Source organism: Okeanomitos corallinicola TIOX110, assembly GCF_038050375.1.
In the GTDB taxonomy this organism is placed as follows: domain Bacteria; phylum Cyanobacteriota; class Cyanobacteriia; order Cyanobacteriales; family Nostocaceae; genus Okeanomitos; species Okeanomitos corallinicola.
The window spans coordinates 4,382,860-4,440,530 of sequence record NZ_CP150886.1 but is presented as its reverse complement, the minus strand read 5'-3'; the positions used below and the strand labels follow the sequence as shown (position 1 = coordinate 4,440,530).

The window sequence follows — 57,671 nt, the reverse complement described above, 5'->3', positions numbered from 1 at the left end:
ATAACTCACCACCACGCATAAATCCTAAATCCCCAGTCCTCAGAAATGGCCCTTCTTTAGTATCCGCAGTGTAGGCACGGAAGGTGCTTTCGCTTTCCTCTGGACGCTGCCAATAACCACCAGCCACACTAGGATCACATACCCAAACTTCCCCCACTTGATCAGGTGAACAACGTTTCAAAGTATCAGGATCAACTATGGCCACTTTCGTGTCACAAACCAGTTGTCCACAACCAGGAATAGCGCGAACACCATCACCCCAACCATCAGCCTCAACTATTTTGTTTTTCTCTATTTCTGAGGTTTTCACCAGACAAAGTACCGGTGCTGTGTGCTTGGGACTGGTGGATACTAATAATGTATCTTCTGCTAAACCATAGGCTGGTGCGAAGGTTTCCCACTGAAAACCAGCAGGAGCAAATTTTGTATAAAATTCTTCTAAAACTCTAGGGTTAATGGGTTCTGCGGCATTTCCTGCGGCTTGCCAACTACTTAAATCTAAACTGGCTACTTGTTCATCGGTAACACGACTCACACACAATTCATAGGCAAAGTTAGGTGCTTGAGAGTGAGTACCCCGATAACGTTGAATCGCTTGCAACCAGCGCAGCGGCCGTTTAATAAAGGCCAGAGGGGACATAATATAACAGGGATGACCGTTGTACAGTGGTACTGTCATTCCTTCCACTAAGCCATAATCGTGAAAATAGGGCATCCAAGTGATGGAAACACTGTCAGTATCATAACCACAGGCTTTTTGCAGATAACTACAATGGTGAATAATATTGTGATGGCTAATCATCACCCCTTTCGGTGTGGATGTAGAACCAGATGTATATTGCAAATATGCCAAACTATCGGCACTAATTTGCGGATCTTGCCACTGATCTGCTAATTCTAAATCAACATCTTCGGTAGCTATCCATGTCATTTCTTTAAATTCTGGGAAATCTGCATCTTCCCCTTGCAGAATTTCTAGAAAGTTACGATTAGTGAAGGCAACGGTAGCATTAGCATCTTTAACAATTGCCCGCAATCTAGGTAATGCTCGTTTTAATCTACCCGCATCCGGTGGGGGAACTGGGATAGCGATTACCCCTGCATAGAGACAACCCAAGAAAGCAGCTAAAACTTCTATTCCCTGGGGATAAAGTAATAATGCTCTTTGTCCTTTGGTATTATGTTTTTGTAACCATGCACCAATAGCACGGGCTTGACAATCTAGTTCTCCATAATTCAAGCTTGTTCCTTCTTTTTTCCCGTCTACCAGGAATGTGTAAGCAAGCTTATCAGTTTCATTGGTAGCACGCCAGCGCAGTAGTTCAACCAGGGTAGAGAAGTTACTCATGGGCAAATTTTGGGTAGCTTGGCTTTGAGTCATTGGCCGACTCCGCAAAAATTAGGGTATTTAAAATTAATATATAACACTGTATTTTTATTGGTTGTACTGACTACAGTTATTTAGCTATGAGCTTGACTTTTTTATTGATATACAGCTATCTATTGTGACATAAAAAACTCATCAATTCTCATACTTCTTCAGTATTTTTACTAAAAAAACACATTAAATTCAAATTAGGGCTTTTTAAATAGGCGGGTATATATAGGTATAATTTTGATTTTTCAAGGTTTTTAATCTTTTTTACCCTTTCTGCATAATGAAAAGAAATGATGAATTTTTCGTAAACATTTAGAGTTGTCAAATATTGTTACACATCTATATTGTGTAGTATGTGTATGCCTTTTTGCAAAATACTTGAATATACTGACAAGTGTTTATACAGAATATATTTATGATTAGATTCGCAGCTTGTATTTTCCTATTTACCCAGTAAGTAGCATTAGTAGGAAAAAACAAAACAATATCTGAATGAATAGATGTAGGTTGGGTTGACGGAAGGAAACCCAACATTTCCAATATGCTGAAATTTATTGTATTGTTGGGTTGCGCTTTACTTAACCCAACCTAGGATGAAAAACCCCGATAACCTAAACTCAGTCTAAATTTTAGCTTCTTTGTTACTCCCTCAACTTCAATCCATTTTCTGCAACTTAGCTACTCTAGGATCAATAATTTTTTGACCTAAACTAGCAAATTTGATCGCTACAGAAGTTTTATTTCCATTGCCAAAAACATGGGTAATTTCCCCAATTCCAAAGCTTTTATGTAATACTTTTTCCCCAACTTGCCAAGTTTGAGATGTATCTTGTTGTTGGGTTTTTGCTGATGGAACTTTGGTATAAGTGCGGGTTGTTTTTTGTTTAGTTGTTAATAATTCTGCTGGTATTTCATCCAGGAATTGCGATCGCATAGCAGGTTCTCTAGAACCATACAATCTTCTTTCCCTAGCATGGGATAAGTATAACCTTTCCTGGGCGCGAGTTATCCCCACATAACATAATCTTCTTTCTTCTTCTAAAGATGCTGCATCTTGTAAGGAACGATAACCAGGAAAAAGTCCCTGTTCTAATCCTACTAAAAATACTACCGGAAATTCTAAACCTTTGGAAGCGTGCAAGGTCATTAAGGAAACCGCTGTTTGTCCTTCTTTTAAGTTATCTAAATCAGAACTTAATGCTGCACTTTGTAAAAATGCTTGTAAGGAAATATCTTCACCTTCGTTTTCTTCTTGAAATTGCAAAATGGCATTATTCAATTCATTGACGTTACTAATTCTATTATCAGCTTCATCTGTCCCCTGTTCTTGCAAATCTTGGATATAACCAGAATCTTCTAAAATTCCTTGCAATATTTCAGAACCTGGAATTTTGGTAATTTGTTCTTGCCATTTTTGAATGGTTTTCGCAAACCCATTTACAGATTTTGCTGAACGTCCTGCTAATGTATTTACTGAAGTTTCATCACTGATAATTTCCCAAAATGTCGTTCCCAATTGCATGGAAGCATTCATTAAAGAATCTATAGTTGCTTTGCCAATTCCTCGTCGGGGTGTATTAATAATTCTCAATAAACTGACTGTATCAGCGGGATTATTTATCGCTCTTAAATAACCAACCACATCTTTAATTTCTTTGCGGTCATAAAACTTCATTCCCCCAACAACTGTATAAGGAATTTGATATTTTACTAATAATTCTTCAAAAGGTCGAGATTGGGCATTAGTGCGATAAAGAATCGCAAAATTACCCCAATTTACTTCCGGATTTTGATATTCTAAAGTCCGAATTTGATTAATGACAAACTCTGCTTCTGCTATTTCATCATCAGCTTTATAACAATCAATTGCCTCTCCCGGATCTCTTGTAGCTTTGAGAATTTTATCAATGCGTTGGGTATTATTTTCAATTAGTTCATTAGCCGCTTGCAGAATGTTTTCACAAGAGCGATAATTTTCTTCTAACTTCACCATTGTTCTCGTATCATCATCTTCTAAACCATCTCCAAAATTATCTTGAAATTCCAACAAGATGGTAAAGTCTGCCATTCTAAAACTATAAATTGATTGATCTGCATCACCCACAACAAACACTGAGCGATTTTGCCATTTCCATTCATTGCTTCTGGTTTCTCCATTGGTAACTAGAAGTTGAATTAAATTATATTGGGTGCGGTTTGTATCTTGGTATTCATCTACTAAAACATGACAAAATTTGCGATGCCAATAACCTAAAACTTGTTCATTTTGCTGAAATAATCTTGTAGGTATCAGAATTAGATCATCAAAATCTAAGGCGTTATTTTGTGCAAGTTTATCTTGATAACGACTATAAACCTCTGCAATTACCCGTCCACGATAATTAGGTTGTTCTCGCTCAAATTCTTGAGGGGAAAAGCCTTGATTTTTGGCATTACTGATAGCATAACGAACAGATTTAGGATCAAATTTTTTACTATCTAAATTAAATTCTTTTGTAACTATTTCTTTAATTAAACTCTGGACATCAGATTCATCAAAAATCGAAAAATTTTTATTCCAACGTCTGCCTTTTTCATCTTGATATTTTTCAATATCAAATCTGAGAATGCGAGAAAAAAGACTGTGAAAAGTTCCACACCACATATTTTTGATGTAGGTGCGGTAAACTTTTGATCTGATTTGGGTTTGTTCGTATTCTGGTAACAGATCAAATTTTTTATTGTATTCTCTAATTGCTAATTGTTCAGAAAATAATCTTTGAATCCTTTCTTTCATCTCCCGTGCAGCTTTATTGGTAAATGTTACTGCTAAAATATTTTCTGGGTCAACACGATGTTGGAGAATTAAATTAGCAATTCGGTAAGTAAGCGCACGAGTTTTACCAGAACCAGCACCAGCTACTACTAATAATGGTCCACAGTAGTGTTCTACCGCTTGGCGTTGATTGGGGTTGAGATGGCTAAGAAAATCAGTATTTGTGGTCATGGGTGTGTGAAAGCAGAATTTTTATATTTACTTGATATAATTTGCAGTATAAATGCTGGCGATCGCCATTTTATCTGAAAATAGTGGTATTAAAAAATTAAAAAGGTGATATTAATCTATGTTTAATTTTATCCCTGTACTGTTAATGGTAAGCTGACTCTAAAAGTAGAACCCACACCAAGTTGACTATCAACTATTATTTCACCTCCCATCATTTGACAAAAATGACGGCTGATAGCTAAACCTAAACCTGTACCACCATATTTTTTGGTAGTTGAATTGTCTCCTTGAGTAAAAGGTTGAAATAGTTTCTGTTGCTGAGTTGGTGACATTCCAATTCCTGTATCAGTAACTATAAAATTGATTATACCAAAAGGAGCTTTTTTAATGATGTTGCTTTTTTCTTGTCTGACTGTTAATGTCACTCTACCGTTGCTAGTGAATTTAGCTGCATTACTGAGTAGGTTTAATAATACTTGTCGCATTCTCGTTTGGTCGGCATACATTGTTCCTAAATTTTCGTCACAGTCTAAGATGAGATTGTTGCCATTTTTTTCCATGGCTGGCTTAACTGTCAGTACAACATTATTAATCAAATTCATGATGTCAAATATTTCTGGGTAAAGTGTCATTTTCCCAGCTTCAATTTTTGATAAATCAAGAATATCGTTGATCAGTTCTAGCAAATGTCTACCGGCAGAATTAATAGTTTCTAAATCAGTAATAAAATCTGCATCTGCACCCAGATCAACAGCATCATCCTGCAACAGTTGACTTAATCCTATAACTGCATTTAATGGTGTTCGTAATTCGTGGCTGACATTAGCTAAAAATTGGCTTTTAGCTTTGCTGGCTGCTTCTGCTAATTCTTTGGCTTGTTGTAGTTGTTTGGTGCGTTCAGACACTCTCTCAATTAAGCGATTTAAAGATTTAGCTAACAGTCCGATTTCATCATCGGTGATGACAGGAGCGCGTAAATCAAAATTAGATTTTCTGGCTACTTGTTCAGCTACTTGAGTAACGGTAATTACGGGTTCAGCGATCGCTCGACTGGTACGCCAAGCCATGACAGCAGCAATAGCTACCGATAATAACATACTAGCTATAACTATTGTCCTTTCTACAAATCGCGCTTGCTCTACATCAGTTCTTCGATCCTGTTCTTGAACTTGAGCATTACGTAAAATTCTGGTTAGCTTATTTGATAAATTATCTAACTCTTCAACTGTATGACTACCCATAAGTACAAGTAACTGTTCCCGGACTACAGTCACTGTTTCTGGCTGTATATCCCTATTCTCAAGCCTTTCTAAGATAGTTTTTATATCTTGGATATATGTTTTTAAGTAAAAAGAATAATCAAATAACAGAGTTTGTAAAGTAGCACTATTCGCTGCTAGTGTCTGTGGACTGCTGTCAATATACTCTGTAATTTTAGGTTCCAATTTTTGGGCTTCGGCAAAAGCATTAAGCAACTCAGTTTTTTTTCTCTCTAACTTTTGTGCATCATCCAGCACAGCAACTAAGCTAGAACTATGCAATTTTGTTTCAATTACCGCATCTTTATAGTTATTTAATAGCTGTTCTTGATAGTTGGCTTGATTAAATTGCCTGACTTCTCTGCCTCGATAGTAGTTCGCCAGTACCAATCCTGTCAGAGAACCAAAAAAGCCAATTGCAATGGCGACAAAGTAGCCATACCCAATTTTTTGGTGAATACGCCATGAACTCGCTTTCAGTTTCCCACGAGAGGGAAATTCTATGGTTGGGAGTTCATCTATTTTTGGCTCTTGAGTTGACACTTTTTTGCTTTCCCAACTTTTGTCAACCAGGGTTGGCTGTTGATCTGGTATGCCAGCAATTTTTTTGCCCTCCCACAAATATCACCAATTATTTTAGCGTTTATAATCGCTAATTACCTGTTTAAACTGAACTTTACTCTCTTTTATAACTTGAGTAAATGTCTATTAAATAGCAGATAGGATTGACTTATAGTTATAATCTTTCCCTTTTAGTCAGTGTAACCAAGAAAAATTAACAGCCTTAAATAGTAATAAAACTTATTATTTTTTAGCTTTTTCCAGCCCAGACCAGTATCATAAAATTATTTTAATGTCTAGTATCCATGCACAAATCTATGAAAATGATGACATATTAATAGCAAAGTGAATCAGTTAATTAACCAATGAGACTGAAGATAGCTTTAATATCAGATAAAATCAGCATTTAGACTTTTGATTATCAGAGGTGGACTAATTTTTGCATAATTTGTGTTTGGATGAGTACGATGATTAGCAAGTAAGGCAGCATGGGATAATTGGAGTAATTACACATTGAGTATTTCCGTGAAATTGCACGTAAAAAACTCGGTATGGTAATTTTAAGCAATTATGTTGCCTTTTGACTTCTATCCTCCTACTGAATTTCTACCCTATAGTTGATGCAGTGGAAACAAGAGGATTTTATGGTGATAAGACACTAAAAGCCTTTTTAAACCTAAACCTAATTATGCGGATACAAGAGTCTATTGTCTACTCAACAGCCTTGTGTTCAGAGTTGTGCAAATTAAGAAAACTCGACTGTCAAAATTATGGAAGTAAAAATGCAAGAACCAGAATATACAGAAACCAAATCAAAAGAGACTACAATCCCAGATATCAACACCCAAACTGGAAGTATTACTAAACTTCAGCCTCCATTGCAGTCTCAAGAACAATGGCTCAAATATGGGCAGCAAGTCTCTGGTTTTTTAGGTACATTACCTGATTATGCGGGTAACTTTTTCAATAAGTACAAACAACCTTTAGTTAGTGTTGGTTTGGTAGTGACATCAATTGTTGCTGTTAAGGTACTGTTATCCGTACTAGATTCTCTCAATGATATTCCTTTGGTAGCACCTACTTTTGAGTTGATTGGCATTGGTTATTCTGCTTGGTTTATTTATCGCTATTTACTCAAGGCTTCAACTCGTCAAGAGTTAACCAGTGAAATTACTACTCTCAAATCACAGGTGGTTGGTAAAGAGAACTCAGAATCTTAGAGATTTCAGGAGTTAGGAGTGAGTAGGGGTTTAGCACTGCTAAACCCGTACAGGGGTCAGAATTAATTCCATTGTCCTCCCCAACTCCCCAACTTCCTGCTCCTTAAAGCACGCGTAAAATACTAGGAATACTATCTATTGCTGCCAGATTTTTAATTTCTGCTAAAGCTTTTCTAAAATCACCTTCTTTGACATCGTGGGTAACAACCACAATTTCTGCTAATTGTTCTTGAAAACCAGTTTGAACGACTGACTCTAAGCTGACATCGTATTTGCCGAAAATAGTCCCCAGTTTACCAATCACACCCGATTGATCTTTGGTTAAAAAGCGAGTATAAAAACGACTAACAAGTTCAGAAATCGGACTTATCTGGCAGTAATGCTGATGGCTACAGGCTAATAGGGGATGTGCTTTGGAGGTATCAGTTTTGAGAGTTGCTACTAAATTTAAAATATCTGAGCAGACTGCACTAGCGGTAGCGCCAGCACCAGCACCGGGTCCAAAAAACATGACTTGTCCTATGGGTTCACCTTCAACCAAGATGGCATTATAAACACCGTTAATTGTAGCTAGAGGATGACTTTGAGGTACTAGAGTCGGATGAACTCTAACTGATAGTTGAGAACGATCATGGTTTTGTCCTTTAGCGATCGCTAGTAATTTAATTACAAATCCCAGCTTAGTAGCGTAGGCAATATCTGTTTTACTAACTTGGCGAATTCCTTCACAATATACATCTGCTAAGTTAATTCGTCCTCCAAAACCTAAAGATGCGAGAATGGCAATTTTATCAGCTGCATCTAAACCATCAACATCGGCAGTTGGGTCAGCCTCAGCATAACCCAAGCTTTGGGCATCAGCCAGAACATCATCAAAGTCGCTACCTTCCGTTTGCATCCGCGTGAGGATGTAATTAGTTGTACCGTTAACAATGCCTGTAATTGCATGAATTTGGTTAACACTCAGAGACTGCTTGAGGGGTTGAATAACTGGAATACCACCACCAACGGAGGCTTCTAACATTACATATACCCCGGCTGCGTTGGCAGCAGTAAATATTTCTGCCCCAAATCGGGAGATGACGGCTTTGTTAGCAGTAACTACGTGTTTACCATTTTTAATAGCGGTGAGAATGAGCGATCGCGTTGGTTCTAAACCTCCCATCACCTCAACAATGATATCTATTGCTGGATCATTGACTATTGCTTCTAAATCTGTAGTTACTACTCCAGCAGGTAGTTCTACTTGACGAGGTTTATTTGGCGATCGCACACCAACGCGATATATTTCTATTTCTTGTAACAGTGGGTGACGGTCTATTTTGTCTTGCAACAGTTGTACAGTACCCGTTCCCACCGTACCTAATCCTAATATTCCTAATTTAACACCCACAGATTTTGCACCCAAACTATACATACAAAACAATTGTAGGCAGGGCATTTCCCTACCTACAAATTTAGAGCCTAGAATTCAAAACTAATGACCTAATGACCCGTAAGCAAATTAGTATGTTTCTACGTGCCAGCGGCCTGCTTTTTTCATGCCTTTTTGATAATCACTCCAAGTTACACCTTCTTTAGCAGCAGCAGCACTCAAGGCTTCATCAATTCCACCTTCCATACCACGTAAACCACAAATGTAAGTATGGGTTTTTTCATTTTTAATCAATTGCCACAGTTCGTCAGCGTGTTCTGCTACACGATCCTGGATGTACATTCTGCCACCTTGGGGATTTTGCTGTTCCCGGCTGATAGCGTAGGAGAGACGGAAGTTGTCAGGATATTTAGCCTGCATAGCTTCCAACTCCTCTTTATAGAGAATGTTTTCAGTCTTGGGTACACCAAATAGTAACCAAGCAAAACCTTGGAATTGATATTCTGGGTTAGCTGCTCTTTCTTCATCCTTGAACATCCGCCATAGATAGGTACGCATAGGTGCAATACCTGTACCTGTTGCCAACATAATTACATTAGCGTCAGGATCTTCGGGTAAGAGCATTTCCTTACCCACTGGCCCTGTGATTTTAACTTCATCACCGGGTTTGATTTGGGTGAGATAGGTGGAGCAAACACCATATACTGTTTCACCACTTTCTGGGTGCTTATATTCTAATTGACGAACACAGAGTGAAACTGTTTTGTCGTCTAAATCATCGCCATGACGGGTGGAAGCAATGGAATAGAGTCTGAGTTTTTCAGGTTTACCTTTTTTGTCTACACCAGGAGGAATAATGCCAATACTTTGACCTTCTAAATAGTTTAAGTCACTACCTGTTAAGTCAAACTTGATATGTTGAACAAGACCAATACCGCCTTCCTTGACTAACGGCTCATTAGAGATAACTTTACCGATAAAAGGAGCATTAGGACGATAGGTGTTCACAGGAACATCAGCGTGTTTGGCTTTTGTTTGAGTCATGGAATTGCTTTTTTTATCCTTAGCTGTTGGTTTAGCAAAACCTTTAGCTTCGCTACTGGTATTAACAGGTGTAGCTTTACCATTCTCCTCCTTGTTAGCTTCTACTGCTGCGGCTGGCTGGCTGACTTGACTATCAGCACTGGCTACAGCAGCTTTACCGTTAGCTGCTTCTAGCACCGATACAGGTTGAATACTAACAATTTTGCCGCCTAGACGAGTGATCCGTCGCATTTCTTGATTCATGCGGTTGTAAGGTACTCTGATGAATACACTGCCACTTTTACGAATTGGGTAGTTCGTTTGATCAGATTCTTTGTTCTGACGCAAACCCACCACTTCGTATACGAAGACGCGGCTACCTGATTCTATATTGGCAGCACCCTCAACAGCACCTTGATTGTACATTCGTTCTACCACTCCGATATTTACTTAACCGTTTATCAAAAAAATAATTCTCATCCTATGCCAGCTTTAAGTTTACCGGATTTTTGTTGCATAAAACTGGCCTTTTGAGAAAAGGACATCATAAACATGATGCCTTGCTAAGTACACTCGGCCAAGACATATAAGCATAGTAAAGAACACTCCTGTTCAACTCCTAAGTTAGAAGATAAGTCTTGGACAGAATGTTAATGGTGGATCAATTTAATCTTTTTTTTACCTAACTACATAGCTACATAGCCCTAGATTCCTTTGATATCATTGACACTCTATTATTGTTCTGCTGTAAAACGAAAACAATTGTTAACAATGTTTTTTTAGGTTATTCTTAGCTTACATCTACTTCTAAAAGTATAAAATTATTCTGTATATTTGCAAATAGGTAATGATGCTTGATTGGCTTAAACTTGACTATATATTTGTGAATAAGTGAGTAGAGAAAAAAATAAAAAATGTTGAGAATCTTTACTTTTGGCTTATAAATTAGTACTTATATTAACTAAAATGATAGGAAATGTGGTTGGTACACCATTTGATTGTTTTTAACAGCAAATCTTGTTACAAAATACAACTTTCTGTTAAAATCTAATGTACCACTAGGATTAAATACTTACCAGCCCAGAATTCAGGATAGTTTAACTAAGTAACGAGTATGACTATGTTACTTCCTACCCTGGTATCCTGTGTTTATGCTGGATAGCAAGAGTGCAGGATATTATCCATCAGGGTAAGATTCCTAGCTTCAGAAATCTACTGTGTGAAAAAAATATTTGATTGAGTCATCTTTTTTAGTATTTTAGAGGAGATTTATGACAAGTAAGCCGGAACGCGTGGTACTAATTGGAGTAGCTGGAGACTCTGGGTGCGGTAAATCTACGTTTTTACGTCGGTTAATTGACTTATTTGGTGAAGAATTAATGACAGTTATCTGTTTAGATGACTATCATTCACTGGATCGCAAGCAGCGTAAAGAAACAGGTATCACTGCACTAGATCCCAGAGCCAACAATTTTGACCTAATGTATGAGCAAATTAAGGCACTCAAAGAAGGTCAAGCAATTGATAAGCCGATTTATAACCACGAAACCGGCATGATCGATCCTCCAGAACGGATTGAACCAAACCATATCGTCGTAGTTGAAGGGTTACATCCTTTATATGATGAAAGGGTGAGAGATTTACTAGATTTCAGTGTTTACTTTGACATCAGTGATGAAGTCAAGATTGCCTGGAAGATTCAACGAGATATGGCTGAACGTGGTCACCGTTATGAAGATGTTTTAGCCCAAATCAATTCCCGTAAGCCTGACTTTGAAAAGTTCATTGAACCACAAAGAGAATTTGCTGACGTGGTTTTACAGGTATTACCTACTAGCTTAATCAAAAACGATACCGAACGCAAAGTTTTGCGGGTACGGATGTTACAGCGAGAAGGCAAAGAAGGTTTTGAGCCGGCTTACTTATTCGACGAAGGTTCAACAATCAACTGGACTCCTTGCGGACGTAAATTGACCTGTTCTTACCCTGGTATGCAACTGTACTATGGTTCTGATGTTTACTATGGTCGCTACGTTTCTGTTTTAGAAGTTGATGGTCAGTTCGACAATCTAGATGAAGTCATCTACATCGAGAAACATCTTAGCAACACATCAACTAAATACGAAGGTGAAATGACTCACTTATTGTTACAACACCGCGAATATCCAGGTTCTAATAACGGAACTGGTTTGTTCCAAGTATTGACAGGGTTGAAAATGCGTTCTGTTTATGAGCTATTAACAGCTAGTGAAGCAAAGTTAGCCGTACAAGTATAAAACCAGCAGTGTTGGTCAATAAACAAAGGGGGTATCAATGGGTGTACCCCCCCTTTTTTTGTAGATATAAAAATTTAACTGATAGTAGAAGACGAGAGTGAAGAGGTTTTGAGGCTAATTTATATTTTTGTTCACGTCGTTCTCATTAACTACTCCAAGCACAAAGAACACAGAGACAGAGGGTTTGATAGATATTTTGGGTGAGTCCGGAAAAATTCAAGGTTTTTTGCATAATTTTTTGCATAATTTTTAATTTTGTGCTGATACTTCTGTTTCCCACAGCACAAGGAGTTTAACTAATACATTTCTTAACTACCAGTAAGTATTGAAGAAGATACTCGTGAGTAGGTGTGTAAATCTTGTTATGATTGCAGAAATTACTAGCTGAACTAAATGTTTCTATTTAGTCAGTGATTAAAGTTCGTCAAGGAGCAACTTCCTTTGTCTCGCCGTTATTTATTTTCATCCGAGTCAGTTACTGAAGGTCATCCTGATAAAATCTGTGACCAAATTTCTGATACTATTTTGGATGCCCTGTTGACACATGACTCTAGTAGCCGGGTTGCAGCTGAAGTAGTTGTTAATACTGGTTTAGTGTTAATCACTGGGGAAATCACATCCAAAGCCAATGTTAATTATGTCAATTTGGTGCGAAAGAAAATCGCGGAAATTGGCTATACTGATGCAGGAAATGGTTTTTCTGCTGACAGTGCAAGCGTACTCGTCGCGTTGGATGAACAGTCACCTGACATTGCTCAAGGTGTAGATACTGCCCAAGAAACCCGCGCAGAGGATAGTGAAGAACTGTTCGATAAAGTTGGTGCGGGTGATCAAGGTATTATGTTCGGTTTTGCGTGCAACGAAACCCCAGAATTGATGCCTTTACCCATTAGTTTGGCTCACCGGATTGCACGCAGACTGTCAGCAGTAAGGAAAACTGGTGATTTGCCATACTTGCGTCCCGATGGCAAAACCCAAGTTACCGTTGCCTATGAAGATGGTAAACCCGTAGGTATTGATACAATCTTAATTTCTACTCAGCATACACCTAATATTGGGGATATTACTGATGGTGCTGGGGTGCAAGCTAAGATCAAAGAAGACCTATGGACAGCGGTAGTAGAGCCTGTTTTCAGTGATATTGACGTTAAGCCAAATCAGGATACCCGCTTTCTAGTCAATCCTACTGGTAAGTTTGTGATTGGCGGACCACAAGGTGACTCTGGGTTAACTGGAAGGAAAATCATTGTTGATACCTACGGTGGCTACTCTCGACATGGTGGTGGTGCTTTCTCTGGCAAAGATCCCACAAAGGTAGACCGTTCTGCGGCCTATGCTACACGTTATGTAGCGAAAAATATAGTGGCGGCTGGGTTAGCAGAAAAATGCGAAGTGCAGCTAAGTTACGCTATTGGTGTAGCTAGACCTGTGAGCATTTTTGTGGATACCTTTGGAACTGGTAAGGTTGATGATGAAATCTTGCTACAGTTAATCAAAGATCACTTTGAACTGCGTCCAGCGGGAATTATCCACGCTTTCAATTTGCAAAATTTACCCAGTGAAAGAGGCGGACGTTTTTATCAGGACGTTGCAGCTTATGGTCACTTGGGTAGACCTGATTTAGATTTACCCTGGGAACGCACTGATAAGGCAGATGCGTTAAAGCAAGCGGCTAATAAGTCTCTTTCTGAGGCGATTGCTACTGCATTAAATTAAAAACCTGAAAAAACAGTAATATATCCCCAGCTTCTTCAAAAAGTCGGGGATATATTTAGGGTTTGCTGATAAAGTCTTGTCGTGGAGACAGGTGACAGGTGACAGGTGACAGTTTCAAGAGTTGGATGGGAACTATTTTTCCTTGAAGCAGGAATTAAATGCAAGGTTTTTCAGTTCTCACCTCATCAAAGCTTGCATTTTTTGAAAGTCAAAATCGCTAAAATCGTTTACCTGTAATGTTTTGAGATTTATTCAGCAAGCCCTATTTAATATTTATTCAATCATCAATTTTGCTGGTTCTAAACCTAATCACCTAATCCCAATCAGGAATTTCTGAACTGTCTCCACCAATACCAATACCAGTGTTATAAATTTCTGCACCAGTTATAGTTAGGTCGTTCATTGATGCTTTGTAAACGTTAGAATCGTTAATGGTGGCGCTGGTGAGGTTGACACCATTGAGATTTGCTTGTTTTAAATTGACGTTGGTGACAAAAGCTGATGTTAAATCTGCACCAGCTAAATTTGCTCCCGTGAGGTCTGCACCTTCTAAGTTCGCTTCTGTTAAATTAGCACCTTGGAGATTTGCACCTCGTAAGTCCGCACCGATTAAATGAGCGCCACTGAGGTTAGCTCCTGATAGTTGACAACGTTGACATTCCCCTGTTGACAACAATTTTTGTAAGTCTTGATTATTCCCAGCTTGAACTGAGTTAGCAAACAATAGGGGAGCGACTAAGGCGATTGCAGTTAGTAGCTGACGTTTCATAAAATTTCCCCTTTCCTTATATTGGAGTAGCATCCGTTCTTTTTCCTCACAATCTTATTATCTCATATAATGACTCAAGGTTGTTGATTTGACTCACAGGATAGATGTGATGTTTTCCTATTTGCTGAGTGATGATGAAATTATTGATGGGCTTAGGTTTGAGCTATTTATGAATGCGTAATTTGGGTGAGTTTATAAACATAAAATTAGTATTAAGTTTTTGTTAACCTAACGTGATACCACATTTACTTCTATTAGTAAATGAGTAGTTTTTACTATTAAGAATTTGGTTTCAGACGAGAAATTATCGCATATATTCTGTTACTATTTTTGGCTGTTCTTGCTGTACCCAATGACCAGAATTAGGAATAGATTTGATTTGTAAATTTTTCACATATTCTTGAGTACCGTAGGTTAGTTCTTTCCCCAGTGCGGTGTCATGTTCTCCCTAAATCATTAAGGTGGGAATTTCTAGAATAGGCCAGGTTGTCTTGGTGGTTAATTGAGAAAACAAGTTACGATAGTAGTCCGACATGGCTGTGATTGCACCCCGTTTTGCGGCTGCATCTTTGTATGCTTATATGTCTGCTTGAGTAAAGGCATTTTTATTAAATGTAATTTAATGTCGTTGGTATTAATGTAGGCGTGTTTCCAGGAATTTCCGATAATAGACATAAAATTGAATGGAGTTAAAATCTATATGTGAGTTTTACCACTAGCGATCATACAAAGTATTTTTCAGGAAATCATCTATGAAAAGTTATACAATTTTCAAGTTAGACAAAGACTGTGGTCATAATTCCCAAATCTAAAATCCTATTAGAGTATAAATGAGTAAAGTTGAAATACGTGGTGTTTGGTTAACGAGAACTGATAGTCAGGTTTTTAATTCCAGACACAACATTGCTAAAGCAATGGAATTTTTAGCAGAGATGGGTTTTAATGTCGTGTTTCCTGTGGTTTGGAATCAAGGAGTTACCTTATACCCAAGTCAAACAATGTGGAAGATGTTTGGTATAGAAATTGATTCGAGATTTTTAGGACGTGATCCTTTACAGGAATTAGTAGAGGAAGCGAGAAAGGTAGGGTTAAAAGTTATTCCTTGGTTTGAATATGGTTTTGCTAGTTCTTATCATGATAATGGAGGTTTTTTATTAAAGCAAAGACCTGAATGGGAAGCTTATAATTTTCAAGGAAAGTTATTAAAAAAGAATGGGTTTGAATGGTTAAATGCTTTTGATTTTCAGGTACAGGAATTTTTGTTAAATTTATTTTTGGAAGTAGTTAAAAACTATGATGTTGATGGTGTACAGGGAGATGATCGTTTTCCGGCTTTACCATCAGAAGGAGGTTATGATCAATTAACTGTTAATCGTTATTTTCAGGAATTCAAAAAACATCCACCTAAAAATCATCAAGATAAACAGTGGTTACAGTGGAGAGCTAATATTTTAACTGATGTTTTAGGATTACTTTATCAAGAGATAAAAGCAGTTAACCCTAATTTATTTGTTTCCATGTCTCCGAACATTTATGATTGGGGGTTGCGGGAATATTTACAAGATTATCCTACATGGTTAAAGCAAGGATTTGTTGATATTATTCATCCCCAAATTTATCGCCGGGATTTTTTGAGTTATAAATGTATTTTGACTAGGTTGGTAAATCAGCAGTTTACAAATGCAATGTTACCAAGATTAGCACCGGGAATTTTAATTAAGTTGGGAAAATATACAATGAAACCAGATTTATTATTAAGGGTGATAGAATATCATCGTCATATAGGAATTAATGGGGAGGTATGTTTTTTCTATGAGGGTTTGCGGGATAATAATAATCTGTTGGGTAAGGTTTTTAAAAAAGGTGCATATTCCCAATCGGCAAGATTTCCTAGTTTAGCAGATTTACAAGTTATGAATGGGGGTTATCCCCGGTCTATTTCTATTTTGCAAAGGTTGGAAAAACAGTTGAGAAATATTTTTAGGATGTAAGTTGATGAAGTTAGAAATACCAAAAATAATTGATGTTCTCAAACAAGATTTACCGACTTTGTTTGAGGAGGATATTTCTTATGATATTTATGCAGATGATATCTTTTTTCGTGACCCGGTGAATAAGTTTAAGGGTAAGTTTAATTATCGGATTATTTTTTGGACTTTGCGTTTTCATGGTCAGTTGTTTTTTACGGAACTTGCTTTTGATTTACATGATGTTTCTCAAACTGCACCAGATACGATTTTAGCAACTTGGACGGTGCGGGGGGTGTTGCGTGTTCCTTGGAAAGCGCGGTTATTTTTTAATGGTTATTCCACTTATAAATTGAATGATGATGGTTTGATTTATGAACATATTGATACTTGGGATAGGGAAGCTGGGGAGATTTTAAAGCAGTTTTTTAGGAAGGGGGAGTGATTGAACCACGTATCGCTAAAGCGAAAGCTCCGCTAACGCGTAGCATCCCGATAGCTTGCGTAGTGACGTAGGAGCTATAGGGATAGGGACGAAGGAAGCGAAGGAAGAGAGGGAGAAAAGGGTAGATATAAAGAGGAGTTCTTCTATGTTAGATTTCTGGAATGTTTACTTGTGTTCTTTCTGCTATCTTGTAAGCTAATTTTTTAAAATCATCATAGACATTTCTTACTACCTTAGTATGAGCGCCAATAGCACCATCAGCAGGTTTTAGGTGAAACATAGGTTTATGAGCTTCTTGTGCCATTGGCATTAAACTTTGGTAGTTTTTTAGTAAAGCTAAACAATTTGGATCATCTTCGATAAAGATATTATTTTCTATAGGCTGATTTAGAATAAATCCTTGATAAGTTTTGGGAATGTAATTTATGAAGCGATTATATGTAGGGTTTAATGAACTATGTAATCGCATTGATGCCTGCGAAATAATGTAACCGATAGGTTCTAAATTACCTTGTGGTAATGATAGACTACTAAAAGGATTTTCCCTGTTTTGGCTTAATAACTCCTTCCAATCTTTTTTCCAAGATTGCAAAGGATAGCCAATATTTTGTAATGCTAGATATGACACTAAATCTAACATCATTGGTATCACAATATAATCTGCTGAAATTAAGGCTGCACGATTTATTGCTCCTAAATTGGGACCTAAATCCATTAATATTATGTTGGCTTTATGTTGAATGGCAGTATTTTGTAAAATTCTCCAAAAAGCAGAAATTACTCGAAAAGCTCTTTCTTCTCCTCCACCACCAAGACAATTTAGCCATTGGGCTGAAAGTTCATCTTCAAAACCGGAAAGTGCTAAATCTCCCACTAAAAGAGCTAATTTTTCAGATTCTGGGAAATATTCTAAATGTGGATTATCAATATCACCAATCCCTTTTAACAATGGTTGTACACAATCAAATACTGTTGTTGTTTCACTATTTGCTAACCAAATTTGTTCCAAACGTTCTTCATCTAAAAAAGCAGCAGTCAGATTAGCTTGGGGATCTAAATCAGCAGCAACTACTCGCAGTCCTAAGTCTTGATACATCCATGCTAAATGGTAGACTAAGGAAGTTTTGCCAACTCTTTCCTTATTATTAAAAAAAGCTATAATCTTTGCACTCATAATTTTTTATAATTTTCTTTTTAATGTTACCAAAACATGGGCATCTTCTACAGTAAACTCTAAAGGTGGATTACCATTTTTCAAAAGTTGTTGACGAGCAAGTTCAATTCCTAAACCAAATCTTTGCACATAACCAAGGTTTTTCATGGCTTCAGCAAGGTGAGGATTACGATAATCAGTTATCCCTGGTTGTCCAAAGTTCTGTTTATTTACTTGACCAAAAGGACCACCAGGATTTTGAATTTCAATTCTGTCGTTAAACCATGTAATTCTCACTGGGGCATTTGTCCCTTCATAGGTACGATGGAGGACTGCATTTCTTCCTAATTGTTGTAGGGCAACTATGGGATAATCGGGTTGTTGTAATTCAATTGGTTGGGCTGTAATGTCAGTAGCAACAGATATATTAACTTGGAAAATTTCATCTAGCATTCTCAATAAATCTGGTAGCGCACCACCAATTTCTTTTTGATCTTTAATTGGGTCTGTTAATTCAGTACCATCAATGCGGATAAATTGAATATAGGCACAGGGAACAAATTGTCTAGGGTCATTACCAATAACTAAGACACCTAAAATAGTTGGTTTAGGCAACGCATCAATAGTTGCAAACCGCATTGATTTGAGTTGTTGTTCAACGGGACGTTGATTTTCTTGTAAAACATCATTTGCTAAGGATGATGGCAAATAAACACGACGGAAAATTTCTAAATCTAGATCATCTAAACTAGCTGATGTTAAAGGCTGAAGATCAAAAGGTAAATCTTTTGAACGTCTTTTTTCAGTCAAGCGGCGTTCTTCTTCTGCTGTGGCTGTAGCTCTACGGGGACCTACTCTGATCCAAACTCTGCCTTTAAAACGTACAGGTGGAGCATCCGCAGGTTCTACAATTACAACTGCTAATTCACAACCATTAATATTGCGTTTTTGTACAATCATGGCTGGAAAAGGTAAGGTATTGCCATCATCTCTCATACCTGAAAGTGTCTTGAGAAGTTGATCATCTATGGTCAGATTTGCACAAGTTCCATTATCATTAACTCCAATAAATAAAACTCCTGATTTTTGATGGTTTGGTAAATCATTAGCAAATGCACAAATGGCTTCACAAAGTCTGCCTCTATCGGCTATTGAAGCCTTGCGTTCTACTCGATCTGATTCCATATCATTAAGGAGAAATTCTAATTCCTGATCATTCATTCAGTTTCTCCTTATTCATAAGTTGTAAATCTTTGATTGTGCATTCATAATTATAAACTAATTTTTTACTGATTCTGTTTTTTTGCGTCTTTGGGTAAGAATTAAAGATTTTTAAGAAACGAACCACAGAGGCACGGAGAACACAGAGGAATAGTTTTTAAGGTTTTTGGTTTAGACAACTGCGGGATATTGTTGTAATACTTGTTTGAGATATTTCCCTGTATAAGAACGTTGATTTTCAGCTACTTCTTCTGGTGTTCCCGCGGCTATGATTTCCCCTCCTTTGTCCCCTCCTTCTGGTCCTAAGTCTATTACCCAATCTGCACAACGAATGACATCTAAATTGTGTTCAATTACTAAGATTGAATTTCCTTTATCTACTAATCTTTGCAAGACATCCAATAATTTATGAACATCGTAAAAAGACAAACCTGTGGTTGGTTCATCTATTAAGTAAAGGGTTTTTCCTGTAGCACGTCGAGATAATTCTGTTGCTAATTTTACTCTTTGTGCTTCTCCTCCTGATAGGGTTGTGGCTGGTTGTCCTAGTTGTACATAACCTAAACCAACGTCTACTAATGTTTGTAATCTGTTCACTGCTTTGGGAATGTTTTCACAAAATGCTAATGCTTCTTCAACGGTCATGTTGAGAACGTCGGAAATTGATTTTTCTTTGTATTTAACTTGTAGAGTTTCGCGGTTATATCTTGCACCTTTACATACTTCGCATTGGACATAAACGTCTGGTAAAAAGTTCATTTCAATCACGTTTACTCCCTGTCCACTGCACGCTTCACATCTGCCACCTTTGACGTTAAAAGAAAATTGTCCTGGTTTATATCCTCTGGTTTTGGCTTCGATGGTTTGGGAAAATACATCACGAATTACATCGAAAACTCCAGTGTAGGTGGCAGGGTTTGATCTGGGTGTTCTGCCTATGGGTGATTGATCAATAACTATGGCTTTATCTACACAGTTTAATCCTTTGATTTCTTCGATTTCTTTGGGTAAGGGAACTCTTTTTAAGAGATGATTTTGTAAAGCTGGATAAAGTAGTTCGTTGATTAAGGTTGATTTTCCTGAACCGGAAACTCCGGTGACAGCAACAAGTTTTCCTAGTGGAATTTCTACGTCTATATTTTGTAAGTTGTTACGATGGGCGTTTTTGATTCTTAAACTTCTACCGTTTCCTTCTCTTCTTTCGGCTGGGGTGTGAATGACTTTTCTTCCTGATAGGTAAGCTCCTGTTAATGAAGCTTCGGCGTTTAATAAGTTCTCTAAACTTCCTTGGGAAATTATATTTCCCCCATGAATTCCTGCACCGGGGCCAATATCAACTATATAATCCGCTGCACGAATGGTTTCTTCGTCATGTTCAACAACTATTAATGTGTTGCCTAAGTCTCGTAATTTGGTTAAGGTTTTTAATAAACGTCCGTTATCTCTTTGATGCAAACCTATACTTGGTTCGTCTAAAACGTAGAGAACTCCTGTTAATCCCGAACCGATTTGTGTGGCTAGTCTAATTCTTTGGGCTTCTCCTCCTGATAATGTCATGGCGGGACGATCTAAGGTGAGATAATCTAATCCCACATCTAATAAAAATTGCAGTCTGGCTTTAACTTCTTTTAAAACTAAGTCGGCAATTTGCATTTGTCGAGGAGTCAATTTTAAGTTATCAACTCTGACCCGACATTCCCGAATTGCTACACTGGTTAAATCTAAAATTCCATATTGTCCTAACTTCACTGCTAAGGCTTCTGGTTTTAACCTTTTTCCTCCACAAACTTCACAGGGTTGATCTATTAAATACTGATCTAATTTCTGTTTAACTAATTCTGTTCCCCCTTCATATTGCCTTTGTAAAATGGGAATGACACCTTTAAAACTCTGCTTCCTTTGTGTCTCTGCGGTTGGTTTTTCTTCCCCATGTAAAATGATGTTTTGCTGTTCGGTTGTTAATTTACTCCACTGAGTTTGTAATTCAAACCCATAATCTAATCCCAAACTATATAACAGTTCTAAATAGTAGGAATTTTCCTTTTCTGACCAAGGTGCGATCGCTGCATAAATCGGTGCATCTACATTAGGTATGACTAATTCTTCAGAAAACCTTCTTAAAGTACCAATGCCATGACAATGAGAACAAGCTCCATAAGGTGAATTAAAAGAAAACAAACGTGGTGATAATTCCTCCATTACCGCACCATGTTCTGGACAAGCAAAGTTTTCTGAAAACACCATTTCTGTGGGTAATTCTTGTTCAGAAATACCTTGACTTTCCCCCTCATTTTCTATATACTTACTATGTTGTCGCTCCTGCGTTACCTTATCTAAGGTATCATTTAATACTTGAATTATAGCAATTCCGTTAGATTGCTTAAGGCAGGTGGACAGAGAATCAACTAAACGCTCTTGAATTCCGTCTTTTTTAACTAGCCTGTCAATAACCAGTTCTATATCGTGTGTATGATTTTTATCTAACTCAATGGAATCTGAGAGTTCTCTGACCTCTCCATTTACCCTGATGCGTGCAAAACCTTGAGCAGCTAAACTGGAGATTAATTTGCGGTGAGTTCCCTTTTTCCCCCTGACCATCGGTGCGAGAATTTGGAAGCGGGTACGGTCGGGAAGTGCAAGGATGCGATCGCACATTTCGTCAATGGTTTGGGGAGAGATCGAGCGATCGCAATGGGGACAGTGGGGTTCACCAGCGCGGCCATATAACAACCGCAGATAATCATAAATTTCCGTGACTGTTCCCACCGTAGAACGGGGATTATGAGAAGTTGATTTTTGGTCAATAGAAATAGCGGGACTTAAACCCTCAATTGCTTCCACATCGGGTTTATCCAACTGACCCAAAAATTGCCGAGCATAGGCGCTTAGGGATTCTACATAACGGCGTTGACCTTCTGCAAAGATAGTATCAAAGGCCAAAGAGGACTTACCCGAACCAGAAACGCCAGTAAACACAATCAACTGATCACGGGGTAATTCCAAATCAATATTTTTGAGATTATGCTGCCTAGCACCCCGAATGCGAATAGTATTTTGGCTGTTTTGGGGGTTGGGAAGATGACCGTTTAAAGGATTTTTTGATTGTTCTGGCATATTAACAGCAGAAAGGTGGCACAGTGAAACAATCCTTAATAATAACGCAATTTTTCCCTATCAGATAACTTCCATAAGATGCTATGTTACTATTTTAAATTTACTTGAGGAGAATTAGTGCCTATATTCGGCTTTACCTGCACACTAGAATTAACAGCATTACCGGGTAAAGAAATCATTGAACTTGCTCCCCAACCTAACAATATTCCCATGATACTTAAACTCAGAATAGCTAAGTTTTTCTTCTGAGATATAACCATCCAAAAATTACCCAGTTTTTTTCTTGAACCCATCACCTGAATTGGTTGAAGCGCTGCTAAAGCTTCCCCTGCATTAACATAGCGATGTTTGTAGTTAGGTTCTACCATTTTCTTTAACCATGACCGAAAATTTGGATGAAGATGAGGTAGTAATTTTTGGAAATTAAAGCGATAATGATCATCAATTAATTTACCAATTTCCCCAGCACGAGTATTAGTAAGTAAACAGATTAATGTTGCACCTAAACTATATAAATCTGATCCTGTTGTTAAAGAATCTCCAAATTGTTCTTCGGGAGGAATAAACCCTGGAGTACCCACAACTAATGTACTCAAGTCAGCTTTTTCTGTTTGCACTTGTGCTAAACCAAAATCAACTAAATAAGCTTGTAATTGTTGATCTACTAAAATGTTTTCTGGCTTTATATCTCGGTGAATGATTGGTGTATTATGTTGTTGTAAATAAACTAAAATTTCTAAAATTGATAAGGCAATTTTTTTTATTTCTTCGGGATAAAAACAGCGTTTAAATCCTAATGATGGTGCTTTTTTATATTCTTGAACCAAGTAAAAAAAACCTGGTTTTTCAAAGGAATGTAAATAACAAGGAATACGAGGATGATGTAATGTTTGTAAAAGTTTAATTTCCCGTTCGTAGGCTTTTACACCATACCAATCAGAGGTTATCTTCGTAAAACAAAATTCTTTAATTACTACTTTCTGTTGACAGTTAAGCTGTTCAGCTAGGTAAGTAATGCGTCCTCCTTCTAAATTTCGCCCTAATTCTTTAATTATTTGATAACCAAATATGGATAAATCTGGATAATTTTGATTGGTTTTATGTTTTTTGTGTCCATCATTTACGTCAAACTCCATCATAAAATACACACAGGTGTTGTTTGATCAAAGTGTGAAATATTGTCTATTTTTCTATAAATGATAATCTGGTAATCGGTAAAAATATGTGAATGACTAATTACTAATTATTAATTACCGATTACCAATGACAAATTCCAGAGAATTTTAATTTTCTTTACCCTACAGACTGCTAATTTTTATCTGCTAACCAGTCAATAATTGCAGTGTTGACGATATCTGGAACTTCATCATGGGGACAGTGACCGGCGTTAGGAATGGGTACAATTTTGATATCTTTACCATCATTACCCGCTGTTTCATAAATTTTCGCTCCGGTAATTGGTGTCCAAGGATCATTTGCACCCCAAATAACTAATAATGGTGATTTTAACTGTGGTAATAGTTCTTCGGGACTTGGACCAGGAGGTGCTGTCAAGATAGAAGCAAAAACTTGTTGCGCTCCTGGGTCACAGGATGGTGTGTAGAGTAAATCAACAAGTTCATCGGTAACGGCATTGCGATCGCAATATACTTGATATAATGTACGCCGAATTTGCGATTTTTGACGAATGCGATTAAACACAAATTTGCCGGTAACAGGGTTAGCTACCAACTTGTTAAAAGTAGCCATGAAAATTCTTAAAACTGGGTTTAATTCGTGGGGACGATGACTCAAACCACCCGCAGAATTAATTAACACCCCACCAGCGGCAATTTCAGAATGTTCTGTCAGAATTATTAAACTCAAAAGTGCGCCAATGGAATTACCAATAAATATAGCTGGTGTTTGGATATGTTGGTCATAAAAATCTTTTAATAATTTTACCCACACTTCCATGCTATAATCTATTGCTGCTTTGTCTGAACCACCAAAACCTAAAAGATCCAAAGCATACACCCGATAACCAGCATTAGCCAAAACGGGGATATTTTTACGCCAGTGACCGATGGAAGCTCCAAAACCGTGGATGAGTACCAAGGGTTGGCCTGTACCCATAACGGTATACTGAATTTTGTAATCTTCCCAAGTCCAAACTTGTTTTTCTAATGTGGTTGGTAAATTCTGGGTTGTTATCGTCATTAGTTAAGATTCCTAAACTATTATTTTCTTATAGTAATCCTCCTGGCATTCTAGACAAAATTATGATAATAAACGCCACATAAGGCGTACACTGGGATATGTAAAGTTAACCTGGTATCAAAAAATAATTCTGTACAGGAACTTTATCAGCCATAAAATCATCTAAGTGAATTGTAATTTTGTCAAATAAAATACTATGAATTTAAGTAAGTTAATCCACTTTAAAAAAATATTTATTGCTTCATTTTCTCTTTTGGTCTTGTCATCAACAGATGATACTTTGGCAGCATCAGATTTATCTGCTCTATCTGCTACAGTTCCGATCAAATCTAGTTATCAGCAATTATTAACACAAAGAAATCCTGTACCACAATTAGATATAGATAGCACATCCACGGATGCAGAAGATGTCAGTGCAACGCCATCTGTAAAAAGAGAAAAATCAGGATTTACAATGTATATCTGGCAACCGGGAGGTACAGTTTCCGAAGTAATTGCCCGGATATCTATTAAAGCCAAAAACGGGGAAACATATCACAAGGAAAGATTTTTGGGGGATTATAAATATAAAATCAAACAGAAAGCCAAATTTGTGAATGGTTTTAAATTAGGCGATCGCATCGTTGTCAGATTATATGATACTAATAACAAATTTATTGGCTATACAGAATTCGCTTGTTTACCAGATCATACCGCAGTAAATGTAATTTTATCAGCCAACCCTAGCGACTATCAAGTAGTGAGAGTTTTCTATGGAGTAGATGCCAATGAAGACAGCATAGTTGATAAAAATACTACTACCTATTTCGACTATTTTACAGAATTAAAAGATCAAGAAGTTACCTTTCTTACCAGTTCCGAAAATATAAATATTACTCAATACCAAGCTGCTGGTTTTGCAGATGTTGCCAAGAATTCTATTTACCCCATTACTTTTAGAGAAGGCGAATTTACCTTAGCTGGTAAATCAATTAGTACCTACATTCCCAACATCGCACAAGCTTTAACATCAATTCCCGGAACATTAGTAACTTTAACAGAACTAACTAACAATCCTACATATCAACTCAGTCAATTATTGAGTAAATATCGCCAAGTTGGTGTAGCTAAAAATATTCAAGTTAACTTTTCTGATATTTCCGAAAAGCACTGGGCTAAAGATTACATTGCAGAATTAGCCGCTATGGAAATAATTGGTGGTTATCCCGATGGTACATTTCGTCCTAATGCTCCAGTTACCCGCGCTCAATTAGCAGCAATTTTACAAAAAGTATTTATTAAAAGTAAAGTTAGAAAAGCAATTAGTTTTCAAGATGTACCTCAAGATTATTGGGCTTATGATGCTATTAAAGAAACCTATGAAATGGGATTTTTTACAGTATTAAATACTAGGAAATTCAACCCCACGCAAAAACTTAAACGTCTAGATGTTTTAATCACCTTAGCCAAAGCCTTAAATTATAAAGTTACAGGTGCAACAAAACAAACCTTATCAGTTTATAGTGATGCTTCCAGTATCAGAAATGAACATAAAAATTTTATCGCCTCATTAACAGAAAACGGCGTAATTATTAACTACCCTAATCAAAAATCCCTGAACACTGCAAAATTAGCAACCAGAGCAGAAGTTTGTGCTTTAATATATAGAGCAATGGCCAGTGCTGGGGAAGTAGCAGATTTTCCCTCACAATATGCTATTAAACCGATAGTTAAGTAAAAATCGTGTTAACATCTATATGCCGAAATGCTGCTATTTGCTGATGAATTTTAAAGACTCGTAATAAAGTTTCATGGGTGAGATGATTTAGGTGATCAGGAATATCAATATTTTCTATTTCTTCCCTGCTGATTGTTTGTGATGAGCTTAAAAAGAAACCCCAATCACCATAATAATTATGATCATAAATTGCATCCCCTACTAAGAGAACATAGGGGAGATAGCTAAGTTAATTCAGTTACCGTGAAGATTAATATCTCGGATGGGAAAGGGAATTTGAATACCTTCTTGGTGATAGCGTTTGTGTAACTTTTTTACTAACAAATGTTTACCAATACGCTGATCAAAAAATTCACTTACCCGCATATAAAGTGTATAGTCTATACTGAAATCATTGAAAGTATGAAACCTCATATAAGGCTCATTTGCAATTAGTTCCGGTGCAATTTCTTGCATAACTTCTTTAGCTACTTCTACTGTCACCCTTTCCACCAATTCCAAATCACTGTCGTAACTAACACCCACATTCAGAGTTAAAGTTATTTCTTTAGCAGGTAAATGATAATTTGTAAAAATTGCCGAAGCCAACTTAGAATTAGGAACAATAATCACATTATTAGAAATTTCTCTAATAGTTGTATTTCGCCAGTTAATATCTGTGATATAACCCTGATTGCCATCATCTAACTTGACATAATCTCCTGTTCTTACCTGCTGAGAAATCACTAAATAAAACCCAGAAAATAAATTAGCTAATGTATCTTGGAGGGCTAAACCTACAGCTAAACCACCAATTCCTAAAGTTGTAACTATAGGAGTAATTTGCACTCCCACAGTTTGTAAAAGAATCAATGTTCCTAAAATTAAAACTGCAATCTTTGCTAAATTAGAAAGTAATGAAGTAGGCACTCCTTCAGTTCTTCTAACTAATAAATTAACAAATCCCGATGTTAATCTTGCTAAAACTAACGTGACTGAATATAGGAAAATAATCGTGAGGATTTTTTGAAAAGCATTAGCAATATCTGGTCTGACAGGAGAACCAAGAATAGCCCAGAAAAAACCTGCTAAAACAAACCAAACAAAAGTCATTCTGTGCAGTGCTTGAAATATAATATCGCTGCCAGGAACTTCTTTTTCAGTGACAAATGTTTTCAGTTTTTTGAAAATAACTTTTTCACCAATTAGCCCCGCTATTATTCCAGCACAGATAAAGGCTAGTGGTATAATCCATTGAATCATCATTATTTATTTAGGAATTGACAACAAAAAATTAGTAAGCATTAGGATAATGGATCTGCCAATTATTTATCATCCAGATTATATTGCACCCCTCCCCCCTGGTCATCGTTTTCCTATGTCCAAATTTCAACAATTATATGAATTGCTGTTAGGTAATAGGGTAGCATATCCAGAGCAATTTCATTTTCCTGAGCGTCCTTCATCAGAATTAATTGAGTTAGTTCATATCCCCGACTATGTACAGGCTTACTGTGAGGGAAAATTAGATTATAAAGCACAAAGGCGCATAGGTTTACCTTGGAGTCCAGCTTTAGTAAATCGTACCTGTGTGGCAGTAGGGGGAACAATATTAACAGCTAAATTAGCCATTCAACAAGGTTTAGCTTGCAATACCGCTGGGGGAACTCATCATGCTTTTCCTGATTATGGATCAGGCTTTTGTATTTTTAATGATTTAGCGATCGCCGCGCGAGTTTTACAAAAATTAGGACTTGCTCAAAAAATATTAATTGTAGATTTAGATGTACATCAAGGCGATGGTACAGCCTTAATTTTTGCCAAGGATGAAAGTGTTTTTACCTTTTCTATGCACTGTCAAGAAAATTTCCCAGGTACAAAACAAAAAAGTGATTTAGATGTCCCTTTAGTATTAGGAACGGAAGATGATATTTACTTACAAACCCTGGCTAATTACCTGCCAGATTTATTATCAGAAATTAAACCAGATATAGTTTTTTATGATGCTGGAGTTGATACCCACATAGATGATAAACTAGGTAAATTAGCCCTCACAGATACGGGGATTTTTAAAAGAGAAATGCAGGTTTTAACCACCTGTATTCAAGCAGGTTATCCCGTAGCTTGTGTAATTGGTGGTGGTTATGCAGATGATATGAAATCCCTAGTTTGGAGGCATTCTCTACTACATCGAGCCGCCAACCAAGTATATCATCAATTTCATTTATAAACCTACAAACACAAGATTACTCATGCCCAAAAAACAAAAATCAGAAACATGGGGTTACACCTTAATAAATTCCACAATTGATAACTTAATTCGTCACTTTGAAGGACAAAATGCCATTACAGCATATACAGATTTTCGGGAACGAAAAGAACGCGCTCATGAATTAATATTTGAATGTGTGGGTAAAAAACCTGTGATATTTTATCTGCGTCGTCAAGGTGCAGGAAAGGAAACAGGAGAAGAAATTTTAGATTTAACCATAGCTACAGATAATAGTGAATTCCCACTACCAAAAAGACTCAAAGAACTTAAAAAAACCTTGGGTTTAAGAGCAGCAGTCAAAAAAAATGGCAGCGGTGGCTTAAAAATCCTCTCAATTTATTTATTACCAACCATCCGGGGAAATGATGACGCTTATGCTGTATCTTTTTGCTTACAATTAATTCCTAATTCCTATGATGTAATTAATATTCCTCCTAAACAAATAACACAAATTGCCAAAATGCCCATCTGTGGAAATCATGTACCCACAGATGATCAACTAAAAGCATGGAAAGCATTTTTAAAAGTCGAAGAAAGAATTGCTAAATCCCGACAATTTTGTGTCAGATTTTTTGATTTAAAATATAATCAGAAAAAGAAAGAAATTACAGTTAAAATAAATATAGAATCAGCCACTCTTGATGGTAATACAGGAAATTATTTACAAGCAGATAACTTTTGGTTAAGGGTAAAAAACGCTAAAAATCAAGATATCAAATTTTCTGAATCTATCCCCACAGAAAGAAACCGTTATACCAGTCGTCAACTAGGAACTATTGAAAAAATAGATCATAAAAATAATTTAATTAATATTAGAATTGACCGAGACTTAGTAGAATTTATCAATAATGGCAATTATCAACTACCAAATCAAGGATATTTATTTTTTGATGCACTCGGTGATATTAAACAAATTCAACGTAAAGAAAAAGCCCTAGAACAATTAAGACAAGGACGTACCCAAAACCCCTATTTAGGTGATTTTCTCTTTGATGCTTCCCAAGCTAGACCTATTAAAAAAACTCTAACATTACAATCACAGGATTTATTATTATCTGCTGCAAATCCTGGACAAAAAGCATCAGTGGAAAAAGTATTAGCAGCAGAAGATTTAGTTTTAATTCAAGGTCCACCAGGTACAGGTAAAACCACCGTAATTGCTGAAATTTGTTATCAAATTGCTTTACGTGGTGGTCGGACATTAATTACATCCCAAGCTAATTTAGCAGTAGATAATGCTTTAAGTAGATTAGTTCATAACCCCGTAATTCGTGCTATTAGAAAAGGAAAAGCTGAAAAAGTAGCAGAAGAAGGACAAGCTTTTTTAGAAGACCAAGTAATTAATAAATGGTTAGAAAATACTGCTAATTACTGCGAAAATAATCTTAGTCAAAGTCGAGAAAATATAACTATTCTCAGTCAGTTAGTAAAATCATCACAGCGGTTTAGCGATTATTTTAAATTAGAAACAGAATTTAATCAGCAGCAACAACAATTAAAATTAGAAAAAGTTGAATTAGCAGAACTATGTAAAAAGGAAGAAAATAATTATCAGCAATTATTAAATCATCAAAATACCATCTCAGAAATAAGTGAAGGATTAAAAAACCTATTAAAAAATTCCCAAGATATCAACTGGGATGATGCAGAAATTAAAGAATTTTTACCTCGTCTACAACCTTATACTCAGAAAAATGATTTAGTAGAAAAATTCAGGGAAAATGTCTGTGAAGTGATTAAATATGTAGATGAATTAAATTTTGTACGTCCTGAACGTGGAGTATTTGGTTTAACAATTTGGTTACAAGAAACCGTAGTTAAAGAAATTGGAGAATTTCAACCTGCTTTCAATTATGCTAATGATGCGGTTATAGAAATGACAGAATTAGTTAACTTAGTTAAAGTTTTTCAAGAAAGTTCTCAGCATTTACAACAATTACAAACCGAATATCAAAATTTTCTAAATCAGGGACAAACCTTATTACCAACAATTAAAATTTGGGAAAACCGTCAACGAGAAATTGATTATATTATTGAAGCAGTTAAGGAATGGAAAAACACAGCAGATAAACAGATTTATCAAGTTGTAAGAGACTGTCAGCAAAATGATTTACCGCTGATGGAAAATGCCTTAAATTTACCCTTGGGTTTATTGATGTTTGCTAGTAATTTAAAATTGACAATAGTTCCTAAAAATTATCAAATTAAATTACCAGAATGGGAGGTAATAAAAAAAGCCATTGTCTATGAAATAGATGGCAACTTTAGTGATAGATTAGGTAAACAGTATCATTTTAGTTATTTTCTGCAACAAACATTTAATCAAATTCCCATAATTTTAGAAAAAAATGAACGTAGTCAATGGCAAGAAATTTATCAAGAATTTGAAAACTATCAATTACTCACCTCCAAACAGCGTAAATTATTAGTTGAAAACACCCAAGCTTTTATCACTAAACTCCAAAAAAAATATAGTCGAGTTTATGAATTAAAAAACATTGACTCTACTATCACTAGAATTACCCAAGAATTAAGAGATATTATTCTTGAAAATGCCAGGAAATGTGTTATAAAACTAAAAGCAGAAGCACAACAACAATTAAATATTCTAACAATTCAACAACAGCAATTAGATATACAACCAAATAGTGAAGTTACCCAAGAACAAATATTATTAACACAAACTCAAGTAGAAAAAGCTAGTCAAGATGCAAATTTACAACTTGAGAAAATAGCCAATATTTTAGCAGCAATCGTTAAACAACCTAACACACTACCAAAATTACACCAGTTAGCACAGGAATATTTAGAAAAACAGTCAAAAATCTGGGAACAGTATCAAGAATTTAGTAGTAAAATCAAACATTGGCAAAGTTGTATCAATCAAATTGAAACTATCACTTCTTCCCTAAATACTTTTGCTATCCTCGAAAATATTCACAACATATTTAAAAAAGAGTTATTAACAATCAGAAAATCAGCTATAAGTTCTCTGAAAGTAGTAGAAGATTCCCGAACTAAGTTACAAGCATTAGAACAACAATTAAAATCTAACGTTCCTGAAGAACTAATTACAGAAAGAGAATGGTGGGATGAAACTTGGCAAAAAATACCACTTAAATTGAAAATAGCAAATCCAGGAAATGATATCCATAACTTAGAATTTCTAAATCAAATAAAAAAACAATTTAAAACCTGGAAACAAGAACAAGAAAAAGCAGAAAAATACTTACAAAGATATGAAAACTTTATTCAGGATTGGATTATAAAAATCCGTCAACCATCAGAAAGAGATAGTCATGATTTACGACAAATTTATTTAGATAATGCTAACGTCGTCGGTATTACCTGTGTTCAAGCTGCAAATTATAACTTCTCAGAAGAATTTCAATATTTTGATGTTGTCATCATTGACGAAGTTAGTAAATGTACACCTCCAGAACTATTAATACCAGCTTTAAAAGCAAAAAAATTAGTCATGGTAGGAGACCACAAACAACTACCACCAATGTTAGATACTAGCACAGTAGAAGAAGTTGCTGAAAATTTAGGTAACACTAGAGATGAAATGCGATTTTTAGAAGAATCATTATTTAAGTTTCAGTTTGAAACCGCTGATAATAGCATTAAACAAATGCTGAATACTCAATATCGAATGCACCCCAATATTATGGGAGCAATAAATCAATTTTATGATGGTAAATTAGAATGTGGACTTTTAGAACCTGATAAAAAACGCGCTCATAATTTAGCAGGGGAAATTATTAAACCAGAACATCATCTAATTTGGGTAAAAACCCCCAAAGAGAATGAATTTCAAGAAGAAAAATTAGGAACTTCGTTTTTTAACATTCAAGAAATTGATATCATTGAGAAAATCTGTCAAAATTTTGAAAATGCTTGGAGTCATCAAATTACTAAAGGTGAAACCAAAAAAGAAATCGCAGTAATTACATTTTATGGCGCTCAATTACGCAAAATTGATGAACGCTTACAACCGGAGAATTTCCCTTCTTTGCAAATTAGAACCGGAACAGTTGATAGATTTCAAGGTATGGAAAGACCTGTAGTTATAGTTAGTATGGTGAGGAATAATTCTCAAGGTGATGTGGGATTTGCAAATAAATCAGAACGGGTAAATGTGGCTTTTTCTCGCGCTCAAGAATTATTAGTAATTGTTGGTTGTCATGATTTATTTACCAGTAAACCTGGTATCGTGGGGGGAATGTATTCCCAAATAGCAAAAGTTGTTAATTCTCATGGAGGATTGATTGATGTTTCCAGTTTCTGTTAATCGTCATATTGATGAGCATCTTAAAAATGTCGTTTTAGAAATAGAAACAAAAAATCCAGATTTATCTGTTTTTACCGCTCGGCAATTTCGGTACAATTTATTCCAAAACACTGTAGAATTGACTATTAAAGAACCTCGTCAATTCAATGTTTTAGAAGAGTTTATTATTCGTGCGGGTTTAGAATTTGACCCACCACCTACATCCACAGAGTTAGCATCTGTACTCGGTCTTGATGCTGTATTTGTGAATAATACTATTGCTACTCTTCAGTCATTACAAACACTATCATTAGACTCAACTATTACAGTAACCAATGAAGGTCGTTTATTTTATGAAAAAGGTACTGTACCTCAACCACCTTATACTGTGACAGTTTATGCAATTTGTGATGCTTTAGAAGAATCTGTCATTTTTCAATCTGAATATTTAGATGATGTTTCTATGAAATTACCTGATTTAACTAAGGTTGTAAAAATATCGGATAAAAGTATAAATATTTCAGCCTTAGAAATTGAAAAAATACAAAATATAGTTAAAGATTCAGATTTAACGTTTCATGTACCAGAACAGGGTAAAATTGTTACTGATTTTCAGGTAATACCTCCAACTAAAAATATTTGGCAATCCTTAGATTTATTGGTTATTTTTAATGCTAAGGAAGATATTTTTAACATTCAAGTTTGTAAAGGGGAGGAAATTTTAAAACCTGCATCAAAAAAGATAAATTCTTTACTTAAACAAGGCAAAATTTATCTAACAGAATTATGTGAATTATCAAATGAAAATATCGCTTTAGCACGGGAAGAAATAATTCAAAATTAAAATTGATCTAGATTATTAAATTATTTTCAACTCTTCCTACCTCTCCAATGCAAAAAATCGTTAAATTTGATACAATTTATGAAAATTAGGAGAGCCAAGGAGCAAAATAACGTGGTCTTAACAAAAGGCTTTGAAATTGAAATGTATACTGGCACACCTCAAGGTGAAATCATCGGTCTCTCCGACCAAATTGTTGCGGATTTACAGGGATTTATGCGTGAGCCTGATAGCCGTAATGTGGAATACGTAACCCAGCCATCTACCAGCTATGAAAATCAATTATGTGGTTTGTTGCGTCCTCGGCAACAGTTGCGTAAATATTTGCAGCGATTGAATAATTATACATTAATACCAGGAAGTACCCTTTCTTTGGGTAGGAGCGATCGCTTTTATCGTTCTGATCCTACCAACCCTTACCATGATTACATTGAGCAAACCTACGGCACAAAAGTCGTTACCGCCAGTGTACATATCAACATTGGTATTAGCGACCCAGAAGTATTAATGCGTGCCTGTCGAGTCATTCGCATGGAAGCGCCACTTTTCCTAGCTTTGAGTGCCTCATCACCATTTTTAGACGGACAAGCCACTGGTTATCATTCCACCCGTTGGAGACTATTTCCCCAAACTCCTAGTTATGTACCGTTATTTGCTAGTCATGCGGATCACATCGAATGGGTAGAAGCACAATTAAAAGCGGGGACAATGCAAAATGTCCGGCATTTGTGGACATCAGTGAGACCAAATGGCGATCTCCGTCCCTACAATCTGAATCGTCTAGAACTGCGAATTTGTGATTTAGTAGCAGATCCCATTTCATTATTAGCAATTACCGCTCTACTGGAAGCAAGATTGATACAAATTATTGATAACCCCCATATAGATCCCTTAACTCAAAGCAGTTTTTCCCACGCAGAACTCATAGCATTAACCACCAAAAATGAAATAGCAGCAGCCACAAACAGCCTTGATGCCCAATTACAGCACTGGCAAGATGGTAGTACCATCCTCGCCAGAGATTGGATTCAACAGCTATATCAAGACGTTTGGGATATAGCCAAACAACAAGGTTTTAGATGTTTTCTCTCCCCCCTAGAAAAAATTCTCCGTGAAGGTAACGAAGCTCAACAGTGGTTACAGTTACACAAAGTTGGTGTTGATGCTGGCCGTGTTATCAACCAAGCTATTCAAGCTACCCAAGAATGGGAACTGGAACTAGAAAATAAGCTATTGTGTCCTTCTGAAGTAGGTTAATAAAAAACAAACAGGTGACAGGTGACAGACAAAAGGCAAGAGTTAATCATCTTGACTCTAATTGCTGATAGCAAAGCGTGGCCTTAGCCATACCCCTGACTCCTGCAAACAAGACTTTTTTTTGTTCACCCTATTAGTGACTAAATATACAATATTTGCATCCTGATCCATACATTTTAGGTTTAGAAAATCTAATCTTTCTTGACTTTTTCTAACCTATTAATAAAACCTATGGGTTTTTCTCTAGAGATGATAGATTGTATCGTATCCATCAAACTTCATCATGCCCTTAGCTATCAAGCTTTTAGTAGACTTTTGAGTTAAGAATTTTTAATTTTGATATGCCCCAGGTAGTCCTAGTAAACCCGCAAATACCTCCAAATACAGGCAATATAGCCCGTACTTGTGCTGCCACAGCCACAGAACTACATTTAGTCGGTCCCTTGGGATTTGAAATTAGCGATCGCTACCTCAAAAGAGCAGGATTAGATTATTGGCCCTACGTAAAACTGCACTATCACGAATCCCCAGCAGCATTCCAAATCATTCATCAGCAGCGTGGAGGTAGATTGTTAGGTTTTAGTGTTCGTGGCACAGAAAACTACACCAAATACCAATTTCAAGAAGATGACTGGTTATTATTTGGGAGTGAAACCAATGGTTTACCTGGCAACGTCCTCTCCATCTGCGATTCCACACTTTACATTCCCATGAATGAACCCGGAGTTCGCAGCTTAAATCTCTCCGTAAGTGTGGCTATCAGCTTGTTTGAATGCCGACGACAGCTAGGTTATTTACAATAGTTAATATAGCCATGAGTAAAAACACTTATTGGTAATAGAAAAAACAGGATTTTCCTATTCATGCCCTGGCAATATCTTCAGTAAAAACACTTAGCTATTTCCAGGGTACAGCCAATATTTAAATACAGAAGAAAGAATATCCAAAACAGTCAACTCATTCGTTCATTTTAATATAAGAAATTTGTATAGCAACTTTGAACCCATACCAAATAAGAATGATAGATTTTAATAAATTGAAAATTTATCTATCCAGGAGATACAATCAACCAAAGCATTTACCATCAAGCATCCCAGGTATTTGTAACCTAAAACACAATTATCAACGAAATAATAGGGTCTAAAGTTGTACGGTTGTTTTTTGGGAAATAAAAAGAGTAAAGTCTCCACTTGATAAGACGGATTAGATAAAAAAACTTAGAAAATATCTAAAGTAGGAACATTTAGTTTTTTTTAGAGGGCGCACTAGCACAAATGCTAACAGCAAAATTGGACTTAGCAAAGCTATCATATTTGTTTAGTTCCAGCCTGAACAGCAGCAGTGCGAAAACTGAAAAAATTAACAAGCAAAGGTTTTGTGAGGAGTGATAACAGACGAATCAAAGCCAAACTTTTAAGTTTACCCGCAAAAAATAAACTTGTCTAAATCAGAGAACCAGGTTAATCTTGCCTAAGTATCTCTGTTGAATGTGATCTTGATATGTCGTTTGATGTGATCTCAATCATGGATTAATATTCAACCCAAAAATCAAGGTCAGTTAAGCGAAGCGTGATCATAGGAGGTCGTCTTTGAAACGAGCATTAAAAAGTAGAGAAAAGGCTGTGTTGAAAAATAACCCTAAAAGTGATGGTGTATCGGTCGATCCGTCAAATGATATCACTCATAAAACAACCCGCCGTTCCGGAACCCAAGCAGCAATGATTGGCTTGGCTATCTCAATGGGTGCAACCAGCCTTTTGGTGACTCGACAAAGCGATCAAGCCCAAGCAGCAGCACCTGTTGGCGCTCAAAAAGCAGCATCAACAATCCCTGTTCTATCTGAAACTGAGATAAAATTCGCGGCCACAAAGCTGGAGTCCCAAGCCGTCTCTTCAGCGAGCGCGCCTGAAAATCCTGTCATCGTGGAACCAACAGCAGTTTCGCAAGTGCCTGGGCTTGAAGCTAAATGGCCAGTTGCAGCCAAAGAAGTAGCTGCACACATTCCCTCATTGGAAGCCAACGGAAACGCTATCTACCTGCCCGTATCAGCAGGGGAGGCAGTGAATAACAACTCAGTTCAGTCGAAATTACAAATAAATAACAAACTAACTGAGACAGCTAGTTCCACCACAGCAGTAACTGTAGAAACTGCGAACACTCTCACCAATGAAGTTGATCAACAACTCAAAGCACAACAAGAGTTTGCCCTAAGCCGATTACAAGAAAAATCGAACCGTTTAAGAAATAGTCTGGCGGAGTTGCGGTCTGAGGAGACCAAAAGTTCATCACCAACTGAACAAACCGCTATAGAGTTAACCAGTAAACCAAAAAAAGTAGCTAATAACAACTTATCTACAAAGTCGGAACACCTAACAGATGCCGACCAGGCCAGCCTAATATACAAATTAAAACAAGACAAACAGGCAGAAAAGTCCCCAGGAAACGCAGTTACAGCTACACCAGTTATACCTACAATACCTACAGTTGTTGCTCAATCAATCTCGACAACCTATGAAGTAAAACCTGGAGACACATTAGCGGAAATTGCCACTAACCACGGAACTTCTGTATCAGAACTCGTCAAAGCTAACAATCTTGACGACCCCAATCGGCTGCAAATCAGCCAAAAACTGGTTATTCCTACAGACAAAGTAGGACAAAGTAGCTACAGTCAGCCAAGAATAGCGGCAGTTCCTGTATATAACCAGTCTAACATCAACAAAAAAGTTGTTGATCCTAATCCTGCTGCTCTGAGCAAGCCTGATTTAGAGGCAAATCTGCCCGAAGTACCAGAAACACCAGTAGTTAGGAATAACAATACAGTTGCTATACCTATTCCAGTAGCTAAAGAAAATCGGGTAACTTTTAATCCCCCGACCATGAGAAGTGGTATTACCATTCCTGTCCCAGTAGTAAAAAATAATCAACTACCAACTCAGGAAATTCCAACCACCGCTTCTACATCCAATCAAGTGGGAGATGACAAGCAGCTAGTTAACCGTTTAGCAGAAAAGCAAGTACCTCAAAATCAGCCCCAGACAGTATCTAAAGTCAAAGGAACTGAGCGTATTCGTAGCTTACAAGCTGAAATTGAGAGACTACGGGAAAAATACCGCACTCAACAATCTGATGTCACCGTAGCAACAGCGACTGAAGATGAAACAGCAGCAGTACCAGTAGTTGTTGAGAAAAACAACAATAACTTTGTTGCTTCTGGAGCAAATGCTCAACAGAATAAAGTGGCAATTCCTGTACCTAAGCCCACATTGCCTAGCTACAAAGAACAGCCTACCAGGCTATTATTAAGTGCCACAAGACCTGAGCCAATCAATCCACAATTCCAGTCAAATCAAAAATCTTTAGGCAACTCCTCCAGTAGTTCATCTGGCATCAGGATTACAGTTCCTCCCGCCAACATGAACTCTAACGATTCATTGGGCAAATTAAGAGGAAGTATCGTTTCCCCAAGATCCACTGCTCTACCACCTTTGGCTGCTGTTGACAGACATTTACCCCAAGCTGTTGACCCCACCAACAACCCCAGCAAAGCTTACATCTGGCCAGCAAAAGGTGTCCTGACATCTGGCTATGGTTGGCGCTGGGGTAGAATGCACAGAGGTATTGATGTTGCTAACAGTACAGGTACACCCATTTACGCCTCTGCTTCAGGTGTAATAGAAAGAGCGGGCTGGAATAGAGGTGGTTATGGCAACTTAGTTGATATCCGCCACCCTGATGGTAGTATGACCCGTTATGCTCACAACAGCCGTATTTTTGTACAAGTAGGCCAAGAAGTAGAACAGGGACAAACCATCGCCGCTATGGGTAGCACTGGTTTTAGCACCGGACCCCATACCCACTTTGAAATTCATAAATCTGGTAAGGGAGCAATTAATCCTATCGCTTTACTACCAAAAGAGCGAATCTAATATCTGCTTGTTGTTGAATTTAGTAATTGCCTTGTTCCTGGAGGGAGAGATTCTCCCTCTTTTATTTTGCCAACTTTGAAAAATTTTTAGAAATATCAGCAAAAATTTTTGATTAAGTAATTGCCATAGCCCAAATAGTATGCTATCTTAATATTAAGTTGGTAAAACAACGCGGCTCAGTAGCTCAGTTGGTTAGAGTACGGGACTCATAAGCCTGGGGTCGTCAGTTCAATTCTGACCTGAGCCATTTTAAAATATTAAAAACGATGAATACCGATTATTAAAGGTTTTATGTAACCGTCAGGATACATTTTGTCCTTGTCAATAAGTACCTTAATCTAGTAAAGATAATAGATGTAGTCATCTAAAACATGATTAAGGCAGGTTGCAAATAATGGCTTATTATTGGTTTAAAGCATTTCACATTATTGGTTTTGTTGTTTGGTTTGCTGGTCTATTCTACTTAGTGCGTCTTTTCATCTACCATGTGGAAGCTAACCAAGAATCAGAACCTGCAAAGACAATCTTGAAAAATCAGTATCAACTGATGGAAAAACGCCTTTACAACATCATTACTATCCCTGGAATGATAGTAACTGTAGCAATGGCCATCGGTATTCTTTCCACTAATCTAGATTTGCTCAAAGAACCTTGGTTACATTTCAAATTGGGGTTTGTGGGTGTTTTGCTTATCTATCACTTTTACTGTGGTAGGTTAATGAAGCAGTTAGCCGCAGATGAATGTAAGTGGAGTGGACAAAAGTTACGAGCTTTAAATGAAGCACCAACTTTGTTATTAGTAGTAATCGTGATGTTGGCAATATTTAAAAATAATTTACCTACAGACATCACCGCTTGGTTAATTTTTGGCTTGGTGATTTTCATGGCTGCTAGTATTCAAATGTATGCCAAAATTCGTAGACGCAATAAAGAAAAGATGATGGCAGAAATGAATCCAGTTAATCAAGTTACTCAAGCACAGAATTAAGCTTTTAGGTGGGCTATGCCCACCCTGGTAAGATTGAGTTGTAAAAATAAATATGAGCAAGGAAATATTTAATAACCGTGTCGCAGTTCTGGCGACTATGCACCAAAAAGAAAAAGTAATTGCGCCACTGTTGCATGAATATTTAGGAATTAATGTGATAGTTCCTAAAAACTTTAATACTGATGTCTTTGGCACATTTACAAGGGAAATTAAACGTCCAGATACTCAAATTATTACTGCTAAATTAAAAGCAAAAGCAGCATTAGAAATAACAGGTGAAACTATCGCTATTGCTAGTGAAGGTAGTTTTATTCCCCATCCTAGTTTTCCCTATATTTATGCTAATAGAGAGATTATTATTTTTTTAGATCAAGAGAATGAATTAGAAATTATTGGTGAGGTATTTTCTACTGATACAAACTTTAATCATCAAATTATTCACAATTTACCAGCAGCAGCAGAATTTGCCCAAAAAGTAGGGTTTCCTGAACATGGTTTAGTGGTTTGGTTTGAAAAATCAACTTCTGGAAATCCCGAAATCATTAAGGGTATAAATACAAAGGAAAGATTGCAGGAATCTGTGAATTTTGCGCTAAATAATTCTCTTGATGGGAATTTACATATAGAAACAGATATGCGAGCGCTGTACAATCCTACGCGCATGGAGAATATTAAAAAAGCTACTCAAGATTTACTAAATAAAATTAATAGCTGCTGTTCACAATGTCGGACTCCAGGATTTAGTGTGACAGAAACAGTCAAAGGTTTACCTTGTGAAATTTGTCATCAACCGACTGTCTTAACTATGGCAATAGTTTATCAATGCCAAAAATGCAATTTCATAGATAAAAAGTTATATCCTCAAGGTAAACAGTTTGCTGATCCTAGTTTATGTAACTATTGTAATCCTTAGGTAAATGGGAACAATTTACAACTGACTAATGGGTAAGAATTTAATAAAGCCCTCTCCTGAACGGTTAATAACAAGAGAGGGTTTGGAGCTAAAGTCCGGTAGGGTAATCGGGCTATTTAATATTTAATATTGATTGTCTATTTATCAAGTCCTCCTGAAGATAGATCAATTTCCTGGCAAAAGTGTTTTTCTGTATAATATAAAAAACTTCAGGGGGCGACAAGCAAGGTGAAAATGAGATGTGGCAATAATTTGAGAAAATAAGATAGTAATTGAGAAAATAAAATGGTAAAAAAATAAGGGCAAGAAAGCCCCCCAAAAAAACAAAATGTTACCACAATCATATCAAACAATTTCCGAAAACATTTGAGTGAACAGCAGTATTTGACATTAGAGATATTGTTGTTATTAATACAAGCGCATCGCCAAATAAAACTATCAAAATTGGCCAGCTTGTTTCTGTAACCAATTAAATATGAAAGCAGGAAACGCAATCTACAAATATTTTTAAGAATAGGTAAACTCTGCGTAAAATTATTATGGTTTCCGTTGATAAAATATTGGATTAGGCAATCATTAACACCAAAGTACCTGAATCGAGAACAACTCTAATGAGGTACAAAGTTTAATCATGAAACTCTTGTGGTGCGGGCATCTTGCCCGCTAGATGTGTACCTTATAATATCGGAAAGTGCGGTATTTTCACCAATCATTTAAGCATTAATAAGTTTTTCTCCTTTGAGCATTCTGGAAGCTGCTTCTAGTAAAGCTTCTTCTAGATAGGGTTTGGTGAAGTAACCACTTGCACCGAGTTGGAAAGCCATTTGTCTATGTTTATCTGCACCCCGTGATGTCAACATGGCAATGGGTAAATGATTGAGAGAGCTATCTTTACTAATCCGTGACAGTAACTCTAGTCCATCACAGCGTGGCATTTCGATGTCACAGAAGACAATATCGCAAGGTAAACCAGAACGAAGTTTATCCCAAGCTTCTTGACCATCACGAGCCTGTTCTACACGATAACCTGCTTTGTTGAAGGAAAGAGAGAGCAGTTCCCGGACTGTAATTGAGTCATCCACAATTAACACTGTTGGTTCAATTTTTACCTCTGGAATTTGCTGTTCGGAAGGTAACGCCTTGCGCTGCCAAGAACCACCGCCTATTTGTCTGGACATCTTACCTTGGAAGATATCAATAATTTCCAAAACGTCGGCAATAGGCATAATTCGACCATCCCCCAGAACCGTCGCACCGGCTACACCGCTGGGTTTGGGTGCAGGTCCTTCAAATTGTTTAATTACAATTTCCTGTTCACTTAATACTTGTTCAATTTGCAGAGCAACCATTATACTTCCTGAGCGCACAACGACAACGGAAACCATGTCATCATCTCTTGTGCTGGAATAAATGTTACCGCGAGCTATCTGACGGTTGAATGCCAAAATATCCTGTAAAGGCCGGAAGGGTAAGACTGTATCCCGCCATTTAATAAATGATTGTCCTTCAGTATCTTTCTGAATATCTGTAGCAGGGATATCTAATGTGTCTTCTACACCATCCATTGGGAAGGCAATTCTGGATTTATCGGATAAACAGCACAGAGCTTTACAAATGCTGAGAGTCAGTGGTAGACGAATGGTAAATGTTGTTCCTTTACCTAGTGAGGAATCGGTGGTAACTGTACCGCGAATTTCATTGATATCATTAATGACTACATTCATACCCACGCCTCGGCCTTTGATGTCATCAATTTCATCGGCTGTACTGAAACTAGGTAAAAACAAAAGCTCATAGATATCAGCACGAGACATATTTTGCCCTTCTTCCGGTGTAATTATGCCTTTTTCTATGGCTTTTTTCTTCACCTTTTCGGGGTTAATACCAGCTCCATCATCTGTGACTGAAATGACGGTTTGATTACCTTGGTGGAAAGCACGGATAAAGATTTTTCCTGTAGGTGGTTTACCAGCAGCAGTACGGACACTGGGAAGTTCTATACCATGGGCGATCGCATTATTGAGCATATGTGTGAGGGGATCTTTGAGATGATCCACAATCATCTTGTCAATTGGTGTCTCTGCCCCTTCTGTTTCCAATTCTACTTGTTTACCATATTTAATAGCATTGTCCCGCACTCCCCGCCGCAAGTAATCAATTGTTTGGGCAAAAGGTACCATTCGCGCTCTGGTTAGTCCTTCTTGTAGCTGGGTGGTAACTTGACGGAACTGCCGCGCCACTCGTTCAGTTTCTTCGGTAACAAAGTCAATGTCGCTGGCTGACTCCCGAAGTCTGACGATATATTCTATAGTCTCTCTGGCAAGAAGATGGAATTCGTTAAACTCATCCATTTCTTCTGACTCAAAACCTCTATTGTTAGTATTTTGATTCAATCCATTTTCTCTGGCTCTACGGCTTTTTAATAGTGAAGCTTCCAACAGAGAACGCTCATATAACTCCTCCATTCTTGCACCCACATCCGAAAGATGCTGGACTTGAATCAGCAAGTTATCTAAGGACATTCTCAGCCGTTCATGATCTTGTTCTAAGGTATTCCTATTTACTACCAATTCCCCGACTAAGTTACTCATATCATCCAGTTGTTTAACTGGAATCTTCATACTTTCTTCTTTGATGCGACGAATAGTCGGACGTGGTGTTTTACTAATACTGGGTTTGGATATTCTTCCAGGTGAGTTAATAGTTTGATCTGCTTCAGCTAATAAAGTCTCCAAGTCCATAAACTCATCAGGTACTGAAGATTTATCAGCTTGTGTGGTTACTGACTCCTGACTTGGTATTGTTGCTGCTGCTTGCAAATTATCCGTTTTCAGTAATGCTTCTAAGTCAGCAAAATTATCTTCTGGTGCAGAATCTTGTTTGGGAGTTACTAATTCTTCATCCAGTAGAGAATCTAATTCGGCAAATTCTGTTTCTGCATTGTCAGTAGTATCTAAGGCAGGAAGTTCTAACTCTGTTGGATGTTCATTATCTTGACTGAAAGTTGTTTCTATTTGACCAAATAAGTTAGCCGTGTTTTCATCTGCTTCTGACAAAAACTCCAGGAAACTTGTATCTAATTCTAATGATGTTTCTATTTCTGCTGCTAAGTTTTCTAAGTCTACTTCACCAAATAAATTATCAGTGAATAAATCATCTATTTCTGCTTCTCCTGATTCCAGAAATTCTAGGAAACTGGTATTTAATTCTAAGGCTGTTTCAATTACTTCTGGTAAATTTTCTGATTGTGGTTGCTCACTTGCACTAATATCAAGAGTTTGATCACTAATTATTTCTGTGGTTTCTGGAATTTGTTCATAGCTATCTATGATGGTTTCTTGATCTAAGGAAGCTACTGAATTAGCATGACTATCATCATCAAAACCAGCAAATAAATCAAATTCTAAACCAGCCTCTGTATTAGTAGCTGGGCTACTTGATTCTGGTATCAATTCCAAAAGTTCTATATCTTGAGAGAAGGTTTCTATTTCTGTAAATTGGGTTTCCTCTGCTATGGAAGGTGTGGAAATAGAATTTTCTAAATCAGCAAATAAGTTATCTCCACTATTTGTTATCAACCAAGGATCTGTAATTTCAGCTTGGGCGTTATCAGCAACTTCAAATTCTCCTAAGTAAAAACTGAGGTTAGAAACTGGTTGTTGATCATCGCTATCTGCAACTTCTCCAGAGGCAGCAAACAAACTTTCTTCTAGTTCCTTTGCTCCATTTTGTTCTAATTCAGGGTTACTTGCTTGTGGGTGCGCTGTATTGAATGGAGTCCAGAAGTTATTAATATCATCTTCACTGACAGACTCTGAATCTGTATTTACAGGTAGTGCAAATAAATCACTAATTTCTAAATCATCCGCTGTTTCATTGAGTTCTTCTTCTTGTTCACCAAATAAATCTGAGGATGATATTTCTGGGATATATTCCTGTGTTTCAATTTCTGCTAAAGCTAGTTCTTCTGGTATTTCAGTGTTGGTATCTGCTAATAATTCCTCAATATTATTATCTGCAAAACTTAATTCTGGTTGATTTACTGGTTGATTTATATTTTCACCAATAGGAGCTAATAATCTATCAGTTTCTGATCCCAATTCTTCTGCAAATAAACTATCTAATGATTCATCAAAATCATCACTGTTTGTTATAGTCTCTGGAACAGATACAACTGTATCCAATGCAGGGAGGTCTTCTGTGACGTCATTGATTAATGATTCAACATCAACATCAACATCAATTTCAGAAGTTGTATTTAACTCAAATATTTCTACATTTTCTGATTTTGATATATTTTCACCAAAGAGTGAGTTCAGGTCTTCTATGAGATTATTTGTGGGTAGTCGCTCACTTGGCTCATCATTATCCAGGGACAGAAACTCCACTAAATCTTCATCTACTTCCTCAAGATGATAGTCAGTAATTCCTAAAGAATTAATACCATTTTCTAAGAGAGCAGATTCTTGTTGCCAAGTATCAAAATCGGGAGTTTCACCTTGAAATAAATCTTCTAAAGCTCCTAGTTCATCACTTCCTACTTCTAGACCATTAAGATCAATAATGTGAGGTAATTTCAATTCTTCACTATGATCCTCGAATATAGAATTGAAGTCAACAACATTTGATTCTGTATCAATCAGTGATATTTCTGGTACACCATCAAGGTTACTATCTTCTGGATTAGATGTGAGATCAAAAGCAATTTCTTTTGCTATATTTAGGTTATTTGTATTTGTTTGTACTGGTATTTCTGCTAGTTCAGTTTCTGTATTGATGGGCTGATCATCCCAGTCTAAATTTAGTTCTAATAGCTCAATTTCTGGAATTAGTTCCAGTGCTTCTAATTCTTGACTAACACTTATTTCTGATTCTCTGCCTTGAATAACTAATTCTTGCGCTTGTTTGATTTCAGTAATAATGATTTTAGCTAAAGTCAGATAGGTATTATCAGGGTTGGAGATCGCATGATCGGCTGATTGACATAATTTACTCCAATTAGATAAGTGATATTGTTCACCCAATTTTAATAATTGCTGACAGCATTGCTGTAATCTTTCCCTAGATGCAGATGTGTTGTCTTGTTTAAACAGTTGCAACATTGCCCGCAGGGACTGTAAAACTTGATTTTGAAATTCTGACCAATCTTTGTTGGTACTGGCAACAACTGACTTTGAAACTAGCTGTTCTACTGGTGCGGATATAGATTTGTTGACTACAGGACTACCATCTTTTGACTGTACCAGTTCTTCCAGGTGCTGATTCAGTTCAGCAATAATCGGTTCAGTGGCTGCCATTAAATTATTGGCTGTTTCCTCTGAAAGCCCAAAGGGACTACTCAGATCATCTAATAATGCTTTTAAAGTATCAGAAACACCAAGAAACAAAGTTTCTAATTTTTGATCAACTTCGACTTTGTACTCTTTGAGAACTTTAAAACAATCTTCTAAACGGTGGGATGTTTGTTGAATACTGGTTAATCCCAGCATAGCGGCTCCCCCTTTGATAGAGTGAGCGGCTCGGAAAACTTCATTAACCATCTCTGGGTCATTCAGGGTATCTTGTAGGTTCAGTAACCCCTGTTCAATGGTGTTCAGGTGATCTCTGGCTTCTTCGATAAAGTAACCCAAAATCCGTTGTTGTTGGTCTGACTGCATAACGAGGATGATGAATAAAGGATTAAAAATCAAACTGGGGGCAAAGCTGAAGCATGAATTCTATTTCATACTTCATTTCTGCTATTACCTGCTGTTGGGTTCAATGGTTTCCACTCGGAAACGTTCCACTGAAGCAATCAAGTCACGGGATACTCCCACCAAGTTTTGTAATGCTCCTGAAACTCGTTGTGCTTCTTGGGATGTGTGCTGGGCTGTAAGTTCAACTGACTGCATTACCTGAGCTACAGCGCTGGATGTTTCTGTCTGCTCTACGGTATCACTGGTAATTGAACGCACTAAAATGTCAATATGATCTGCTACCTGGATGATATTTTCTAGGGATTTCTTCGCCTCTTCCGCTAATTGTGTACCTTTAATTACCTGCTGTGTCCCTTCTTCCATCGCTGTCATTACTGAGCTAGTTTCGCTCTGAATTTGCATGACGATTTGTTCAATGTCTTTTAAGGACTTGGCAGATTTATCGGCTAACTGCCGCACTTCATCGGCAACAATAGCAAAACCTCTTCCTGCTTCTCCGGCTCTGACTGCCTCAATACTGGCGTTAAGTGCCAAGAGGTTGGTACGAGAAGCAATCTGGGAAACTAAGGCGACGATGGAGTTAATTTCTTGGGAAGATTCCGCTAATCGTTTAACTTTTCTAGTGGTTTCTGCCACGGTTTCTCGAATTTCTAAAATACCAGCTACGGTGTTTTCTACGGCTTCTCCTCCTTTGAGGGCAATTACACTGGCATCACGAGCTACACTTTCTGCTTCTTTTGCCGCTAATGCTACCCGTTGAATGGATTCTGTCATTTTTTGCACAGAATTGAGGGTGACACCTAATTCTTCTGCCTGACGTAAAGCATCCCCTGATAAGGCTCTAGCAAATGTTTCGGAGTTGGTTGATCCTTTGGTAACTTCTCTGGCTGCTACTTTTACCTGTTGGACAATATCCCGCAGGTTTTGAATTGTCAGGTTAAAGGCATCTGCTACCGCTCCTAATACATCTGCGGTTACTTCTGCTTGTACGGTTAAGTCTCCTCTAGCCGCTCCTTCTACGTCGTCTAGAAGGCGAATTACTTGCCGCTGTAAGTTCTCTTTGGCTTCTTCCTGCTCTACCGCTTTCCTTTGGGCTTCATTAGTGGTTATGAAAATGACCCTGGACATATCGTTAAAGCTGGTAGCTAAGTAACCTAATTCGTCTTCTGAATAAACCGTGGCTTGAACATTCAAATTCCCTTCTCGTACCGCATCAAATTGTGCCTGTAAGTCTTTGGTTGTGCGTCTGATCTGTTTGAGTGCCAGATTTCCCATGAATCCAGCTGTGATACCACCAGCCAGTCCTGCGGCTAAAGCCATGGCCCAGCCTGTATTTCTCACTGACTCCCGTTGTTCTGGCGGTGAAAAGTTGGTAGCTCCAAAGCTAATTAAAGCTGCTACTACTGCGGAAGTGAAACCTACTGAACCAGCAATGTACCATTGCTTTTTCTCTAAAGAGGCATTTTCAAAGAAGGCAAATACACCTTGCTCAACACTAACGTTGGGTTCTAGTTGGGAAACATCCGGTTTGGTAAATACGGGTACTGCTTCTTGCGCTCCGGTAATGGTGAATAGTTCTTCATCACGATCAGCATCTTGGTTAGATATGGAAAATTCTTCGGTAAAGTTGCTGCTGGTGCTACCTGCTTTTTCTCTGGTATCTGATACCAGTTCCATACTGTCATAATGAGAATCATCTTCGAGATCAAAGTTGGGAATGCTGCCTAAATCATTAAATTCTTCAAAATCATCCAAGAATTCTACGTTGTTTCTGGAGTTGTCTCCCTTGCCAAGATGATTCAAATCTTCGTCATTATCAAAACTGTCTGAACCAAAGGCGGATTCAAATGCTTCTATGTCAAAATTATCATTATCAAAGTCATCTTCTTGATTGTTGATGTTTGTGTGTAATTGTTGACTACTAACATTGTGATTCAAAGAGCCTGAAATTTGAGTGGCTAAGTCAGGATCTGGCTCAGACTCTAATTGTTCTGAAATATTTTCTGGCCAATTATTTGCTTCACTCCAGGATATATTTTCATTGCTATTGTTAACTAATTTATTCGTATTATTAGCAATGTTTAAATCTCCCATGCTCTGTTCTAGTGATTCTGGTGGATTTTCTTCACTCATTAATTGAGAGGGAACTTCCCAGTTATTATCTGGGGGGAAATTCGTTTCTGTAAATGGTGAATTTATATCAGCATCATTTAGTGCTGAAAGTTCCGATTCTGAGTCCAATTCTGTGTGAGAAAATGGACTACTCTCGTCTGAATTCTCCTTTTCACTAGATGAAATATTGTCTTGCCAAAAAGAAGGTAGCTCTAAATCTCCAGATACTTGACTAAAATCATCACTAGATTCTAAATCTGAGAATGGTTGTTCTAAACCTATGGGTGATTCTAGTTCTTCTATGCTTTCATTGCTATTATCACTAGATTTTAAGTCTGATAATGGCTGGTCTAAAGTAAACGGATCATTACTGAAACTGAATGAATTATCTGTTAATTGCTCTAAATCACTTTCAAAAGGATTATTTACAGATATATCTTCTATAGCATCTGCTGATGGTTCATATTCACCAAAAGCTTTAAAATCGAAGTCAAAGTCGTTGTTATCCAAATCTCCGCTAGTTCCTAAATCTAGTAAATCTGGTTCATCTGGTTCATCATTTGCCACACCATGGGGATCTCTTAAAGTCGTGATCATCCCATTGGGTTCTAGCTCTGAATTATCTGCAAACAATGATATATCCAGAGACTGTTGGATATTTTCTAAATAGCTGCTTGCAGAGTCTAAAATTTCCTGATCATCTGTTAAATGAAACACATACTCATATTCAGCTTTAGCAATGTCATATTGTTGCAAAACATAATAAATGTGTCCCCGCAACAGATGGGAATTAGCGTCATTTGGTAGCTTATTTACTGCTTGGTCTACTAAAGTAGCCGCAATTTCATAATCTCCCTGTCCGTAGGCATCAACTGCCTGTTGGTATATTGAATTTCGATCATCTATATTTGCTGCCATTTCCTCCCTCCCGACTTCATCCTGCCCACCTAGCACTCCGTAAAATTGCCGTCTGATCTATTAGCCGCAGATACTTATTATTTTCAGTATCTAACCATTCTCCCCGGAGAAAAGGAGCCATGGTGTCTGGCACATTACTGGGTGGCATCAATGACTGTACATCCAGCCAACCCATACCACATATTTGATCTACTCCTAAACCTACTATGATATCTTGATCTTCAATAGCAATTACTGGTATCTCAGACCTATCAGTATTTAACTCTGTTGCCTCTCCCAGAAATTGTCCTAAGTCTGCTACCCAAATTAATCGGCCTCGTAAGTTGAGAGTACCCAAAAGTAGCGGTGACGCATTAGGAATTGGGGTGATCCGGTCTGGACTTAGTTCTATAACTTCCCTGATACCGGTCGCCGGTAGAGCAAACTCCTGATGTGAAGGAATGTAAAATCTTAAATGTAATTCTCCTTTTGGGTCTATGGCTTGCGCTACACCGACACCATCAGGACTGTCTAGTTGTAATTCTGGGCTAAATTTGTCTTGACCACTGCCACTCAAAAAGTTTGGTTTACTAACCATGATGTTTTCATCCTTATCCCCGCAGCAGTTGTTTAACTGTTCCTACCAATTCCGTTGGTTGAAATGGTTTGGCTATGTAAGCATCTGCTCCCTGTTTCATCCCCCAGTAGCGATCAAATTCTTCTCCTTTGGAAGAACACATGACTACGGGGACGTTTTGGGTTTTGGGATCGGATTTTAAGCGCCGACATAGTTCGTATCCGTTCATTCTAGGCATGACAATATCTAAAACTACTAGATCCGGTGGTGTTAGTTGAATAGCTTCTAAAGCTTCTACTCCATCACCAGCATGATTAACTTTTAAGCCACTGGCTTTGAGAAGATCGGTGATCATCTCCCTTTGGGCAATACTATCTTCGACAATCAGAACTGTACTCATAAATTTCTATGTACCTCCTACCTGAAAAATTTTTTCTGAAATCCTCACAAATTCTTTTTTTTCAAGAATAAGTGTATAAATTAATTCTACTGTTTAATTAATTCATCTATCATAAGCGTTTTCCTGGGTTTTGCTGATTATGTGATAACATTTTTTACTCTATCTGTGAGCAAATCTACAAGTTTTCTTTTGGGTTTATATTTTTACACTAGAATCTTTGTCAATGTATTTTTCTACAAGCATAATTAATTCTGTATCGGTAAATGGTTTTGTTAAGTAGTCTGTAGCTCCAAGCATACTAGCTCTAACTCGATCAATAAATCCTTCCTTACCTGTTAGCATGATGATGGGTACAAGTTTAAATGCTGTAGAATGTCGTAGCATAGCGCAAATTTCATATCCATCTAATTCGGGCATTGCAATGTCGCATAAAATTAGGTTCGGTTTAATTTGAAATACCAGACTGAGGGCTTCTAACGGTTTTGTCATAGAAATCGCTTCATATCCCTGGGGTCTTAATATTGACTCTACATTTTCACAGATAGCGATCGCATCTTCAATACATACTACCCGTCCTTTATATTTATTTTTCTCTTCCCATGTAGATGTTGTCATACTAGGGGTAGATGTACCTGAATATACCAATTGTAACCATCCCTGTTGTACATAGGGATATATTGCTTTCGCTACCGTTAAAATATCACGGTTGAGATAACGAGCCAATTGGCGCAGGGATACTTTCCCATCTGCCCAATTTTGTAACTTATTGACTGTCGCTGCTGGTAGGGATTCTGTTAATCTAGGTAGATCAGCTAAAATTGGTAACTGTTCTGGTGATTGAATATGGGGATATAGCTGCTTCCATTCCTGGACTTGCTTGGTGATTTTTGTCACTAAATCTCCAATTGCTAAACTGGTTAATTGGGGAACAAGTCCTGTACCTAAATCGAAAATAAAACTACCTTGGTGTAAACTCAACAGATCAAATAGTGTCTCATGTACTAATCCATGAATAATATTCTTAGCTGCTTGTGGAGTAATAATATTTTGTTCTAACAGTAACCAAATATAAGCATATTCTGGGGAATTCGTAGATGCCAAAGCCACAATTTGTGTTCTATTGAGTCTTTTTTCAACTCGGTAATGCCGCAAATAGTCATCAATTCTAGATAAATTACTTTCTCCAGCTTGACAGTAGACTATTTGACCGTTTAGAAAAAATACAAACCATGACTTGGCTTGACTCTCGGTAGCAGAACGATTGTAAGGGGGGTTGTTACTACCGATTTTGTTACCCTGATAGGTCTGATGCGACTCTACCCATAACTGACCGGTTCTTTGCCCTAATTCAATTAGCTGTAGGATACTACAAATATCAATTTCATTTAAATTTCCCTGCATTTACTTACACAACCCTCCTTGGGTTTATTAAACAACTACTTCAGAAATGGTGACATTCAGTTTTTCTCGCTTGGTTCGGCTTTTCCAGGATTCTGTTCTGGATAGTTGTAGTAGAAACTTAGATACAATCTGTTTTTCTGAGCAGTTAAAAAAAATAGTGTTATTATGGTAGTCATAATCACTATTATGTATACAGAATATAAGAGATGCGATCTAGCTAAATGTACCAAATATCAAGATATATGAAGATGTCGAATATCACTCTCATCAATAATTTTGTCTATCTTGTGCTGCTAAACTGAGGTTAAACAGGACTAGTTAACAGAATAATCTAAGGTATAGACCAAAACACAAATGTAAAGTACATCAAAAGGATTAGCGGTGTGCTGTATTTAGCAGAAGTACAAAAACAAAAAGTCGGTTTATTGGGTGGAGGTTCTAAAACTGAACTGAAGCTACTAGCTTGTCAACGCAGTGATCAGAATTGGAACAATGTTTCAGAAGATATCATTGCTGCTGAAGAAGCAAGCAAGTTAAATGATGGCGCACTTGTCTTAGTGGAATTGAGTCCGAACCGCCAAGTGCAACGAATTCAAGAAGCAGGACGACCATTGGTAAATATCTTGCAGAATTTTTCCCGCCAAGTGGAAAAGTTTAAGCTCAAAGAAGATGAAATTGACCAGTGGAAGCAATCTCTGATGTTCCAAGTCCAAGAGCTAAATCGCCGTGAAATGGATATGGAATCACGGTGGGAACAACTCCAAAACCTGGAAAGTGAGGTTGATCGTCTAGAGGAACAAAAACAAGAAGTTGAATCATCCCGTGAGGAAATCGAACAACTCAAAGCGGAGGTTGAACGGAAAAGTCAGGAACTAGAAGGAGCTTGGGAGCATTTACGGGGAGAACAAAGTCGTCTGGATGAACTCAAAGCTGATTCAGCCCAAGCCGCTGTTTTAGATGAAGCACAAAGTACACATATTGTGAGTTTGTTAGATCGCTTGTCCAATGGCATGGGTTCTACGGCAATTTTACAGGAAAACCTCAATCTTGTTTTTGAACTTGTAGAACAGCAACAAGGTACTCTCAACCCACATTGGCAACAATTGGAGTCAGAGCGCAATTTAGCTCAACAACAACAAGGGGAAATTGATCAATTGTCCCAAACTTTGAGCGATCGCCAATCGGAATTACAGCAGTTCCAAAGTTCTCTAGAGTCAAAAATCTCTCAGTTACAACTTTCTCAAACTCAACTCGACTCTAAAAAAGAGTTTTCTCTCCTTCTGGAAGAGCAAAAACGCAGTCAGGAAAATTTATACCAAAATGGTAAAGTTTTGGTCGCAATGCTGGGGAATATGTCTTTTGAACCCTATGTAGATGTGGAAGCTTTACAAAACTTGCCGATGGAGGAATTACAAAAACAGGTTCAGGATTTGCAAAATAAACTGGAAATAGATTCTAGTTTTGTGCGAGACCAAGAACAAGAACTAAATTTCAAAGATCAATTTATAAAAGAACTAGAAGCCAAGATAAAAACCGCTTCGGAAGATGATAAAAAACGGTTGGAACTGGAATTAGCAGAAGAACAAGACCTGTATCAAATGCTTAATAAAAGTTTAAAACCACAACGTAATAACTTATTCAAGCAGGATAAGATTTTTAAAGAACATCAAAATGTACTAATGTACAGACAAGGGCATTCTGTTACTAATACTTCAGGGGATAATACAGCTGAGTTAAAATCTATTCTGGCTGAAATTGAGAAACAACAGGAAAAATACTCCCAGGAGTTACAAAATTTAGAAACTGAAATTCAACAACTAACTACTCAAGTTGAATCTCAGCAAGGGGAAATTGATCAACAAACCAATGAATTGGAGTCTAAACGTCAAGAAATCAAATCATTGACAGAACAATTACTCAACTTGCAAACAGCAAATGCTGAGTGTTTAGGTAAAGTTAATCTTTATCAAGAGACATTACAGCCTATTCAAGATTGCTTGGATGGGATTAGGGATAAACTCACAGAAATTTCTAATTCCTTAAATGATGTGCAAACAACAGGTGATTCTCAAATTCAGGCTGTTTCTGAAATGCGTGAGACTCTCCAAGGTTTGATTTCCTCTACGGAATTATTAGCATCATAGAAAGGATGAGGGGTGAAAAACTTCATCCTTCATCTAAACTCTTTTGATGAAAATCCACTCACCTGCGACGATGGCGATCGCACCCCCTGGAAACGGATCGGTTTGAGAACGATTGGGTGCGGTAATTAAAGCGGTAATTTTTTCAATATGTTCAAAGTTAGGAGCATCCGGTAATATTTCTTGGAGTATTTGGCGCATCACCCGACGTTGCAAAGCTAAGGGTTGTTTTTTTAAAAGATGACGATTTACCTTTAAATCTCCTTTCTCACCCTTTACTGAGGCTTCTACCCGCAATTGGTGAGCTATTTGTTCCATATGTTCTACATCCGCTTGTAGGAGTTCAGCGGTTCTTGCTAAGTGGGATTCTACTTGGGGGTTAAAATTCGCTGTTAAATATGGTAGTAATTCCTGACGGATGCGATTACGAGCATATTGTAAATTTTGATTGGTCGAATCTTCCCAAATGGGTAAATTAAAATCTTGACAGAACTTTCCTGTTTGGGTGCGGGTAACTTCGAGTAAAGGACGTACCAAAACAATATGATCAGTTAGTTGACGTTGCCAAGTTAAAGCTTGTAAACCATCCGCACCAGTACCACGCATTAAATTGTAAAGTAAAGTTTCCGCGCGATCGCTGGCTGTGTGTCCAGTGACTATATATTGATAATTATCAACTTGGGCTATATTGGTTAAAGCTTGATAACGCCAACTTCTAGCAGTAGCTTCACTATTAACAGGATTTGTAGCGGTTTCTAAATAAAAAGGTACATTCCAAGTTTGTGCTAAATTTTTGACATGATCTGCGTTTGCTTGGGAGTCTTCACGCCAACAATGATCACAATGGGCGATCGCTAGACTCCATCCCCATTTAGGTTTTAAATCTAATAATAATTTAATTAAGCATAAAGAGTCTTGACCACCGGAAACTGCAACTAATAAATTTTCGTTACGCTTAAATAAATGACGGGCGCGGATGGTACGATGTATTTGGGCATGGAGTTGAGACCAGGTCATCCGATTTAACTGAGGATTTTAAATTAATTATATGGCGTTGGTGAATTATTTAGTTGGGAACGCAGATAAACGCAGATGTACCCATGGTCAAATTAAGTTTAGTGATTTAACGGTGCAGTTTCTAGATTTGAGTGTGAATTATTACTAACTTCTATCTCCTGTGTTTTTGTTTCTGCGGGGCAAAATTCTATCCCAATTCTGATTTTTCCCGTTTTCCAGGAATCACCAGGTCTGAGTACCTTTGCTTCCATTCCTGCGGTAAAAAATTGTGTGTCTGTCTTATTCACACAACCTGCGTATTTTTGCAGTATTTCGATAATTTCTACGACGGTGAAGGTTTTCGATACTTCTAATCTCTCGAAATTTCCAGGGTTAACGGAAATTACATCATCTGAATCTAGTCTATCAAATTTCTTATTCATAGTGCTAAATTTATCACTCCATCAAGCTAAATATATTCAAGTATACTTGACTTGTATTATATTTCCGGAGTCTAGTTTTACTGATGTATATGAGTAAAAAGCTCAGATTATCAATCTACCAGGAAAATAAATATAAATCGCTGAAAAATAACCTCAGTAAAATATCTAGTCTTTAAGAATTTTAATGTAAATTAAATTACAATCAATTAAGATGAGTTTAAATGCCAGAAGTAGAGGTTTAGCACTGCTAAACTTGTGCATTTAATTTGTATAAGTTTAGCGGGCAAGATGCCCACACCACAAGACTTAACTATTCTAGGATTATAAACTTTAGCTGCACAACAGCTTAAACCCGTGCATTAGTTATAAGTACCCAGTTACAAGTCAAATTTAACTGATATTTTTTAATTGTTGTCGTAAATCATCTAATGATGAATTTTCGGGATTTATTGCTGTCTTATTATTTGCTGCTGTTTCTGTTACTTCTGGTTCATCAGGGCAAAATTCTATACATAACCTGATTTTTCCCTTTTTCCAACCATCACCAGGTCTAAGTACCTTTGCTTCCATTCCTTCTGTAAACAATATTGCTTCTTGATTATCTGAACCTACATCTTCTTTAATTGCTTCTAATAAGTCACCAGGGGTCATAGTTTTAGGTACTTCTAATCTTTCAAAATTTTCAGGATCAATAACAATGACATCATCTGAGCTTAATCTTAGAAATTGACTATTCATGGTAGAACACCTTAAAACTTATAAAATCAAGTATATTTTACCACAGTCTACTTAATCTCGTCACTTTAACTTTTCTTTGCGTCTTTGCGTCTTTGCGTGAGATAAAAAACCCCTCTCAAAAGAAAGGGGAAATAAAAACAGATGCAATTAGAAAAACCAACCGTAAGAATGTAAACCCTTACCCAAAAGATTCACACCCAAATAACAGATCCAAACGACCACAAAACCACCAGCGGCGAGAATTGCGGGTTTTCTACCTTGCCAACCACGGGTAATTCTAGAATGAAGATAGGCGGCAAAAACTAACCAAGTAATTAAAGCCCAAGTTTCCTTCGGATCCCAACTCCAGTAAGAACCCCATGCTTCATTAGCCCAAACACCACCAGCAATGATACCAATTGTGAGGAGAGGAAAACCCAAACCGATCACGCGATAGCTGATATTATCGAGGGTTTCTGCCAGGGTGAGACGTTGGGGAGAAAGGATTTCTGCTGTTAAAGTTGGGTTAGTGGTGACTACATCTAACACAGCAGTACCATTGCCGTTGTTAGTGGTTTCTAAGCGAGAAAAACCGTTATTTTCCGATGCAGACATGGAAGGTTGAGTAACTAACTCTCCATCCTTGATGAGTTTGTAACCATTTTGGCGATAACCACCATTACCAAAAGAACTACCTTGTAATTGGATGTTTTGGCCACGAGTGACGATTAAAAAGGCGATCGCCAACAGAGAACCCACCATTAAAGCGGAATAACTCAACATCATCACACTGACGTGCATCATTAACCAGTTAGACTTTAAAGCTGGGACTAAAGGTTCAGAAATCTGCATTTCTGATGGTAGAGTCAAAGTAGCAAAAGCTGTAATTCCCATAGCCACAGGTGCTGTAACCACCCCCACCAACTTGCTACGACTGGTATTTTCAGCAATAAGATGGACAGCGGTAATTCCCCAGGTGAGGAAAAATAAAGATTCATAAAGATTGCTGAGGGGGAAATAACCCGCTTCAATCCATCTTGCCCCCAAAAGAGTAGCAATACACAAATTAGCGATCGCCATTCCTGCTGTTCCTAAAGCCGCAGTTGCTGATAAATTTGGAAAAGCAGCCCCCACCCAGTAAATCAGCATTGTGCAGAATAAGACAGCAAAAGAGGCATTATCCAACCAGTTCTGGAGTACAACCAGATTCATAAACACTTCTCCGCTACAAAAAACTTAAATAATGGGTCTAAACTGCTATTCAGACCCATTGAGAGCATTAATTCTAGTTCCTACAACTTAACAATAACCGATTAATTCCCCATCATTCCATTCCAAGGTATCACCTATAGAATCTCCGTCATGGTAGGCTGCGAGTAGGATTTCGCTGGTCTTACCATAGGATATAACACCATTAGCGTCTAAGGCGATCGCCCCTAAATCTCTTTGGTTTTTACTAG

The 57,671-nt window shown here is 37.3% G+C and carries 37 protein-coding genes, 1 tRNA gene and 2 pseudogenes (2 of these 40 only partly in view); 17 read left to right on the top strand and 23 right to left on the bottom strand.

The annotated features are described in order from the left end of the window. The 3 genes from WJM97_RS19395 to WJM97_RS19385 form a co-directional block, all read right to left on the bottom strand. Window positions 1–1,381 carry the 5' portion of a fatty acyl-AMP ligase gene (locus WJM97_RS19395; protein ID WP_353930402.1) on the bottom strand. 458 nt of this gene lie to the left of the window's left edge, so only the first 1,381 of its 1,839 coding nucleotides appear in the window; the start codon lies at window positions 1,379–1,381; its stop codon lies off the left edge, out of view. A gap of 652 nt (window positions 1,382–2,033) precedes the next feature. Beyond that, the gene (gene pcrA / locus WJM97_RS19390) at window positions 2,034–4,364 is read right to left on the bottom strand and encodes a DNA helicase PcrA (protein WP_353930401.1); all 2,331 of its coding nucleotides are present in this window, start codon (window positions 4,362–4,364) and stop codon (window positions 2,034–2,036) included. A 128-nt stretch (window positions 4,365–4,492) separates the two neighbouring features. Beyond that, window positions 4,493–6,217, bottom strand: a complete 1,725-nt coding sequence (locus WJM97_RS19385) for an ATP-binding protein (protein WP_353933224.1) — start codon at window positions 6,215–6,217, stop codon at window positions 4,493–4,495. Window positions 6,218–6,966: 749 nt separating this feature from the next. On the opposite strand from WJM97_RS19385, the gene WJM97_RS19380 reads away from it, so the two are divergent. Next, a complete protein-coding gene (locus WJM97_RS19380) occupies window positions 6,967–7,404 on the top strand; it encodes a CAAD domain-containing protein (protein WP_353933223.1) in 438 nt (145 codons plus the stop codon). Window positions 7,405–7,507: 103 nt separating this feature from the next. Here WJM97_RS19380 and WJM97_RS19375 read toward each other — a convergent pair whose 3' ends face one another. Then, window positions 7,508–8,797, bottom strand: coding sequence for a homoserine dehydrogenase (locus WJM97_RS19375; RefSeq protein WP_353933222.1), 1,290 nt, complete (start codon window positions 8,795–8,797; stop codon window positions 7,508–7,510). Window positions 8,798–8,908: 111 nt separating this feature from the next. Continuing rightward, window positions 8,909–10,228, bottom strand: a complete 1,320-nt coding sequence (petH, locus tag WJM97_RS19370; RefSeq protein WP_353930400.1) for a ferredoxin--NADP reductase — start codon at window positions 10,226–10,228, stop codon at window positions 8,909–8,911. Between the two features lie 845 nt (window positions 10,229–11,073). On the opposite strand from petH, the gene WJM97_RS19365 reads away from it, so the two are divergent. Continuing rightward, window positions 11,074–12,078, top strand: a complete 1,005-nt coding sequence (locus tag WJM97_RS19365; RefSeq protein ID WP_353930399.1) for a phosphoribulokinase — start codon at window positions 11,074–11,076, stop codon at window positions 12,076–12,078. A 441-nt stretch (window positions 12,079–12,519) separates the two neighbouring features. Beyond that, window positions 12,520–13,794, top strand: a complete 1,275-nt coding sequence (gene metK / locus WJM97_RS19360) for a methionine adenosyltransferase (RefSeq protein ID WP_353930398.1) — start codon at window positions 12,520–12,522, stop codon at window positions 13,792–13,794. Window positions 13,795–14,107: 313 nt separating this feature from the next. Here metK and WJM97_RS19355 read toward each other — a convergent pair whose 3' ends face one another. Both WJM97_RS19355 and WJM97_RS19350 read right to left on the bottom strand, forming a co-directional pair. Next, entirely contained in the window at window positions 14,108–14,563 is a 456-nt protein-coding gene (locus WJM97_RS19355; RefSeq protein ID WP_353930397.1) for a pentapeptide repeat-containing protein, read from the bottom strand. A 304-nt stretch (window positions 14,564–14,867) separates the two neighbouring features. Then, a pseudogene (locus WJM97_RS19350) lies at window positions 14,868–15,173 on the bottom strand (alpha/beta hydrolase); the annotation flags it as partial. A gap of 220 nt (window positions 15,174–15,393) precedes the next feature. Here WJM97_RS19350 and WJM97_RS19345 point away from each other — a divergent pair. Together WJM97_RS19345 and WJM97_RS19340 are read left to right on the top strand one after the other, a co-directional pair. Continuing rightward, window positions 15,394–16,554, top strand: a complete 1,161-nt coding sequence (locus tag WJM97_RS19345; protein WP_353930396.1) for a family 10 glycosylhydrolase — start codon at window positions 15,394–15,396, stop codon at window positions 16,552–16,554. Between the two features lie 4 nt (window positions 16,555–16,558). Beyond that, on the top strand, window positions 16,559–16,975 hold the full coding sequence (locus WJM97_RS19340; protein ID WP_353930395.1) for a DUF2358 domain-containing protein: 417 nt from the start codon (window positions 16,559–16,561) through the stop codon (window positions 16,973–16,975). A 148-nt stretch (window positions 16,976–17,123) separates the two neighbouring features. Here WJM97_RS19340 and WJM97_RS19335 read toward each other — a convergent pair whose 3' ends face one another. The 5 genes from WJM97_RS19335 to WJM97_RS19315 form a co-directional block, all read right to left on the bottom strand. Next, the gene (locus WJM97_RS19335) at window positions 17,124–18,149 is read right to left on the bottom strand and encodes an AAA family ATPase (protein ID WP_353930394.1); all 1,026 of its coding nucleotides are present in this window, start codon (window positions 18,147–18,149) and stop codon (window positions 17,124–17,126) included. 6 nt (window positions 18,150–18,155) lie between these two features. Beyond that, on the bottom strand, window positions 18,156–19,349 hold the full coding sequence (locus WJM97_RS19330; RefSeq protein WP_353930393.1) for an ATP-binding protein: 1,194 nt from the start codon (window positions 19,347–19,349) through the stop codon (window positions 18,156–18,158). Window positions 19,350–19,520: 171 nt separating this feature from the next. Beyond that, on the bottom strand, window positions 19,521–22,463 hold the full coding sequence (uvrA, locus tag WJM97_RS19325) for an excinuclease ABC subunit UvrA (protein WP_353930392.1): 2,943 nt from the start codon (window positions 22,461–22,463) through the stop codon (window positions 19,521–19,523). A gap of 89 nt (window positions 22,464–22,552) precedes the next feature. After that, on the bottom strand, window positions 22,553–23,599 hold the full coding sequence (locus WJM97_RS19320) for a serine/threonine-protein kinase (RefSeq protein ID WP_353933221.1): 1,047 nt from the start codon (window positions 23,597–23,599) through the stop codon (window positions 22,553–22,555). Between the two features lie 172 nt (window positions 23,600–23,771). Then, a complete protein-coding gene (locus WJM97_RS19315; protein WP_353930391.1) occupies window positions 23,772–24,662 on the bottom strand; it encodes an alpha/beta fold hydrolase in 891 nt (296 codons plus the stop codon). Window positions 24,663–24,858: 196 nt separating this feature from the next. Between WJM97_RS19315 and WJM97_RS19310 the strand changes: the two genes are divergently transcribed. Then, window positions 24,859–26,379, top strand: a complete 1,521-nt coding sequence (locus tag WJM97_RS19310) for an S-layer homology domain-containing protein (protein WP_353930390.1) — start codon at window positions 24,859–24,861, stop codon at window positions 26,377–26,379. A 234-nt stretch (window positions 26,380–26,613) separates the two neighbouring features. Here the strand turns inward: WJM97_RS19310 and WJM97_RS19305 are convergent, their stop codons facing one another. Next, on the bottom strand, window positions 26,614–27,621 hold the full coding sequence (locus WJM97_RS19305; RefSeq protein ID WP_353933220.1) for a mechanosensitive ion channel domain-containing protein: 1,008 nt from the start codon (window positions 27,619–27,621) through the stop codon (window positions 26,614–26,616). A gap of 49 nt (window positions 27,622–27,670) precedes the next feature. Here WJM97_RS19305 and WJM97_RS19300 point away from each other — a divergent pair, with 49 nt between their 5' ends. From WJM97_RS19300 to WJM97_RS19255, 10 genes and pseudogenes are all read left to right on the top strand, one after another. Further along, window positions 27,671–28,588, top strand: a complete 918-nt coding sequence (locus WJM97_RS19300; RefSeq protein ID WP_353930389.1) for a histone deacetylase — start codon at window positions 27,671–27,673, stop codon at window positions 28,586–28,588. Window positions 28,589–28,610: 22 nt separating this feature from the next. Beyond that, window positions 28,611–32,924: an AAA domain-containing protein gene (locus tag WJM97_RS19295; RefSeq protein ID WP_353930388.1), complete on the top strand. Its 4,314-nt coding sequence runs from the start codon at window positions 28,611–28,613 to the stop codon at window positions 32,922–32,924. Continuing rightward, on the top strand, window positions 32,905–33,747 hold the full coding sequence (locus WJM97_RS19290) for a hypothetical protein (RefSeq protein ID WP_353930387.1): 843 nt from the start codon (window positions 32,905–32,907) through the stop codon (window positions 33,745–33,747). Before WJM97_RS19295 ends, WJM97_RS19290 begins: the two co-directional genes overlap by 20 nt. Before the next feature lie 111 nt (window positions 33,748–33,858). Further along, entirely contained in the window at window positions 33,859–35,001 is a 1,143-nt protein-coding gene (gshA, locus tag WJM97_RS19285; RefSeq protein WP_353933219.1) for a glutamate--cysteine ligase, read from the top strand. 341 nt (window positions 35,002–35,342) lie between these two features. Next, window positions 35,343–35,804 (top strand): tRNA (cytidine(34)-2'-O)-methyltransferase, encoded by a 462-nt coding sequence (locus WJM97_RS19280; protein ID WP_353930386.1) that lies wholly within the window; start codon window positions 35,343–35,345, stop codon window positions 35,802–35,804. 786 nt (window positions 35,805–36,590) lie between these two features. Next, window positions 36,591–38,930: a peptidoglycan DD-metalloendopeptidase family protein gene (locus tag WJM97_RS19275; protein ID WP_353930385.1), complete on the top strand. Its 2,340-nt coding sequence runs from the start codon at window positions 36,591–36,593 to the stop codon at window positions 38,928–38,930. Between the two features lie 173 nt (window positions 38,931–39,103). Continuing rightward, window positions 39,104–39,177: transfer RNA gene (locus WJM97_RS19270), tRNA-Met, on the top strand. Between the two features lie 147 nt (window positions 39,178–39,324). Then, window positions 39,325–39,918 (top strand): protoporphyrinogen oxidase HemJ, encoded by a 594-nt coding sequence (gene hemJ / locus WJM97_RS19265; protein ID WP_353930384.1) that lies wholly within the window; start codon window positions 39,325–39,327, stop codon window positions 39,916–39,918. 52 nt (window positions 39,919–39,970) lie between these two features. After that, on the top strand, window positions 39,971–40,831 hold the full coding sequence (locus tag WJM97_RS19260; RefSeq protein WP_353930383.1) for a DUF6671 family protein: 861 nt from the start codon (window positions 39,971–39,973) through the stop codon (window positions 40,829–40,831). Between the two features lie 328 nt (window positions 40,832–41,159). Further along, window positions 41,160–41,437: pseudogene (locus tag WJM97_RS19255) on the top strand (IS4 family transposase); the annotation flags it as partial. 107 nt (window positions 41,438–41,544) lie between these two features. On the opposite strand, the gene WJM97_RS19250 reads toward WJM97_RS19255, so the two are convergent. From WJM97_RS19250 to WJM97_RS19230, 5 genes are all read right to left on the bottom strand, one after another. Further along, window positions 41,545–46,488, bottom strand: coding sequence for a response regulator (locus WJM97_RS19250; RefSeq protein WP_353930382.1), 4,944 nt, complete (start codon window positions 46,486–46,488; stop codon window positions 41,545–41,547). An 84-nt stretch (window positions 46,489–46,572) separates the two neighbouring features. Next, on the bottom strand, window positions 46,573–49,557 hold the full coding sequence (locus WJM97_RS19245) for a methyl-accepting chemotaxis protein (RefSeq protein WP_353930381.1): 2,985 nt from the start codon (window positions 49,555–49,557) through the stop codon (window positions 46,573–46,575). Window positions 49,558–49,573: 16 nt separating this feature from the next. Then, the gene (locus WJM97_RS19240; protein WP_353930380.1) at window positions 49,574–50,134 is read right to left on the bottom strand and encodes a chemotaxis protein CheW; all 561 of its coding nucleotides are present in this window, start codon (window positions 50,132–50,134) and stop codon (window positions 49,574–49,576) included. 13 nt (window positions 50,135–50,147) lie between these two features. After that, entirely contained in the window at window positions 50,148–50,513 is a 366-nt protein-coding gene (locus tag WJM97_RS19235) for a response regulator (RefSeq protein ID WP_353930379.1), read from the bottom strand. A gap of 195 nt (window positions 50,514–50,708) precedes the next feature. Beyond that, window positions 50,709–51,914 carry a response regulator gene (locus WJM97_RS19230; RefSeq protein ID WP_353930378.1) on the bottom strand — a complete coding sequence of 402 codons (1,206 nt, stop codon included), beginning with the start codon at window positions 51,912–51,914 and terminating at the stop codon, window positions 50,709–50,711. A 383-nt stretch (window positions 51,915–52,297) separates the two neighbouring features. Here WJM97_RS19230 and hmpF point away from each other — a divergent pair, with 383 nt between their 5' ends. Further along, complete coding sequence (hmpF, locus tag WJM97_RS19225) at window positions 52,298–54,058, top strand: pilus motility taxis protein HmpF (protein ID WP_353930377.1); 1,761 nt, start codon at window positions 52,298–52,300, stop codon at window positions 54,056–54,058. A 33-nt stretch (window positions 54,059–54,091) separates the two neighbouring features. Here hmpF and tilS read toward each other — a convergent pair whose 3' ends face one another. The 5 genes from tilS to WJM97_RS19200 all read right to left on the bottom strand — a co-directional run. After that, window positions 54,092–55,072, bottom strand: coding sequence for a tRNA lysidine(34) synthetase TilS (tilS, locus tag WJM97_RS19220; RefSeq protein WP_353930376.1), 981 nt, complete (start codon window positions 55,070–55,072; stop codon window positions 54,092–54,094). Between the two features lie 98 nt (window positions 55,073–55,170). Further along, a complete protein-coding gene (locus tag WJM97_RS19215; protein WP_353930375.1) occupies window positions 55,171–55,494 on the bottom strand; it encodes a KGK domain-containing protein in 324 nt (107 codons plus the stop codon). Window positions 55,495–55,884: 390 nt separating this feature from the next. Then, complete coding sequence (locus WJM97_RS19210) at window positions 55,885–56,232, bottom strand: KGK domain-containing protein (protein WP_353930374.1); 348 nt, start codon at window positions 56,230–56,232, stop codon at window positions 55,885–55,887. 147 nt (window positions 56,233–56,379) lie between these two features. Next, complete coding sequence (gene ccsB, locus WJM97_RS19205; RefSeq protein ID WP_353930373.1) at window positions 56,380–57,423, bottom strand: c-type cytochrome biogenesis protein CcsB; 1,044 nt, start codon at window positions 57,421–57,423, stop codon at window positions 56,380–56,382. An 87-nt stretch (window positions 57,424–57,510) separates the two neighbouring features. Continuing rightward, window positions 57,511–57,671 carry the end of an isoaspartyl peptidase/L-asparaginase gene (locus tag WJM97_RS19200; protein WP_353930372.1) on the bottom strand. It continues 793 nt past the right edge of the window, so only the last 161 of its 954 coding nucleotides appear in the window; the start codon falls outside the window, past its right edge; its stop codon occupies window positions 57,511–57,513.

Excerpts from the sequence above, each read along its gene's own strand:
- WJM97_RS19295 (WP_353930388.1), top strand. The coding sequence starts at position 28,611 with ATGCCCAAAAAACAAAAATCAGAAACATGGGGTTACACCTTAATAAAT.
- ccsB (WP_353930373.1), bottom strand. The coding sequence starts at position 57,423 with ATGAATCTGGTTGTACTCCAGAACTGGTTGGATAATGCCTCTTTTGCT.
- WJM97_RS19260 (WP_353930383.1), top strand. The coding sequence starts at position 39,971 with ATGAGCAAGGAAATATTTAATAACCGTGTCGCAGTTCTGGCGACTATG.
- WJM97_RS19290 (WP_353930387.1), top strand. The coding sequence starts at position 32,905 with ATGTTTCCAGTTTCTGTTAATCGTCATATTGATGAGCATCTTAAAAAT.
- pcrA (WP_353930401.1), bottom strand. The coding sequence starts at position 4,364 with ATGACCACAAATACTGATTTTCTTAGCCATCTCAACCCCAATCAACGC.
- WJM97_RS19315 (WP_353930391.1), bottom strand. The coding sequence starts at position 24,662 with ATGACGATAACAACCCAGAATTTACCAACCACATTAGAAAAACAAGTT.
- WJM97_RS19355 (WP_353930397.1), bottom strand. The coding sequence starts at position 14,563 with ATGAAACGTCAGCTACTAACTGCAATCGCCTTAGTCGCTCCCCTATTG.
- WJM97_RS19380 (WP_353933223.1), top strand. The coding sequence starts at position 6,967 with ATGCAAGAACCAGAATATACAGAAACCAAATCAAAAGAGACTACAATC.
- WJM97_RS19340 (WP_353930395.1), top strand. The coding sequence starts at position 16,559 with ATGAAGTTAGAAATACCAAAAATAATTGATGTTCTCAAACAAGATTTA.
- WJM97_RS19230 (WP_353930378.1), bottom strand. The coding sequence starts at position 51,914 with ATGCAGGGAAATTTAAATGAAATTGATATTTGTAGTATCCTACAGCTA.
- WJM97_RS19235 (WP_353930379.1), bottom strand. The coding sequence starts at position 50,513 with ATGAGTACAGTTCTGATTGTCGAAGATAGTATTGCCCAAAGGGAGATG.
- uvrA (WP_353930392.1), bottom strand. The coding sequence starts at position 22,463 with ATGCCAGAACAATCAAAAAATCCTTTAAACGGTCATCTTCCCAACCCC.
- WJM97_RS19300 (WP_353930389.1), top strand. The coding sequence starts at position 27,671 with ATGGATCTGCCAATTATTTATCATCCAGATTATATTGCACCCCTCCCC.
- WJM97_RS19240 (WP_353930380.1), bottom strand. The coding sequence starts at position 50,134 with ATGGTTAGTAAACCAAACTTTTTGAGTGGCAGTGGTCAAGACAAATTT.
- WJM97_RS19330 (WP_353930393.1), bottom strand. The coding sequence starts at position 19,349 with ATGAATGATCAGGAATTAGAATTTCTCCTTAATGATATGGAATCAGAT.
- petH (WP_353930400.1), bottom strand. The coding sequence starts at position 10,228 with ATGTACAATCAAGGTGCTGTTGAGGGTGCTGCCAATATAGAATCAGGT.
- WJM97_RS19305 (WP_353933220.1), bottom strand. The coding sequence starts at position 27,621 with ATGATTCAATGGATTATACCACTAGCCTTTATCTGTGCTGGAATAATA.
- tilS (WP_353930376.1), bottom strand. The coding sequence starts at position 55,072 with ATGACCTGGTCTCAACTCCATGCCCAAATACATCGTACCATCCGCGCC.
- WJM97_RS19345 (WP_353930396.1), top strand. The coding sequence starts at position 15,394 with ATGAGTAAAGTTGAAATACGTGGTGTTTGGTTAACGAGAACTGATAGT.
- WJM97_RS19250 (WP_353930382.1), bottom strand. The coding sequence starts at position 46,488 with ATGCAGTCAGACCAACAACAACGGATTTTGGGTTACTTTATCGAAGAA.
- WJM97_RS19245 (WP_353930381.1), bottom strand. The coding sequence starts at position 49,557 with ATGGCAGCAAATATAGATGATCGAAATTCAATATACCAACAGGCAGTT.
- WJM97_RS19280 (WP_353930386.1), top strand. The coding sequence starts at position 35,343 with ATGCCCCAGGTAGTCCTAGTAAACCCGCAAATACCTCCAAATACAGGC.
- WJM97_RS19335 (WP_353930394.1), bottom strand. The coding sequence starts at position 18,149 with ATGAGTGCAAAGATTATAGCTTTTTTTAATAATAAGGAAAGAGTTGGC.
- hemJ (WP_353930384.1), top strand. The coding sequence starts at position 39,325 with ATGGCTTATTATTGGTTTAAAGCATTTCACATTATTGGTTTTGTTGTT.
- WJM97_RS19320 (WP_353933221.1), bottom strand. The coding sequence starts at position 23,599 with ATGGAGTTTGACGTAAATGATGGACACAAAAAACATAAAACCAATCAA.
- WJM97_RS19210 (WP_353930374.1), bottom strand. The coding sequence starts at position 56,232 with ATGAATAGTCAATTTCTAAGATTAAGCTCAGATGATGTCATTGTTATT.
- WJM97_RS19310 (WP_353930390.1), top strand. The coding sequence starts at position 24,859 with ATGAATTTAAGTAAGTTAATCCACTTTAAAAAAATATTTATTGCTTCA.
- WJM97_RS19215 (WP_353930375.1), bottom strand. The coding sequence starts at position 55,494 with ATGAATAAGAAATTTGATAGACTAGATTCAGATGATGTAATTTCCGTT.
- WJM97_RS19365 (WP_353930399.1), top strand. The coding sequence starts at position 11,074 with ATGACAAGTAAGCCGGAACGCGTGGTACTAATTGGAGTAGCTGGAGAC.